The 42,538-nt window shown below is 36.1% G+C and carries 29 protein-coding genes, 9 pseudogenes and 1 other annotated feature; of the genes and pseudogenes, 19 read left to right on the top strand and 19 right to left on the bottom strand.

Annotated features, from left to right (window positions below):
• The 3 genes and pseudogenes from BLV99_RS14905 to BLV99_RS18090 all read left to right on the top strand — a co-directional run.
• On the top strand, positions 1–144 hold a 144-nt coding region (locus BLV99_RS14905), incomplete at its 5' end, for an integrase core domain-containing protein (protein ID WP_139243551.1).
• A 65-nt stretch (positions 145–209) separates the two neighbouring features.
• Positions 210–659 (top strand): annotated as a pseudogene (locus BLV99_RS14900) (DUF559 domain-containing protein); the annotation flags it as partial.
• A gap of 131 nt (positions 660–790) precedes the next feature.
• A pseudogene (locus BLV99_RS18090) lies at positions 791–928 on the top strand (IS982 family transposase); the annotation flags it as partial.
• Positions 929–1,082: 154 nt separating this feature from the next.
• Here the strand turns inward: BLV99_RS18090 and BLV99_RS14895 are convergent.
• Positions 1,083–1,784 (bottom strand): annotated as a pseudogene (locus BLV99_RS14895) (IS1 family transposase).
• A gap of 106 nt (positions 1,785–1,890) precedes the next feature.
• Positions 1,891–2,103: pseudogene (locus BLV99_RS14890) on the bottom strand (transposase); the annotation flags it as partial.
• A 328-nt stretch (positions 2,104–2,431) separates the two neighbouring features.
• Between BLV99_RS14890 and BLV99_RS14880 the strand changes: the two are divergent.
• Positions 2,432–4,288 (top strand): HAD-IA family hydrolase, encoded by a 1,857-nt coding sequence (locus BLV99_RS14880; protein WP_092692130.1) that lies wholly within the window; start codon positions 2,432–2,434, stop codon positions 4,286–4,288.
• A 34-nt stretch (positions 4,289–4,322) separates the two neighbouring features.
• Here BLV99_RS14880 and BLV99_RS14875 read toward each other — a convergent pair whose 3' ends face one another.
• From BLV99_RS14875 to BLV99_RS14850, 6 genes are read right to left on the bottom strand one after another with little or no spacing between them, the layout of a single operon-like run.
• Positions 4,323–5,006: an HAD family hydrolase gene (locus BLV99_RS14875; RefSeq protein ID WP_167356342.1), complete on the bottom strand. Its 684-nt coding sequence runs from the start codon at positions 5,004–5,006 to the stop codon at positions 4,323–4,325.
• Position 5,007: 1 nt separating this feature from the next.
• Positions 5,008–5,568 carry a phosphoglycerate mutase family protein gene (locus BLV99_RS14870; RefSeq protein ID WP_092692125.1) on the bottom strand — a complete coding sequence of 187 codons (561 nt, stop codon included), beginning with the start codon at positions 5,566–5,568 and terminating at the stop codon, positions 5,008–5,010.
• A complete protein-coding gene (locus BLV99_RS14865) occupies positions 5,561–6,133 on the bottom strand; it encodes a D-sedoheptulose-7-phosphate isomerase (protein ID WP_092692122.1) in 573 nt (190 codons plus the stop codon). The genes BLV99_RS14870 and BLV99_RS14865 overlap by 8 nt, the downstream gene beginning before the upstream one ends.
• Positions 6,111–7,355, bottom strand: coding sequence for a DUF6270 domain-containing protein (locus BLV99_RS14860; protein ID WP_092692119.1), 1,245 nt, complete (start codon positions 7,353–7,355; stop codon positions 6,111–6,113). Before BLV99_RS14860 ends, BLV99_RS14865 begins: the two co-directional genes overlap by 23 nt.
• Positions 7,345–8,514: a hypothetical protein gene (locus BLV99_RS14855; protein ID WP_092692116.1), complete on the bottom strand. Its 1,170-nt coding sequence runs from the start codon at positions 8,512–8,514 to the stop codon at positions 7,345–7,347. Before BLV99_RS14855 ends, BLV99_RS14860 begins: the two co-directional genes overlap by 11 nt.
• 2 nt (positions 8,515–8,516) lie before the next feature.
• Positions 8,517–10,181, bottom strand: a complete 1,665-nt coding sequence (locus BLV99_RS14850; protein ID WP_280138282.1) for a carbamoyltransferase family protein — start codon at positions 10,179–10,181, stop codon at positions 8,517–8,519.
• A 306-nt stretch (positions 10,182–10,487) separates the two neighbouring features.
• Between BLV99_RS14850 and BLV99_RS14840 the strand changes: the two are divergent.
• Positions 10,488–11,100, top strand: a pseudogene (locus tag BLV99_RS14840) (HNH endonuclease); the annotation flags it as partial.
• A 40-nt stretch (positions 11,101–11,140) separates the two neighbouring features.
• On the opposite strand, the pseudogene BLV99_RS14835 reads toward BLV99_RS14840, so the two are convergent.
• The 5 genes and pseudogenes from BLV99_RS14835 to BLV99_RS14815 all read right to left on the bottom strand — a co-directional run bounded on the left by BLV99_RS14835 (position 11,141) and on the right by BLV99_RS14815 (position 16,536).
• A pseudogene (locus BLV99_RS14835) lies at positions 11,141–12,358 on the bottom strand (IS3 family transposase).
• Positions 11,967–12,083, bottom strand: a sequence feature (AL1L pseudoknot). It overlaps the preceding pseudogene by 117 nt.
• Before the next feature lie 267 nt (positions 12,359–12,625).
• Positions 12,626–13,373: pseudogene (locus BLV99_RS14830) on the bottom strand (IS5 family transposase).
• Positions 13,374–13,408: 35 nt separating this feature from the next.
• Positions 13,409–13,729, bottom strand: coding sequence for a hypothetical protein (locus BLV99_RS14825; RefSeq protein WP_244516334.1), 321 nt, complete (start codon positions 13,727–13,729; stop codon positions 13,409–13,411).
• Complete coding sequence (locus tag BLV99_RS14820) at positions 13,716–15,905, bottom strand: hypothetical protein (RefSeq protein ID WP_092692109.1); 2,190 nt, start codon at positions 15,903–15,905, stop codon at positions 13,716–13,718. The genes BLV99_RS14825 and BLV99_RS14820 overlap by 14 nt, the downstream gene beginning before the upstream one ends.
• Positions 15,895–16,536, bottom strand: coding sequence for a hypothetical protein (locus BLV99_RS14815; protein WP_075696603.1), 642 nt, complete (start codon positions 16,534–16,536; stop codon positions 15,895–15,897). The genes BLV99_RS14820 and BLV99_RS14815 overlap by 11 nt, the downstream gene beginning before the upstream one ends.
• 390 nt (positions 16,537–16,926) lie before the next feature.
• Here BLV99_RS14815 and BLV99_RS14810 point away from each other — a divergent pair, with 390 nt between their 5' ends.
• The 9 genes and pseudogenes from BLV99_RS14810 (at position 16,927) to BLV99_RS14765 (ending at position 32,479) form a co-directional block, all read left to right on the top strand.
• A complete protein-coding gene (locus BLV99_RS14810; protein ID WP_092692107.1) occupies positions 16,927–19,248 on the top strand; it encodes a type I restriction-modification system subunit M in 2,322 nt (773 codons plus the stop codon).
• Positions 19,248–20,591, top strand: coding sequence for a restriction endonuclease subunit S (locus tag BLV99_RS14805; protein ID WP_092692104.1), 1,344 nt, complete (start codon positions 19,248–19,250; stop codon positions 20,589–20,591). Before BLV99_RS14810 ends, BLV99_RS14805 begins: the two co-directional genes overlap by 1 nt.
• Positions 20,592–20,778: 187 nt before the next feature.
• Positions 20,779–21,696, top strand: a complete 918-nt coding sequence (locus BLV99_RS14795; RefSeq protein ID WP_092692098.1) for an Abi family protein — start codon at positions 20,779–20,781, stop codon at positions 21,694–21,696.
• Between the two features lie 34 nt (positions 21,697–21,730).
• On the top strand, positions 21,731–24,994 hold the full coding sequence (locus tag BLV99_RS14790; RefSeq protein ID WP_092692095.1) for a type I restriction endonuclease subunit R: 3,264 nt from the start codon (positions 21,731–21,733) through the stop codon (positions 24,992–24,994).
• A gap of 27 nt (positions 24,995–25,021) precedes the next feature.
• Complete coding sequence (locus BLV99_RS14785; protein ID WP_092692093.1) at positions 25,022–27,073, top strand: hypothetical protein; 2,052 nt, start codon at positions 25,022–25,024, stop codon at positions 27,071–27,073.
• Between the two features lie 11 nt (positions 27,074–27,084).
• Entirely contained in the window at positions 27,085–27,870 is a 786-nt protein-coding gene (locus BLV99_RS14780; RefSeq protein WP_092692090.1) for a hypothetical protein, read from the top strand.
• Between the two features lie 163 nt (positions 27,871–28,033).
• Positions 28,034–28,291 (top strand): annotated as a pseudogene (locus tag BLV99_RS14775) (IS30 family transposase); the annotation flags it as partial.
• Between the two features lie 714 nt (positions 28,292–29,005).
• A complete protein-coding gene (locus BLV99_RS18560; RefSeq protein ID WP_244516333.1) occupies positions 29,006–31,189 on the top strand; it encodes an McrB family protein in 2,184 nt (727 codons plus the stop codon).
• 12 nt (positions 31,190–31,201) lie between these two features.
• Positions 31,202–32,479 (top strand): McrC family protein, encoded by a 1,278-nt coding sequence (locus tag BLV99_RS14765; RefSeq protein WP_092692088.1) that lies wholly within the window; start codon positions 31,202–31,204, stop codon positions 32,477–32,479.
• A gap of 122 nt (positions 32,480–32,601) precedes the next feature.
• On the opposite strand, the gene BLV99_RS14760 is transcribed toward BLV99_RS14765, so the two are convergent.
• Positions 32,602–33,474 (bottom strand): competence protein CoiA family protein, encoded by an 873-nt coding sequence (locus tag BLV99_RS14760; protein ID WP_087540946.1) that lies wholly within the window; start codon positions 33,472–33,474, stop codon positions 32,602–32,604.
• Positions 33,475–33,576: 102 nt separating this feature from the next.
• On the opposite strand from BLV99_RS14760, the gene BLV99_RS14755 reads away from it, so the two are divergent.
• Positions 33,577–34,560, top strand: coding sequence for a hypothetical protein (locus BLV99_RS14755; protein ID WP_092692085.1), 984 nt, complete (start codon positions 33,577–33,579; stop codon positions 34,558–34,560).
• Positions 34,561–34,712: 152 nt separating this feature from the next.
• On the opposite strand, the gene BLV99_RS14750 is transcribed toward BLV99_RS14755, so the two are convergent.
• The 3 genes from BLV99_RS14750 to BLV99_RS14740 are packed head-to-tail and all read right to left on the bottom strand — an operon-like array spanning position 34,713 to position 37,790.
• The gene (locus BLV99_RS14750; RefSeq protein WP_167356341.1) at positions 34,713–35,636 is read right to left on the bottom strand and encodes a TIR domain-containing protein; all 924 of its coding nucleotides are present in this window, start codon (positions 35,634–35,636) and stop codon (positions 34,713–34,715) included.
• An 11-nt stretch (positions 35,637–35,647) separates the two neighbouring features.
• A complete protein-coding gene (locus BLV99_RS14745; RefSeq protein WP_139243563.1) occupies positions 35,648–36,376 on the bottom strand; it encodes an E2 domain-associated cysteine-rich protein in 729 nt (242 codons plus the stop codon).
• 16 nt (positions 36,377–36,392) lie between these two features.
• Positions 36,393–37,790 carry an adenylate/guanylate cyclase domain-containing protein gene (locus BLV99_RS14740; protein WP_167356340.1) on the bottom strand — a complete coding sequence of 466 codons (1,398 nt, stop codon included), beginning with the start codon at positions 37,788–37,790 and terminating at the stop codon, positions 36,393–36,395.
• 670 nt (positions 37,791–38,460) lie between these two features.
• Between BLV99_RS14740 and BLV99_RS14735 the strand changes: the two are divergent.
• Positions 38,461–39,146: pseudogene (locus BLV99_RS14735) on the top strand (metallophosphoesterase).
• Positions 39,147–39,417: 271 nt separating this feature from the next.
• Entirely contained in the window at positions 39,418–39,735 is a 318-nt protein-coding gene (locus BLV99_RS14730) for a hypothetical protein (protein ID WP_092692078.1), read from the top strand.
• A gap of 82 nt (positions 39,736–39,817) precedes the next feature.
• Here the strand turns inward: BLV99_RS14730 and BLV99_RS14725 are convergent, their stop codons facing one another.
• Positions 39,818–40,969, bottom strand: coding sequence for a catalase family protein (locus BLV99_RS14725; RefSeq protein WP_092692074.1), 1,152 nt, complete (start codon positions 40,967–40,969; stop codon positions 39,818–39,820).
• Positions 40,970–41,185: 216 nt separating this feature from the next.
• Here BLV99_RS14725 and BLV99_RS14720 point away from each other — a divergent pair, with 216 nt between their 5' ends.
• Positions 41,186–41,623 (top strand): Sbal_3080 family lipoprotein, encoded by a 438-nt coding sequence (locus tag BLV99_RS14720; RefSeq protein WP_092692071.1) that lies wholly within the window; start codon positions 41,186–41,188, stop codon positions 41,621–41,623.
• Positions 41,624–41,757: 134 nt separating this feature from the next.
• On the opposite strand, the gene BLV99_RS14715 is transcribed toward BLV99_RS14720, so the two are convergent.
• On the bottom strand, positions 41,758–42,204 hold the full coding sequence (locus tag BLV99_RS14715) for a hypothetical protein (protein WP_244516332.1): 447 nt from the start codon (positions 42,202–42,204) through the stop codon (positions 41,758–41,760).
• A 41-nt stretch (positions 42,205–42,245) separates the two neighbouring features.
• On the opposite strand from BLV99_RS14715, the gene BLV99_RS14710 reads away from it, so the two are divergent.
• Positions 42,246–42,538: transposase (locus BLV99_RS14710; protein WP_171250912.1), on the top strand; the 293-nt coding region annotated here is incomplete at its 3' end.

Here is a 42,538-nt window from a genome sequence, read left to right as displayed (position 1 = left end):
TACAGCAATGTTTTGGATGCGAAGAAGCAATTAAACGCATATTTTGAATTTTATAATTTGAAACGACCTCATTCGAGTCTGGACAAAATGACTCCAGATGAGTTTTACTATGACCAGCTACCACAACAAAATAAGGTAGCTTAACTAGAGCAGAGTATCACTTATAAATAAGCTTTTAGTTGTTCAAACATGTGGGACCACCTCTAGCATCATTTGAAGCAAAATTAGACTTGTGTGAATCGGAGTTTGAAAAATCTGTATTTACGACACTTCATGAAATGGGTTACACAGTTACTCCACAGATTAAGGTTGGAAGCTATCGAATCGATTTAGTCGTTGAGTCAGATGGTGATCAGCGTTTGGCTGTTGAATGTGATGGTGATAGCTATCATGGGCCAGAACAATGGCATGATGACATGACTCGTCAACGTGCTTTAGAACGCGCAGGATGGACATTCTGGAGATGCTTTGCATCGAGTTGGTCCATTGAACGTGAAAATATGATTATGTCATTAAAGGAAAAACTTGATGTAATGGGTATAAAACCTACACATGGAATGAGTAGCTTAATTCAAGATGTAGAACACAAAGTGTGGGTAGATGACGAATCTGAAATGAGTGCGGAAAGTGACATCGACAAAGATTTGTTAATTGTTTAATTGTACTAGCTTGTATTTAAATGGATTCGCTAGCGGACACTTACGTAACTAAAGATTACAGTAGTAATCTTTAATTCCATATTGATTGATCTCTGAGAAAATTATAGTGGGTACCGAAGAATGAATCACACAAATTAAAAAATTTACATCAACTTGAACATTCACGTCATCGTTCGGTGAATAACTTTATGGTGAATATCATGGCTGCTGTAGTGGCATATTGCTTGAACCCCAATAAGCCAACTTTCCAAAATATGCTAAAAGGCTAAGTGGATTTCATCGAACTCAGGTTAGAGAACATAATTAAGCTTATCAAATTTTGGGGGCAGAAAAACCCAGCCAAGTTTTGACTAGGTCATAGTTTTTCGCAGTGTTTAATCAATTAAATCAATATTTGGTGGTGTTTCAAAAAGTATGCTGCCCTTAAATGAAGCCATTATTGATATAAAAGAAGGTTAAATCGAAAGCTTTAAAATGGTTCTCAAGCTTTTTTGAAAAGTTACAACTTCGCCTAAATCCACGCCTAATACGATGTCTTATTCTGCAATTATTACCTTCGATACCCACAGTAAAAAACTTCCCAATTTTTTGCTTACATGTTTTAAAAGCAGTGACAAAACTATCCCAATGATCACTCGCAATCCGAGTGTAGTGCACACCAATTTTTTTAAGCGTAGCTTTAAGTCGTTAGACTGTTGCTAAATCTCGCTTCCCCCAAACATAAGCAACAACTTCCCCTGTTTCACGATGATATGCATAAATAAGCCATTGTTTATTCGCTTTATTTCCTACAAAAGTCCAAAACTCATCAACTTCAAGAGATTCATAATAATTCTGCTTGGGACGAATTTGATAAGCAGAATTACTCAATGTTCGCAAAACCTTACCTATGCTGATACGCTCTGTTTCTGCAATATCTCTTACACCACCACCTCTAACCATCAGATGTAGTATTTTATTTGTTATACCAGAATGACAACCTCGATAACTAAGAGCATGATCACCAATAAATTGACGCTTACAGTTTTTGCATTGGTAGTTTTGCTTCCCATATAGTTTGAAGCCATTTTTCATTATACTGTCACTTAGACAGGTTGGACATTTGATTTCTAGTGTTATTTGCATCTCACTATTTTATCAAAAGCCAACCTGTTTTTTCTCAGCATACTTTTTGAAACACCACCGACATTTTTATTGGTGAGGATATAGACACTTTGATTGGGTTCTAACATTTCGCATTTTTTCTAGCTGGAATCACCGCATGCGCTTGCCGATCTGCAATGACCTGACGGTATTGCTTGGTGTCATAAGCTCCATCGGTATAAACAGAGTCAATCTGCTCATCTTGTGGAATCTGATTAAGTAAATCACCAAGCACCTATGAATCCCTGATATTATTGGTTGTGAGCTGAATAGCGCGTATTTGTAAGGTTTTAGCATCTATACGGCTTTGTTGCATAAATATGTAAGTATCTGATTTAAATAAATTTAATTTTGGATCGAAAAATAATCAAAACTTTTAAAATCATATAGTTATGAAATCTTTGTGCAACAAAGCCATTAAAATATACAGATTTTCTGATTGATGGTGAGTTTTATTATACACAGCAAGAAACTATTCGTAACTGGGTGGGATCAAAAAATTTATTATTTGACTCCAAGATATTCTGAAGAGATTGAGGTTAGAAGATTAACTGTTACAAACGAATGGAGAATTAGCTCGGATGGATATATAATTAGTAACGGGCTCCCTTCTAAAATAGCAAATTGAGATGGATATGCATAGCAATATAGATTTATATTCTAATTCAGAAGACTTTAGGATCGAGCCTAAGGATCTATTAAATAAACTTTGTGAATATGATGTTATTTCTTTCGATATTTTTGACACATTAATTTTTCGTCCATTTACAAGTCCAAGAGTGCTTTTCTCTATTATGGAGAGCAGATTAGGTATCTATAAATTTTCTAAAATCAGGGTCGATTCTGAAGATGAAGTAAGAAAATTTAATCAAGAAAAATATCATCATAATAACGCTACTTTAAGCGAAATTTATAATTTAATTTCAAAAAAAACAAATTTATGTCCAATTAAAACAGCACAGTTAGAATTTGAATTAGAACTTAACTATTGTTATGCAAACCCCTTTTTTCAAAAAATAATTTCAGAATGTATTAAAAAAAAGAAAAAAATCATTATATGCACAGATATGTATTTATCGAAACAGCAAATAAGGGAGATATTAAAAGCTAATGGATATTCCCTTATTAATGAAATATATGTTTCTTCAGAATTAAATAAATCTAAGAAAAAAGGAGACATTTATTACATTATCAAAGAAAAGTATAAAAATCAAAAGATTATTCATGTTGGAGATAATTATATTTCTGATATTGAAAATGCTGAAAATTCAGACATTAGTACTTTTTATTATAAAAACGTAAGTGAAATTGCATCCAAAAATAGATTAAGTAGTATGTCATATATTACTGGAAGAATATATTCAGCAATTATTAACAATCATCTGTATTGTCAAAACAATGAATATAGTGAAACCTATAAATTAGGCTATATATATGGCGGAATATACATCTTAGGATTTGTACAATGGGTGAATAAATTCGCTACTACACATAATGTCGATAAAATTTTATTTTTATCTAGAGATGGAGATGTCTATAGTAAGATGTATGACAAATTGCCAAATCATAAAAATTGGGAATATTTTTATTGGTCTAGATTAGCGGGTACAAAAATTACGGCTTTCGACAATTTCTATGAGTTTTGTCGAAGGATGATTTGGCACAAAGCAAGAGGTGTTTATAATATAAAAATAGAGCATTTATTAAATTTCTTGGGAATTGAATATTTGATTCGTAATTTAGATAGTTATAATTTATCAAAAGATGATATTTTATCAAAAACCACTGCTCAAAAAATTGAAGATTTATTTTATGATAATAAAACACAAATCATCGATTCTTTCAAAGATGATATTAATGCAACAGTAGAATCTGTAAGACAATCAGTTGGTAATGCAAAAAGCATTGCAATTGTTGATGTGGGCTGGGCAGGTACGGGACCATTAATTCTAAAAAATATTATTAATAACTATTTAGAATTAGATTGTGAGGTATATTCTTTACTTGCTGGATATACACAACCTATTGAAAACATGGCAGCGTTATATACAATGGATGATTCAATTCATTCGTATCTATTCTCTGATACATTAAATAAAGATTTACTTGATTTACATCTAAATTATGGCACAGAAAAAAATAATTTGTTATTAGAGTTATTTACCCAATCTTGTACACCATCATTCCTGGGCTACACTAATAATGGCTTGAAATTTGATAGAGCCGAGCTACAAAATTATGAAATAATAAAACAAGTTAATCGAGGGAGTGAGGATTTTATTGATTTTTATATCGATAAATTTAAACATGATACATTTTTATTAAATATATCTCCATATGATGCATATCTACCATTTAACGAGTTAAAAAATTCAAGTAATAGGTTGAAGAATATTTTATCTAAATTAATTATTTCTCGCGGTCAATTCTATGATGCTGACAATTTATCAAATGAAACATGGCTTTCGTTCTTTGATAAGGACTAAGTGACAAATAGTATCAAAAATAAGCTATTGATCATTATTGGGTGATTTTTAAATATTTTAGTAAGTTGGGAATACTGGTAAATTTTAAATCTACTATTTCTTCATTTACTCCCATTAAAATTGGAGTGAATCCAATATTCTTTGCTCCATTATAATCCTTTTCTAAAGAATCTCCAATAAAATATACTTCTTTAGGATTTTTAATTTCTAATCTATTTATCATATAAGTAAAAATTTCTTTTGAAGGCTTTCGAAAACCTATATCAGCACTAGAAAATAGTTCCTCTATGTATTTTCCAATGCCTAAATGGTCTAAATATATTTTTAAGTTAGTTCCAGAAAAGATGCTATTGCTTAATATAAAAATTCTATAATTATTTTCTATCAAATATTGTAAGAGTTCATGTGTACCATCGATTAATTTTTCTCTACGAAAAAGATGAATGAAATTTAACTCAATTGAAGTAAAATCATCGTAAATTTCAATACCTAATGTAGTTTCAAAAAAAGTTAGCTGATTAAAAAATGAGGTTTCTCTATTTGATTTTTTTCTATCTTCAAGATATTTAGCTTTGAATATTTTAGATGATTTTTTTAGTTCTATAAACCTATTTTCAAAATATGTATCTGCCAACCATTTCAAGGCTTTATCATAATCATTTTGATTGTCATCAATATCAATTAGTGTGCCAAATAAATCAAATATAATAACTGCCATGTTATAGCCTAAAAATATATCCATCAAGATAGTCGACCCATTCATGATCAACATTTTTATAATCAGTCAAATTTAATGCATATCCAGTACAAGCAACTGTACCTGATTGGCTGATATAAAGAGTTATGCCATTCTTAAATGAAGTTTTTTCAAAGAAAGAAATCATTCTTTCCTTAATGATTGCTGGTCTGTGCATAGCTTCACAACACTTTCCTCTTTTCCATTCGCTAAAAATATCTCTACAGCGCATAGTATCTGTAAGTTTTGTATATTCAATTTCATTCTTTACTTGTATTCCTGGTTTCCCCAAAGCACTTGACAGGGAAATATTACTACTCTCTCCATTTATCCTATTGTTTATAATAGTTGCGGTTTCTATGCATCGTTGTTCCGGGCTTGAGAATACATTAATTTCTTTATTTAACAAGTATAGTTTTTCAGCAAACTCTAAAGATTGCTTTTTCCCTTCACTCGATAAATCATATCCATTAAGATTTTTCTCGCCATGTCTTATAAAAATACATGTATTACCGCTATTCTGTAACTGATTTAAACTAATCATATTGTTTACGTTTACATTCTCTAATTAATGTAGAAAGAAGATGGCAGCAAAATAGATGCAAGTCCTCAGAAATTTGCATATTATTTACAGGAACATAAAAACAATAATCAGAAATTATTTTCAATTTCCCACCATCGAATCCAACCATAGAAACTACAACATTGCCTTTATTTTTTGCATATTCAGCCGCTTTCACAACGTTAGTTGAGTTTCCGCTACCTGATATTGTTATGAGTACATCTTTTTCATTTAGAATGAATTTTAATTGATGCAGAAATACATCATCATAAGAATAATCATTAGAAATAGCCGTTATTGTTGATAAATTATTAGCTAGACAAATAGCTGGCATGGATTTTAAAGTAATTGAAAAAGCATTATTTAAATCAGTTTGAAAATGCGAAGCTGTAGATGCAGACCCACCATTTCCACAAATATAGATTTTCCCTCCCATGCTAACAGCTGTAATTAAAACATCGTATATATTTATAATCTGATCATAATTAATACTTTTACAACTTTCGATAACATTGCCTATATAACTACTGATTATATCTTTTTTCATCAACCGAGTCCCGACTTAAAAAAGATATTATATCGTTAAATAACTCTTTATAATATCCACTTTGATAGTGAGAAGGTGAAGCACCTCCAATCATTGGGCTAAAAACATCACTTTTCCAATGTGTAGTTCTTTTATCGATATAAATGGAATTTGGTATTTCCTCTAAGAAAATTCTATCAACTTTATCCCAGTTTTTGTTGACGTTTAATATCCACTCCATTTTATCAGTCCATGGACTTATTTGGTTTGTTTGTTCATTAATTTTATATTGACTTTGCCTGCCTCCAATTAAAATAACGTTTTTAACATTATATTTAGTCAATATATTCCTAAAATTAACTATGCTTTTTTGATATAACTCTAAATGCTGTTTTGTTCCTGGATATATAATCTCACAAGAAGAAAATAGCCGCTTAAAGATAGATTCTGCTAGATATTTATTATATGTTAAAAATGAGTGACTGCCGTATTTTATAATCGGACTAGTTGCATCTATATAATTATCTACAACGACTAATTTAAAATTACTATCTATAAACTGTTTGTCTATATTTTTTATAAATTCTATTCCAACGTATAAAGCTGCATCTCCCGTTATTAAATCCTCGACGGTAGAAAAAGTAAAGTCAATAGGATCAGAAAAAAGAGAGATAAATGAATTGTGAAATAGCGTCTTTTTTAGATAAAAAAACTCTTTATATCTAGGATTAAAATATTCATGTGTCTTAAAGACACTTCTACTAAAGCATGAACCAATATTTAACGTATCAACAGGTAATACAGTAATGTTCTCAAGTTCTAACTTATTTTCATGTTGAATTTTAACTTGCTCATTTATCAGTAGTTCATTCTTTGGAATCGATTCTCTATTATTAAAAGCTAAAAGCTCTTTAGTCGGCAAAATATCAATATCATCTAGATATATGTCTTTAAGGTTCGTGGAAACCTTATAGCTAATTCTTTTAGTCATTGTAGATAATGAAAGCTTAAACGATTCACTGGGAAATCCTTTAATAAAAGAGTGTAATGCTTGATTTTCAATTACAATTCTTCGTTTTTCATTGTCAACATCGATATAAAATATATGAGGCTTATATTTATTTTTATTTTCTAGCCATGCTTCTATTTGCATTTCTTCTGAGCTATCAATATCAAAAAAAATAGTAATTGAATGCGTCTCTATACATATATTATTAATGAAAATTTTATTATCACTTTTCATTAATAATTCTCCAACCGTGAAAGATCATAGTGTTCAAACTATTAATTGAAATTAAAATTTTATCCAATAAATTCGTTTCATTATATTTTTCATACAACATGTCATCTAAATTTTTTTTAGAAAATACCGTATGGCATCTGGTACTTAGGGAAATATTATGATTGTTTAATAATAATTCCATTCTATCCCAATAAAAAATCATTTGGATAAATGAATTTCTAAGTCTTTCAATGTACTCACTTCCGAAAAAAAGAATGAGTTCATTACTCTTAAAGGCATCATCCATTGTCATTGAATATTGATTTAACCATGCAACTTTTTTTCTTAGGAAAGAAATCATAATATACATTGAAATTATCGTATTCTTAAAAGCCTTTTTAATATCTGACACTTCAATTGCATCTTCAAATAAATATTCATTATAATCAAAATTATAATTTGAAAAGATATTATTTTGATTTTCTAATTTCGCTAAGTCTCCAATAAAGTCATGTTCCGTGGAGTTTTCTATTATGAGAATAGAATACAAGCAATCAATATTACATTGTAATGTGTACTTTTCTCGATAACCATCGATGAGTGATTGATAGTCTCTTACATTTTTTATGCCCATGATATTTTCAATTAAAGCTTCAGGACCACATTTATATTCAATACAAGCCTGATCAAATTTCAGAATATATAAATTATCCTTCTCCGTTAAATTATCAAATTCACAAGTTATAGGATAATGCTGGAATTTTCCATGAATATGATCTATTGAGTGCTCAAACACATGGCAAATAGAGTAATAAATTAATTCTTCTGCGCATTCAAAAGTATAACTTTTCTTTTCATCGTAACAAAAAGTTAAGTCAATATCACTTTCAATTCTATCAGTAAATTTTGTTAGACTACCAAATTCATAAATTAGACAATTATTTGGTAGAAATTTACGAAATTTTTTAATAATTTCATTAATTACATCTTGTCTAAGTTCTCGATATTTATCTCTAAACTCAGTATATTCATCTGGACGATTATTCCAAACAGCAGAATTAGTAATATTATATATCTCAAAAAGGCTATTTCTCTTTTCATCAAATTTGCTTTTCAAATTAGCAATAAAATCTGTATATTCTTTATAACTAATAAAACTAGAAACATCAAAAACAAACATTTTTAAACCTTCTTAATAACAATATTACCAATTACTAATACATCTATTTGTCTTTCTAAAAAGCAGTCTATGGCATCCTTAGGGGTATTAACTAAAGGCATACCTCGGCTATTAAATGATGTATTACACAATACAGGAACACCAGTCAATTTAAAGAATGCGCTAATTAACCCATAATATTTATGATGTTTTTGAGGTACTACTTGAGGCCGAGCCGTGTAATCCACATGAACGACCGCAGGAATATTTTTACGTTTGTCCTCTTTAACAATAGTAGCGACATTCATAAAATATTTTGAATCTGCATTGCCTTCAAAAAAATTGGAGTATTGCTCTTGTAAAATACTTGGAGCTATTGGTCTCCACATTTCTCGCTCTTTAATTAAATTTAATTTAATTAAACTACGTCTAGTTCTTGGATCTGCAAGTATGCTGCGATATCCTAACGCTCTTGGTCCTGCTTCAAATCCCTCCTGTACCCAACCAATAATTTTCCCTTCTGAGATTTCTTTAGCAACTGAATCGAACATTTCATTCTCTTTGAGTATGGAGTAACGAATCCTGTCTTTATAATTCTCTAATACGAGTATAGTATCATGCTGTGTGTATGAAATTCCTAGTCCAGCTACTCTAAGCGTTTTGCTAACCTCTTCTTTGGCATACAATTGATGATACACCTCTAAAGCAGAACCGATAGCAGTTCCAGAGTCAGAAGGGAAAGGTGGTATAAATATATTTTTAAAAATACCAGATTTTTCAATCTTTCCATTTGCAGAACAATTAAGGGCAACTCCACCAGCAAGAACTAAATTGTCTATATCTGAAAATTCTTTTAGCTCTTTTACAAAATCAATTAAAACGTCCTCTAATGCTTTTTGTACAGATGCAGCAAAGTTTGCATAACTCATTATTTCTTCAACATTTCCGGTTTCGTAAGGAAAACAATTTGCTTCAAAATACTCTTTAAAGTGTTGTTTTCTTAATGAGAGGGAATTGAATATGCTTTCATTTTCTATATTTGGAAGGCTAGCAAAAAGGATTTTATTTCTCGATGGTATTAATGGCATTGGCATTGTGGGTTGACCATATGAAGCTAACCCCATAAACTTCCCTACCTCTCTATGCTTACCATATAACCCCGTAAATTCAGCAGCTCTATTATAGAAAAGACCAAGCGAATTTTGAATGTTGATTTCTTTAAAGAAATTAATTTCTCCATTCTTTGCTACTCCTAAAGAAGTTGAGAACTCCTCCCCCCGATTGTCTACTACAAGAATAGCACACTGCTTAAATCCACTTAGTCTATAGGCACTAGCTGCATGTGCTAGATGATGTTTTATTATATAAACTGGAGGTAATTTATCTCCAAAAATTTCTGATGGTAAAAACCAATCTTTATTTTCAAATTTTTTATACTTATCTCTTTCTTCTTCAGACATTTCATATATATTATTTCTAGACTGCCAGTCCATCCCGACGGATATAGCTGAAATATCGTGAATAGAAACTCCCTCACTATTTAAACATGCCAAAATAGCATCAATGGGTGGTTCTCCTAGTGCTATCTTATTTCTACTGATTCTTTCTTGCTCAATATATCTTATTACTTCTCCATTTTTAATAAGCGCGGCCGCAGAATCATGATTACCAATATTTAACCCTAAAATATAATTATTAATTTTTATTACTCCTGTTCATACTGTATAAAAAAATCACTTAAATATCTGAATCGCCTTATTTATCTTTAAGAATCGACTATAAGCGATAGTAACACCTCCTATTAGAGCAAGCGGGACTATAACTGGTGTTGCAACTACACTGGCAGCACCTGTAGCAATAGCTGTTCCTACCCCTATTCTAGTAGCTACTCTTGCACTTTCTTCAACAATTTCTTCCAATGATCTATTAGTTGTTCGTATATGTACCTTAGTAGAAATAGGTAATGAAGTCTGAGAGGTTGATGGTAAAATCATATCACTCTTATTGCGGGTGATCAAATTCACAATATTATGAGTTTGAATCAGGGGGGAGAGTGTAGAACAATTCATGTCCCATCTATGGACCATTCTTTACAGAATAGCGACACCTGTAAAAAGCACAGGAGTGGCAAGTTTAGGTTTGCATCCTTTCCTATATTTTTATAATGATAAGCGCTTCCAAATTACCTCTTTCCTTGCATGGTTTTCAATTGTGTTTGAAATGCATGAAAGAAGTATGCAGATTGATGATAGAACGATTGGGTTTAAAGAATTTACTCGGATACGCCGTAGTATTGAGTTCTTGATTACTAACTTTCCAGTGGCGACCATTGAAACTGTTGGGAAATTTTGTAGTGTTATTAAAGGCTATGATCGATTGCAGATCGTTTATAAAGCTTTTATTTGCTTAAGCTTAAAAATGGATATTGATTTTGAAGATGAGGAATGTCTAAATATTTTCATCTTGTCAATGTCAAAGGCCTTTAAGTACATAAACTTTAATGAGTTTTATGTTGAAAGATTTTTAGGTGATTATGACGATACCGTGGTAAACCATGTCATTGGATATGTGGAGTCGATTAGTCCAATCACTCGAACCAAGCCCAAGGTGAACCGTACCGGATTTTTCGGAGACTTTTTTATTTAAGTTAGGCCACCTGACCTAACGGGTTAATCTTATCATAGTACATTGCTTCAAACTCAAAAGGCGATACATAACCCAGTGCACTGTGTACACGCTTTTTGTTAAACCAATCTACCCAATTTAATGTTGCAAGTTGTACATCCGCTAAACCTTGCCAATCTGCTTTTAAATATTCAATCACCTCTGTTTTGTATAAGCCATTCACCGTTTCAGCCAAAGCATTATCGTATGAATCACCCGTCGTACCGACTGATGCTCGTAAATTTGCTGCTTCTAAACGATTGGTATAGCGAATAGAAAGATATTGAACACCTCTATCTGAATGATGAATTACATTCTTTGGCATGCCTCGATCGTGCAATGCTTGCTCCAATGCATCGAGCACCATATCTGTATTCATCCGTGTAGATACTTTCCATCCAACAATTGCTCGTGAGAACACATCAATAATAAATGCGGTGTAGACCCAGCCAGAATTGGTTTGAATATAGGTAAAGTCACTGACCCATAATTGGTCAGGATGATCAGCACTAAAATTACGTTTCACTAAATCATCTGCTCGCTTTTGATCATCTTGGCTACGGGTAGTTTGTTTGTTCTTACCACGCCAAACACCTTGTATGCCTAACTTTTGCATCAATCGAGAAACTGTACAACGTGCAATAACATAGCCTTCACGTTTCAATTTTTGCCAAACTTTACGTACACCATATCGACCTAAACTTTCTTTCCAAATACGTTTATTTGCTCTGCATGATGTAAGTCATGCAGAGCACGTTCGCTCGATGTTCTGGATTGTCAGCGAGATCTAAAGTCCGGTAATAGGTTGAAGCTGCAATCGGTAAAATTCTACAAATCGCTTCAACACCATATCGATCTTTATTGTTATGGATAAAATCCACCATTATTTGTGTGGGCGGTCGAGCTCCGCCTGGGCGAAAAAAGCGGCTGCTTTACGTAGAATTTCATTGGCACGCTTTAATTCTTTAATTTCACGTTCCATTTGCTTCATTTTTTCTTGGTCAGATACCTGTTGTACTTTAACTGGATTTTGTTTATCGAGATATTTTTGATGCCAAACACGCAATGTTTCAAGAGTACAACCAATTTTAGGAGTAATAGCTGTGATTGCTGCCCAAGTAGAAGGATAATCTTTTTCAGATTCAATGAGTAATTGAACCGCTCTTTCTCTAATTTCGGAGGTATAGTTTGGTTTTTTCATCGGAATACTACGCTTCGCTACGTCTTGTGAAGCAGTGCTTCTCACTCAGAATATTAAGTCTCCGGCAAACCCGGTACGGTTCATGTTCTAATTTTATAAAATGATTAATCTCCACAATTCCCCCCACTGGATTGCTAACATTCTTCTAGACAAAGTTCGTATTTATACTTCAGTTTTCAAGCTTATATATTTATAATACTTTCTTAAATTAAAAAAATTATTTTTATGATTTTAAATATTTTTTTAATGATAATTTAGGGCGTGTCATCAATTAAGCCAGATGATTGTTGAAGCCAAATAAATCGCTGATAAGAAGTTTTGAGCCAATTTATCATAGCGTGTGGCAATAGCACGATACTGCTTGAGCTTGGCAAAAAAGTTCTCGATCAGATGTCTTGCCTTGTAGAGATGTCGGTCATAATCACGCTGATCAATAGAATTACTTTTCGCTGGCATCACAACCTGACCCTTCGCCTCTAAAATTGGATCAATGACCCGATCCCTGGAGTTGTAGGCTTTATCCATAAGCCAGGTCTGGCTCAACGATAAGTCCAGCAACACATCTGAACCGTTTAAGTCATGGGCCTGCCCATCAGTGAGATAAAATCCTGTCGGGTTGCCTAAAGCATCAGTCCGGGCATGAATTTTGGTGCTTAAGCCACCTTTACTACGTCCAATCGCCTGATTTTTTTTCCCCAGCGCTGTGTTGATGAGCACGTACAATAGTGGAGTCTAACATGGCGTATTCATTATCACTGTCATGTGACAGCACTTCAAAGACTCTCTGCCACACACCTGTTTTAGCCCAACGGCTAAAACGGGTATGTACGACTCTAAAATCACCAAAGCGTTCTGGTAAGTCTCGCCACGGAATACCTGAACGATACCGATACAATACCCCTTCAACAAATAGTCGGTTGTCTTTGGCCGTTACTCCAACAGCACCTATTCGTCCAGGTAACAGATCTTTAATCTGTTCCCACTGATCATCTCTTAATGCATAGCGTTTAGTCATAAAAATATAATGGGGACAAGGTGGTTTTCCTCAAGTTAATTGATGACACGCCCTAGGTGTTGAGTTGGTAAAGGTACGTCTGTTTGAAGATTTCGATTGTATTGAATAATTTGTTTGCGGAAATGCTGATAAAATCTGCTTCTTAGAGAAAAGCTAAATTTATGTTGATCTAGATGCTGAGTTACTTGGTTAAAGAGGGATGGTATTCCTTCTGATTGTTGTGCTTGCTGTAATTGTTCGAACGATAGAAATTCATCGATGATTGCTTGAATTTTTAAGCGCTCTTTTATGCGCTTTTGATCTCTATTCTTTGTACGGCGTTCATGTGCATAGTGTTTTTCTTTAAGCATGTTCATACATTCCATCAATTTTATAAGTGTGTTGCATCTCGTTAAGATGAGCAGCGAGGGTTTTATATTGTTGAAGAGACAGACTTGAGAATTTTTGCCCGATTTCCTGTTGATTCTGCTCATGTCCAAACGCAGCTAAAATTAAATTTTCATCTGCTTTTGAGGTAAGGTAAGCTCGAGTCGTATGTCTAAGCCAATTTGCATGCTCGAGTTGCATGAAGTGGGTAAATTGGCTTACAAGATGAGGGGTGAGGGCTTGCCATTGTCCATGTTTGTAAACACTGAGAAGAGGTTTTTTACTGCTTAAAATTTCTTGAATGTGCGGTTGATGCTCTGGACACAGTTGTTGGAATTCATTTAAGTAGGTAATGAATTGGTGGATTTCCTTCACTACAAAATCACAGAGGGGAATTAAGCGACCATCATTCGTTCTGGTATGTATTTCTTTATCTGAAACCCAAAGCCATTGAAGCTTTAAATCAAAATTTCTTAAAAAACCAGGGAATTCACTTACAGGTCGAGCCGCACTGAAAAATAATAAGATATGCCAAAGCCAGACATTATAGTGATTGAACATTTCAAGTATTTGTCCATGGTGTTGGGCTTGAATGATCTGATGTTGTAAGTAAGCAAATATTGCCGTCACTGTCGCTGGCTTGGGAGCTTTACAGCTACCAAATCTTAGTTGCTCATCATCTGCAAAAATATGAAGTTTTGCGGCCAAGTCGTGTGATAGTTGTTGCACAGTTGCTTGATAATTTTGATGTAATTTATACACAGGGTATGAGCAATATGAAATAGAAACGGATCGATTTGCATCAATGCCTGTGAGTATGTCAGCCAATTGCTGGCTCTTGGTTTGTTGGTAAATACAGTGATGTAGTAAAACACTTATTTTTTTAGTTGATAAAGATGGAATAAACAGTTCTTCACGGCATTTTTTTAATGCCTGATTGACTTGGTCTTGGCTCACTATTGGAGATTGCTTTAGACCCAGTATAAGTTCCTTAATTAAGGGTAAGTCGAAATGGGTAACCTGATTAAGCAATTGGTCTTTGTATTCAAAAGCAGGGTCCTCAAACAGCGTGAATTTGGAACGTAGAAAATATTGATCGTTTTCTAAAATGAGTTGTTGTCGTTTATTTAGGGCACGGCGCTGATTTGTTTGTAGATTAAGCCATTGTTCAATAGGTACCCCAGTGAGAAAGCTCAGTAGGATAAAAAGATATGCTTTGTTTTTAGTTATGTTGTTTAAATAGTGCTCATGACAATGCTTTACAAGTAAACTCAGGCTGTTGAAGTCAGGGTAATGCTTGCTACACGTAAAATCATGCTGCTGTCTAATAATGTGTTGTTGTGTGAGTTGGCTAATTTTATGTTGTAGAAAACTGGATTGAGTGGCTAAAGGTGATACTTGTGCTGTATTAAGTGAGTATTGCTGTTTGGGCTGCTCGTCCTGTAATTGTTCGAAGAAGAGTGCAGGATGTTCTTTCTGAGGTATATCCTGTGGGCAGCATAAAATTGCGCCGTGCTCATCTAGATAATGTGGTTCATCTATGTGTTTGGGTGGTGCTGAATAATTTTTTTTGGGTTTGAGTGCTAATACATAATCATAAAATCGCCGTATATCAAGTAGTAGTAAATACTGAAAGCGATTGAGCTGATGATTAGCTTCTAAAAGGCGTAAATATTTGACGAGGTCAGCTAATGGTGTTTTATCGCTAGGAAGTTGTTGCCATAGCCATAAGTACTCTTGCTGATACTTATTGAGTTGATTTCCTAGTTGTAATGCAGCATAAGCTTCATTTGCTAACCTAAATCGATCAAGTACTTTAATAATCGTGGTTTGATGGTCTTTTTTACCTGCATTTGGAATAGATTTAAGAATGCAGGCAGCATGTAAATTGTGGACTGCCCATTGCTGTATAACTGAATGCTGTGAGTGCTGTTGTACTGAATAAATATAGGCACAAATAGGATGTGCTGAAACAGAAGGTGGAGCAGGTAAAAAAAGTGTCCGTTGATCCTGATGATTCGGCTCTGCTTTGATGTCGAGTGTTAATAATTGCTTTAGTTCAGGGATAAGGGGTATGCCGTCTAAGTATCGCTCAAGCATTTCAGCATAGTCATCATGTATGAATTCTTTCTCTAAAAGACGCTGAATTAATGGCCTAGTTTGCATGTTGAGCCCTCCAAAATAGTTCTGGGTTAGGCTCAAGATGTTTGAGCGCTGCGCACTTTTGCGTAAGTTGCTGGATTTTGTCGGTGTAACTAGAGTGGATTTGTTTTTGTTGATACAAGAGCTGATTACGACTACAGCCGATGAGTTTTGCGAGCAAATCAAGCGATAACTCACAGCGTGGTTTTTCAGAGTGAAGTGCATTTAGGTCATAAATCGCATGCTTAGAAAGTGAAGCATTGAATGTATGTAGTACGCTATTTGGATTAATACATTTAATATCAATTTTAAGCTCAGTGATTAATTTGAATAAGCGTGTACTGAGTTGATATTTGAGCAGAGGTAGGTCGATGTCGGTTTGCACAATATAGCGTGCATTGATGGATAAACTTTGTGTTTTGGAAGTATATAGAAGCAGGAAGTTATCCAAGACGAAGAACTCATTCTCTGAAATTTTTGAGGGATAAAGTAACTTGATATCAGGCTGATAAATTGAAGGCAATTTTGCTGCCTTTAAGATTTGTGCATAGCAATTGTAAATTTTACTTAAAGGTGGGTATGGGGTAAGGGTGACCTGATGTGAGTCAAACTTAGCTTTAGCGTATTTCTTCTGATTTGAGTGTTTAGATGCCATGTTTATGCTCCTTATTTTAGTAATGTAAATAAAGACATGGCTAAAAAATCAATTTCAAAAAAAAGATCAAGAAAATGGTTATAAATGTGGATGGTTTTTGATGAATTTCAGATTTTGAAAATAATATGCTTAGTGCAGAGCTAGATATATTTTTGTGTAAGTTGTTGATTATTAGTTATTGAATGTGGCTGGTTTTACTAAGTTTTGTATTTTCTACATCAATTATGGCTGCATTTAATCCCAGCATACTTTTTGAAACCCCACCCCCATATGTACTTCTAATTAATATTCTTTTGTACAGTCTATCTCTAGCAAAACATGTTGTAAATCAGGCACAATCATCACTATAAATTTCAAGTTTTATAGCCTTAGGGCAAGCGGTATTTTTTAATGACAAATAATAACTTTTCACAAATAGCAGCATTCATTTGGTCGGTTGCCGATCTTTTACGTGGTGACTTCAAACAATCCCAATATGGTCGTGTGATTTTACCCTTTACCTTACTGCGCCGTCTGGAGTGTGTGCTGGCTCCAACCAAGGCTGATGTGCTTGCTGCTAATGAAAAAGTGAGACTCATGCCATTGCCAGAAGAAGCCAAAGAAAAAATGCTGCTGAAGGCAACCAATGGCCTGTCATTTTTTAATACTTCCGAGCTGGATTTAGCCAGTCTGGGGCAAAAAGATATTCGTGCCAACCTGAACAACTACATTCAGAACTTTTCTAAAGATGCCCGAGAAATCTTTGAACACTTCAAATTTGATGAGTTTATTGGTCTACTGGATGATGCTAACTTACTTTATAAAGTTGTGCAGAAGTTTGCAGCAACTGACTTAAGTTACAGCGCCGTATCGAATCATGAAATGGGTTTAGTGTTTGAAGAGCTGATCCGCCGTTTTGCCGAAGGTTCAAATGAGACTGCAGGGGAACACTTTACCCCACGTGATATCGTTCGTTTAACTACAGGTCTGGTATTCAGTAAGGATGATGATGTGCTGAGTGGTGACGGTATTATTCGGACCATTTACGATCCTACGGCGGGTACGGGTGGATTTTTATCCTCAGGTTCAGAATATGTCTATGAGCATAACCCTGAAGCGGTAATGCGGGTTTTTGGTCAGGAACTCAACCCAGAGTCATATGCGATCTGTAAAGCAGACATGCTGATTAAAGGTCAGGACGTGCGTAATATCAAATTGGGTAATACGCTATCCAATGACCAGTTGGCCTATGAGAAGTTTGACTACATGCTATCGAATCCGCCATTTGGGGTGGACTGGAAAAAGATCGAATCGGACATCAAAGACGAGCATGAGCAAAAAGGCTTTGAAGGGCGTTTTGGTGCAGGCTTGCCACGTGTATCGGATGGTTCTTTGCTGTTCCTGATGCATCTGATCAGCAAGATGCGCAATAAAGACGACAGCACGGCGCAAGGCAGTCGTATTGGTATTATCTTGAATGGTTCACCATTGTTTACAGGCAGTGCGGGCAGTGGTGAAAGTGAAATCCGCCGTTATATTTTAGAAGCAGATTTGTTGGAAGCCATTATCGCGCTACCCACCGATATGTTCTATAACACCGGTATTGCGACTTATGTTTGGGTACTCAGCAATAAAAAAGAGACTCAACGTAAGGGCAAAGTACAGCTGATTGATGGTAGTAACCTGTACAGCAAAATGCGTAAGTCACTTGGCTCTAAACGTAATGAAATGAGCGAAGATGATATCGCAATGATTACCCGCAGTTATGGTGACTTTGAAGTGACGGATGCACGTGAACTGGATAAACCTACAGAGGTTAAATCTAATCGTGGTCGTCAATCGGCTAATCCTAAAAATGAAGCTGCTAAAACCTTTTCTAGTAAAATCTTTAACAGTTACGAGTTTGGTTACCGCCGTGTGACCATTGAGCGTCCTTTGCGTTTATCTGCTCAGGTGAGTGATGAAGCCGTGGCATCCTTACGTTTTGCACCGAAGCCATTTAATGCCGTGATGCAACAGCTGTATGAGCAATACGGCGCAACATGGACAGCAGACAGTTATGGTCAATTGACGGAGTATGAAGCCGAGATTCGTGCGCTGATTAAAGCTGAATTTAGCGAGCTGAAAGAAAAAGATATCAAGACCGTGCTTGAGCCAAAACTGTGGTTAGAGCAGCGCAGTTTGATGCGTAAAGCCGAAAGCCTGCAAGCGAAGATGGGTACGGCGCAATGTGATGACTTTAATATCTTTGATGATGTACTCAAGCAAGCGTTAAAAGATGCCAATGTAAAACTTGAAACTAAAGAAAAGAAGCAGTTCCTAGATGCGATCACCTGGAAGAATGCCGATGCTGAGCCAGTGATCAATAAAGTGGTGAAAGGCGCAGAAAATCCGCTGTATGGTCAGTTTAGCTATAAAGGCAAAGTGGTTGAGTTTGTACAGGATGGTGATTTACGTGATGCGGAGAACATTGCCCTTGACCCAAGTCAAAGCACCACGGATTTAATCGAGTCTTACTTTAAGCGTGAAGTTCAACCGCATGTGCCTGATGCGTGGATCAATGCCGATAAGCGTGATGCACAAGATGGTGAAATTGGCATTGTGGGTTATGAGATTCCGTTTAACCGTCATTTTTATGTGTATGAGCCACCACGTGATTTAAGCGAGATTGATGCGGATTTGGATGCGGTAAGCCGTGAAATTATGGCACTGCTTCAAGAGGTGCATTCTTAATGGCAAAGTATCAGAAATATAGTGAGTATAAAGATTCAGGTGTTGAATGGTTAGGTACGATTCCTAATCATTGGTCTCTAAAAAAACATAAATATATCGCAGTATTTTCTAAGGGCAAAAATCCTGAATTACTATTTGATAATTATTCTGATGGTTTGTATCCTTATTTATCAATGGATAGCTTAAGGGGGAAAGTCGAAAGTAAATATGCAGAATATAAAAAAGGTTTAGTTTTAGTTCAAGATAATCAACCTTTAATAATTTGGGATGGTTCTAACTCAGGTGAGTTCGTTTTAGGAAAGAAAGGTCTTCTTTCATCAACAATGGCATCTGCGTCTTTAATATATAAAATTCAAGATAAATATTATTGGTATCTTTGTGTTTGTATAGAACCAGAAATGAGAAAATATGCAACAGGTATGGGTATTCCTCATGTAAATGGTGAAGAGCTTAGAGGAATATTGCTTCCCTTACCTGATTTAAACGAACAAGCACAAATCGCTAATTTCCTCGACCATGAAACCGCAAAAATTGACACTTTAATTGCTAAACAAGAAAAGCTGATTGAACTGCTGAAAGAAAAGCGTCAAGCGGTGATTAGTCATGCCGTGACCAAAGGTTTAAATCCTGATGTAACCATGAAAGATTCAGGTGTGGAATGGTTAGGGCAAGTGCCTGAGCATTGGAAATGTATAAAGATAAAACATATCACCACGACTTTTGAACAAGGTTGGAGTCCTCAATGTGATTCTCGACCTGCTGAATCACATGAATATGGGGTTTTAAAAGTTGGGTGTGTTAATAGTGGCTCATTTAGAAGTTCAGAAAATAAAGCCTTGCCACCTGAGTTAGAGCCACGCTTACAATATCTAATTCAAAAAGATGATTTATTAATTTCTCGTGCTAACACAAAAGAATTGGTAGGGAGTGCTTCTGTTGTTAATGGTGATTATCCAAATTTAATACTTTGCGATAAGTTGTATCGACTAAGGTTCTCAAAAAATGTATTGCCTGAAATGGTTTCTTTGTATTTATCGATTGGGGCTGTAAGAAAACAAATTGAGCTAGGTGCAACAGGTGCTAGTCATTCAATGCAAAACATTGGGCAAGATACAATCAAAGAGCTTTATTATTTGCTACCACCTTATGAGGAAGCTCTAAATATTTTAGAAAGCATCAAGCAATCTAATCAAAAATTTGATGAGCTAACTAAAAAAGCCGAATCAGCCATTCAACTGATGCAAGAACGCCGTACAGCCCTTATTTCCTCTGCAGTGACAGGTAAGATTGATGTACGCAATTGGCAACATCCCAATGAGGCGAAAACGGAGTTAAGCGCGTGAGTATGTTGAGCTGGCTCAAACCAATGCGGACTCAAGCAGATACAAAAAATCATTGCATAATTAATTGCAATGATTCACTATATGCTCAACAACACCCGACAAGGCTAGGCAAGCAATTGCATCCTCAAACTGTCGGGTTACTTGTTTCTGGAGCCCTAAAAAATATAACAATCAGGGCAAGCCATCTATGAAATCTTTTAACAAGCCTGCCAAAACCTTTGCTGAACAAATTGAGCTATTAAAAGCGCGTGGCATGCAATTTGCTAATCAGCAAGATGCACAATTTTACCTAGAGCAAATCAATTATTATCGCTTAGGTGCCTATTGGCTTCCATTTGAACATACCCACTCACCACATTGCTTTAAACCAGAGACCAGTTTTGAACAGGTTTTAGAGTTATATGTTTTTGATCGTGAATTAAGGCTACTCATCCTGGATGCCATAGAACGTCTGGAAGTTGCCGTTCGTACCCGTTTTGCCTATGAATTGGCACATCGGCATGGCTGTCACGCCTATCTGCAAGGTCAGTACTTTAAACCCACCTTTAGATGGCAAAGCTTACTCGAATCACTGAAAACTGAAGTGTCTCGGGCAGATGAAGTCTTTATCGAACACTATAAACGCACCTATGATGATCCCGAATTGCCACCGATTTGGGCCACCTGCGAAGTGATGAGTTTTGGGCAACTGTCCAAATGGTATCAGCTCTTGGCACCGATTCAGACACGTAAAGCCATTTCCAGTCATTTTGATTGCGATGAAAAACAGTTTGAAGGGCTGTTACAGCATTTTGTCTACTTAAGAAATACCTGTGCTCATCATTCAAGACTATGGAACCGAAAATTTACCAAAACCATTGCCAAACCGCGCAGTAAGCCGATGGGGCTTCGGGTGCAATGCAATTTTGAACCTAGTCACTCGGCAGAGCGAAAAATTTATAACAGTCTGGTATTTCTGCTTTATTTCATGGACAAAATCGCCCCACAACATACATGGCGTAAACGTCTGGTTGATCTACTTTTGACACATCACAACATATCAAAAACAGCGATGGGCTTCCCTGAAGATTGGCAAAGCTATCCAGTTTGGCAAATAGAACAGTAATAAAGAAATTTGAGTATTTAAGGGTAGGGGAAACATGAGATCGGATGCAACTTTAGAAACCATCTTCCAGCAAGATATCATTACGCAAATGCAATCGCATGGCTGGATTGTGGGTTCTGGGCAGGGCTACAATTGTGAAAAAGCCCTGTATGAGCAAGACGTACTCGACTTTGTACAAAAGACCCAACAGGTCGAGTGGCAGAAATTTAAAAACATCTTCCCCAATGATACCGAACGCCATTTTTTAGATACCGTGGTGGCTCAGCTTAAAAAAGCCGATATCAATGCCACCGATGTTGAATCCCGTAGTTATGGCACATTGGGCATACTCCGCCATGGCATCAAGACCCGTGGCACACGCTTTTCATTCTGTCAGTTTAAACCTGAACATGGTCTAAATCCCGAACTGAATCAACGCTATCAGCAAAATATCTGCCGTGTCGTGCCTGAACTGGTGTATAGCCCATACACATCCAAAGCCGAATTAGAGGCAACTGGCAAACAAGCCAAAAAATGGCGGATTGACCTGGTCCTGTTTATCAACGGCTTTCCTGTGGCAACTTTGGAACTCAAGTCCGAGTTTAAACAGGCTGTGCAAAATGCCATGACACAGTACCGAAAAACCCGATTGCCCAAAGACCCTGAAACCAATAAGCCTGAACCCTTGCTGATGTTTAAGCGTGGGGCATTGGTGCATTTTGCCGTCAGTCAGTATGAAGTCTATATGGCGACGCATTTGAATGGTGATAGCACCTACTTCCTGCCATTTAATAAAGGCACCAAAGAACAGGGTGCAGGCAATGACATTCCTGAAGATCCTAATCAGTATGCAACAGGCTATTTATGGAATGAAGTACTCACGCCTGAAAGCTTGCTGAATATTGTCGGTAACTTTATCCATCTTCAGATTGAAGAAAAGGAAGACTGGGAAGGTCGTATATACAAAAAAGAGAGCCTGATCTTCCCACGTTATCATCAGTGGAAAGTCGTCACCAAACTGGTTGAGGACTCATTGGCTGAAGGCACAGGACAGAAATACCTGATTCAGCACAGTGCAGGTTCGGGTAAATCTAACTCGATTGCATGGACGGCGCATCAGTTGTCCAGTCTGTATGATGCTCAGAATAAGAAGATGTTCGATTCTGTGATTGTGGTGACAGACCGAACCATCTTGGATGCACAGCTTCAGGATACGATCTATCAGTTTGAACATGCCGATGGCGTCGTGGGTCGGATTAACAATAAAGAAGGTGATGGCTCTAAATCCGAGAAACTGGCAAAAGCCTTGGAAATGGCTCAGCCGATTATTATCGTGACCATTCAGACTTTCCCGTTCGTACTGCGTGCCATTGAAAACAGCACCAGTTTAAAAGAACGTAAATACGCCGTCATTGCCGATGAAGCCCATTCATCGCAAAGCGGTTCCACGGCGCGTCAGCTCAAAGAAACTTTGATGATTGAAGAGCGTGAAGAAGATGAACAGCTTTCTTCTGAAGATGTACTCGATGCGGTGATGGCATCACGTAAGGGCAGTGCAAACCTAAGCTTCTATGCCTTTACCGCAACCCCAAAGGATAAAACCTTACAACTGTTTGGACGCTTGCCCGATCCAAGCATGCCGCCGTCTAAAACCAATATTCCTGTGGCATATCATGTCTATTCGATGCGCCAAGCGATTGAAGAAGGATTTATTTTGGATGTACTGAAGAATTACACCAACTATAAAGTCATCTACAAGCTCAAGCAGAAGATCGAAGAAAAAGACGCTCAGGTCGATGCCAAGAAAGCCAAGACCAGGCTGAATCAGTGGGTACGCTTACACGATCATAATATCTCGCAAAAAGTACATATCATTATTGAACACTTTAAAAAGAATATTATGGGCTTACTCGGTGGACAAGCCAAAGCCATGCTGGTGACCAGCTCACGTAAAGAAGCTGTACGCTATAAACAAGCCTTTGATAAATACATTGCCGAGAATAAATACCAGAATATTCAAGCCATGGTGGCATTCTCTGGTGAAGTTGAATTCAACCAGAATGATTCTGATTGTAGTCATTTACTGGGGCAGAAATTTACTGAAAGTAACATGAACCCAAACCTGAAAGGTCGTGAAATGCGTAAGGCATTCGATAGCGATGACTTTCAGGTAATGATTGTGGCAAACAAGTTCCAGACCGGCTTTGACCAGCCGAAGCTGTGTGCTATGTACGTAGATAAAAAGCTAGGTGGAGTAGAGTGCGTACAGACCTTATCTCGTTTGAATCGTACTTATCCGGGTAAAGCAGAAACTGGCACCTTTGTTCTGGATTTCTTTAATGAACCGCAAGATATACTGGATGCCTTCCAACCTTACTACCAAACAGCAGAACTGGCAGATGTGTCCAATCCTGATCAGGTGTACGATCTGGCCAACAAGTTGAAGTCAGCAGGTATGTTCCTGATGACTGAGGTAGAGCAGTTTACAGAAGCTTTTTATAGCAAGAACAAATCCAATGCGGCACTTGCCAATATCTGTAAGCCTGCGATGCAACGCTGGCAACATCGTTACACGGCAGCCGTGAATGATTATGATGTCACCAAGAACCGTTTAGAACGCTGTAAGCAGACAGGGGACGCCGTACTAATTGCCAATGCGGAAAACGAATTTGCTGAAGCGAAGAAAGCGCGTGATGCTCTGGAAATCTTTAAAAAGGATTTAGGCAGTTTTACCCGTTTCTATGAGTTTATGTCGCAGATCGTGGAATATGACGACAAGGAGTTGGAGAAGCTCAGTCTTTTTGCCCGTAACTTGCGCCCATTACTGCGTGAACAGGTGGCCGAAGAGGATGAGGTTGATCTAAGCAATGTTGCAATGACGCATTACCGTTTGTCCAAGTTACGCCAACAGGATATTCAGCTTAAAGCCGATAGTACCGAGCATAAACTTGAGCCTGGTAATGAACTGGGTACTGCAAAGCCGAAAGACAAGAAAGAAGACTTTTTGTCGCAGATTTTAAGTCGTATGAATGATCTGTTTGTGACGGACAATCTGACAGAGAAAGACATGATCAACTATGCTCTGACCATTGCTGACAAGATGTCTGAGAACACACGAATGATGAAACAGATTCATAACAACACTCGTGAACAGGCCATGCTGGGTGAGTTTGACACGGCGCTTGATGATGCTGTATTAGACAGTAATGCAGCGCATATGGAGCAAATGACACAGTTGATGAGTGATCCTGCGAAGATGAAGCAATTTGCGCATATTATTTATGATGTGTTGGTGAATAGAGAACAGAAGAATTTTTAAAAAATAGTTTAAATGCTAGGGGGTAATATGAATACGGTTCCGCAGATTGAATATGACGACGAAAAAGATATCAATATCTTGAAAGGTCAGTTATTAGAAATAAAAAAGAAACTGCTAGCTTATGATGATGTAGAAGAAATTTTATATGATGCTATAGAAGAGCAAAATTGGTTTACTTTTAAAAATAAGCCATTTGTTGTATTTGATCGTAGAACTGGTTTTTTATTTCCAAATTTTAACCACGTTAAACATGTTGCCTATCGTGAATGGAATGAGCTAAAAAAATCTTATGGGCCTAACGATATTGAAAAAGGGCGATGGGAAATTCTATCTGAGATTTTTTATTATAATGAGAAAACTGATAGAACTAAAGGTTCATATTTTTTTAAACAAGGCGAACATAATTTAAAATTTGACTATCCAAAAAAATTTAGAGGATCTAAGGCTACTGGCATATTTATTTCAAAGCATATAGATAAATTAGGTCAATTAAAAAAGATTAACTATATAACAGGCTTCAGCACAAATGATTCTTTTTCTTGGTATGTCACAGGAAATTATCAGAATTACTTAAACCATAGTGTATTCCCTGTACTGAGGGTATTGAATAATCCAAAATTATTACCAGATCATCCGAGTATGATCGGAAGGGAAAAAAGCAAAATAATTTTGAATTTCTTTATAGATAAAGGATGGATGCCGATTTTTGAGCCCTTCTTGGATCAGTTTCACAATGAATCCAATGATGATTATCAGAACAGATTCAATATAGCTAAGAAACAATGTGATGAGTACAATAGTATTTTTGAAATTTACTATGAAAAAAGACAATTAGAGAAAAAACTTTTGGATCTTGGTCTAACTTATGATGATCTGTCAAATGCGGCGGTATCAAATGTGGGTAAAGTGTCTTATGACTTTCTTGTTGAAATACAAAACTATAATATTGATGAAATCAATAAATCTGTGTGGCAGTACAGTCTTTCTGCACAAAAATGGCTGAATAGTCTTTTAGGTAAAATTGATGAATGGGAAAATGACAATCTAGATCTAGTGAAGACTGCCCTCGAATTAAAGCAGGAGCTAGACAAAAAGTTACCTGTAAGTATCAATGTCACTACGGAAGAAAAGCAGTTACTTGAATCACAATTACAACAGATTAAAAAACGACTTGATCTAGGTTTAACGCTGTTGCGCTCAAATTTAATCAATCTGTTATCTGAATCTCAGCAAATCTCTTCTAATTTAGAGCAGACTAATACATTGTTTGGACTCGCTCAGCTTGAACAACAAGCACGCCCAAGTTTTGAATTACTCGCTGAACATACTGCAACGCTATGTACCAAGACATTAAAAGAAATGGAATGGCTAGACCAATCCCTAGATTTTGTGAGAACAGTAGTCAGTGTTCTACGTAAGTCAGCGGAAGACTATCTCATTCTCGTTGATAAGTATCAACAAGACCTCATACAGATTGGTTTAGACAATAGCATTGAAAGTGAAGAAATAGCCAAGTGGTTTGCTGAGTGGCGCAGTGAGCGTTTATCTTTACTAAAACAGTTTCAGCCTTTGTTGGATGCTGGCTTAAATAAACTTATAGATGAACAAACTGTACTTGATATTCTGCCATGTATTGAGCAGTACCAGAATGAGTTAGATCAATTTTATTTACAAAAGCGTTTAGGTATTCATACTACTTATGCCTTCCAACCGAATGGACACCGTCAAGAGAAGCTTGAAAAAGAGCAAGAACTCACCAAGCTTGTTCACCAGTTTATGCAACAGTTAGAAAAGGTCATCTTTAATACCAAAACAACGGCACAGAAAATTTGGCTTATACGCTTTAGTGAGGTTTGGCAGCAAGGTATGGTGAATGAAATTACAAATTTTCTAGCCAAAGAACAGCTAATAGAACGTGATGATGTTGTTTTAATTATGAGTGAAGAATTACGTAAAGTTCAGCAGCAGAACTTAGCATCATGTTTGCAGGATGCTCAAAGTTATAGTGAAGCTTTAGCTCAGCGAGAAAAAGACGTAAATACATTGATTTTTAAAATGCGTAAAGCATTAATGAAATAAGGAAAAATATAATGGGGTTGTTTAGTTCTATTGGTGGTTTTGTTAGTAAGGCTGCAAGTGCAGTTGGCAGTTTTTTAGGTGGAGCTGCATCAAGTAGTGGAGGTGGAAGTGATCGTGAATATGGTGGCTCATATTCAACGTCGACTTCTACAAGCTCTACAGTGACCAACTATGATCCAGATAAGGTGGAAGTTGCTAAACTAGAAAATGAACGTGTCGATCTAGTCAAAAATGCTCAGCTTGAATTGATGGAAGTCAATGCTCGTCTGGAAGCAGTGATGATTGAAGCTCGATGCAAAGGCTTTCAGGCGATGCAAGGCTCAATGATGCAAATGCTTAAAGAGGTCAATTTACTCGCTGAAGAGCGTTTGGTTCTCTTGGAGAATGGTAGTCAGGAACAAGTTCAGAAAGTTGAAGCAATGTATGCTGATCTGGGAAAAGACATCGAAAATGACGACTTTATGTTTTCAAAAGTTCCACAGATGTTGGATATAGCAAACAAATTCCCAGAGGAATCAGACAGCCGAAAACTTTATATGAGTGGTATTGACCGAGAAATGGCAAAGCATTTTGATTTCAAGACAGAACAGTTGAAGAAACTGAATGAACGTTGTCATATTGTCGTTGCCTCTGTTGTTGAAAGTAAAAAGCAAATGCAGGCCCATATTGATACCGTCATTTCTAAACGTATTGAGCACATTGAACAGGTGATGCAAGTGAATGCACAGCTTCCTTATAGTGCGACGGCGCAGATTGGTGGTGGTGGCAATCAATTGAAAATTGAGCAGAAGTCTTAATTTGTAAGATTTATTGACATCATTTCAATATAATTGGTATCTGCTTTGTTTTTAAAGATCGCAGATTCAAATCACAAGTGCGACACATTTGTAGTTAGTTGAAAAAGTTTGGTGTATTCATTGAATCATTAGACTTTTTCAACTCGCAACTAGAAAGCACACAATGAAGAAATACCCCCTAACTTTCTCAAAATGAAAGATACGAAATTTATGTCACTTTGAAAAGTGAAAGTTTAATCGCTACCCTTATTTGGGAGTTGGGACGTTCACGATCAACTATCTATCGTGAAATAAAAAGAAATACTGGGCAACGTGGGTATAGAGTTCAACAGGCAGCGAAATTTGCAAGTCAAAACGGTATCGCCCTTCATCAAAAATGACAGCGTTTGCCTTTGCTTATATTGATTATTTGGTTGGCTTATGCAAAAGCTTCGAGTAATGCCTTTTAATTTGGATGAACCACGAAATTTCAAAATTACTTAGTGTTTTCTCTGTACGGTAAGTGCGATATTGGGTACTAAACGGTACTTTTTGACTAGTTAAGTTCCAATTTTAGCACTTATCGCATTACATATATGCATAGACAGGAAATTTAGAGGGGATACCCTTTATTCATTGAGTACTTGGAGTCGTTCGATAATTTTTACGGAAAATGGTAGCCAATAGTTCCAGAATTTAAGAGGTACGGCTTTGTTGCACAAAGATTTCATAACTATATGATTTTAAAAGTTTTGATTATTTTTTGATCCAAAATTAAATTTATTTAAATCAGATGCTTACATATTTATGCAACAAAGCCATGGATGAGTCGTAACACCATGACCTTTAAATATGATCGTGTGGGAAATGATTTTTATGTATATGTAGAGAATAATTTTAATGATTAATACCGCTAAAATAGCGGATAATTTAATGCAGATACTTATTTGTCAGTTTGAGTAGATGTGGATGGTGTGAAATTGAAATATAGGGAAGTTGTAAGTGTATTTATGTCGTATATACAAAAAATGAGAGAGCATTCTTGATTAAAAGAAAGTAAAGCTTGGGTAGCCTTGCTAAGACTGGGCGGAATTTAAAACCGAGTGAAATCATTTATTAAAGCGTAAAGAAATAGATTTTGAGTTTGGGGGAAATGATGAATTTTTGGGTTGCTGGTGCTGATTGGGATGGTGAAGATAAAACACCTGAGTTTATTGAAAAAGGCATTTGGCAGAATGGCTATACAGATAAATATCTGGATCGCGTAAATGCTATTCAAGCAGGGGATCGAATTGCAATAAAAGCAATTTATGGCCAAAAATATAATATGCCGTTTAATAATTACGGTTGTCTTGTAAGCTGCATGAAAGTCAAAGCCATTGGTACCGTAAAGAAAAACTTAAATGATGGACGCACCTTAGAAGTCGAATGGGAGCAACAATTTGAACCTGAAAAAATAATTTACTTTTATACTTATCGTCAAACAATCACCCGTATAAAAAGAAAAGATGTCCAAGACTGTATCTTTTCAGGCCATACTCAGGATTTAACTGAACTTGAAAACCTCTATAAAAAACGATCAGAGAGTAGAAAAGAAAAGCTAACGGATGAATTTATTCTAAAGCAGTTTAAAAATGTTCCGAATTTTAATCACATTAAACAAAATACTGAGCATCGAAAGCTTTTTCTAGAGTTGGCAAGATATATCCATGAAACACCTATGGATTGGTGGGTTGCACCTTCAGAGCGGCCTCCGGTTAGATTCGGCACAAACAATAAATTCAATGGGCGAAATAGTACAGTGAGCTATGTGGCTGCTGTTGGTTTCGATCAAGATGGCACATTCTATATTCCAAATGAAAATGAATCAGAGTTTTCAATAGATGAGTTAGGAACAATTCGATTAACGGCCTCCAAATTAGAAGAACTCAAAAGCATGTCCTTGAACAAAATGGAAACTGATCGAGATCCTTTTGTGGGTTATTGGCCGGAAAACTATAACAATATTGATATAATAGAGACTAACATGAATCCATCAGAACAGATAAAACAGCCCCTAAACCGTATTTTATTTGGTGCAGCGGGTACAGGTAAAACTTACCATACGATTAACCATGCCTTATCCATTATTGAAAACAAACCTCTCGAAATTTTAGAACAAGAAGATCGCACGGCGCTAAAATTACGTTTTGATCAGTACAAAGAACAAGGTCAAATTAAGTTTGTCACTTTCCATCAAAGTTTTAGTTATGAAGATTTTGTGGAAGGGATTCGTGCTGAAACGGATGATAATGGGCAGTTAAGCTATGATGTAAAAGCAGGCGTATTTAAAGAGATTTGTGAAGATGCCCAAATAGAAATTGATGCTAAGCAAAATAATGTATCAGCACCGATTGAAGCAAGCATCAATAGTGCGATTGATCAACTCATTACTCAGGCTAAAACAGAGGAAATGATTTTTCATACTAAACGTGGTGCGGAAATTAAAGTATCAAGTAATTCAGCAGGCACGTTATTTGCTCTTACATCTACAGGAAGTAATATCACTTTATCTATTAGGCATATTCGTAACTATTTGAAGACACAAAGTGACATTATTGTTGATCAAAAAAGTTATGAATGGGCTATCGCTAATTCATTACGTTCAGAAGTTGAATATACAAAGTCTATTGAAAAGGTAAAACCTTATGTACTCATCATTGATGAAATTAACCGAGGTAACATTTCCCGTATCTTTGGTGAATTGATTACGCTAATTGAAGATTCAAAACGCCAAGGCGCAGACGATGCATTGTCGGTGACACTTCCATATTCTAAAGATGACTTCTCTGTACCTGATAATGTTTACATTATTGGTACCATGAATTCGTCTGACAGATCTTTAACAGGTTTAGATATTGCCTTGCGCCGTCGCTTTACTTTTATCGAAATGCCACCAAAGCCTGAGTTTCTAACTGGCGTTGAGGTTATGGGTTTGGATATTAGAAAGTTATTAGAAGTCATCAATCAGCGTATTGAGGTGTTATTAGACCGAGATCACTGTATTGGGCATGCCAACTTTATGACTTTGCAGAAAGATCCATCTCTTACTAACTTAGCGCAAATATTTAAGCAAAAAATCATTCCTCAGCTTCAAGAGTATTTCTTTGATGATTGGTCTAAGATCAATATGGTGCTCAATGCAAATGGCATGCTGCGATCGAATGGTATAGATAAATCAGTATTATTCCCAAATGTAGCACATGAATCGGAGAGCTATTTTGAGGAGCAGAAAACATGGGAAGTCGTCGATGATGTATTTAATTCAATAGAGAGCTTTACTAAGATTATTAAGCACTAATTGGGGATCGTGATGCCTGATTTTACCGTCCGAGAATATGCCTTCATTAGCATTGCTTATGAAGGCTGTCCTGATCCAACTTTAGACCATGCTTATATATCTGGGAAAGCATTTGAGCATCTATGTGGGCTCTCAGCATCATTTTCAAAGCACGGTGCGAAAGTATTTGAGTTGGCAGGGCGAAGAAAGCTTAAGCTTGATCAATATGTGGGAGTGATAGAAACCCCATGTGGTACACGGATTGAAATCCTCCCTAAACATGTGGAGCTTAATGGCACTGATGATCAAGATATTATTCAGCAAGAACGTAAACTGCTTCAGAAAATGCTGAGTGTTTCACTACATTTACCATATAGAGAAGCAGGAAGTGCCAATTTAAACCGCTTTAAACAACCTTTGCATGAATGGATTATGACGCAGTTCCTTGCCTCGTTTGAGCGTTTGGTACAACGTGGTTTACGTTTTGATTATAACCGTGTGCAAGAGGAACAAAATTTTTTACGTGGACAATTACAGCATGTGAAATATATGCGTCAGCTACTTACAAAGAAACATATCTTTCCGATTGAGCATGATGTTTATGAGGTGAATCGACCTGAAAATAGATTGATACGTACAGCCTTAGAAGTGGTGTGTAAAAAGAGCAAAGACGCAAGTAATTGGAAATTGGCGCAAGAGCTGAGACTCATGACCAATGAGATCCCTCGATGCCAAAAGATTAAGCAGGATTTTAGACAATGGCAGTCAGGACGTTTACTCGCTTTGTATGCTGAGATTAAACCTTGGACGGAGTTAATCTTAGGTGAATATATGCCTGTATCTACTCAGGGGGAGTGGCGTGGCATGAGTTTACTCTTCCCAATGGAGAAGCTATTTGAGCACTATGTTGCTTATCATCTACGCCGTAACTTACCTGAATATACTGTGAAGACACAGTATGCGACGGAGCATATTTGTCAGCATCAAGAACGTCGTATATTTAAGCTTAAGCCTGATATTTTCATTGAATGTCTGAAAGCAAAACCGATTGTGATGGATACCAAGTGGAAGTTGATTGATCAAAGTGATCGAGCTGGGCGTTATGGTTTGAAAGATAGTGATATTCAGCAAATGTTTGCTTATAGCCACTATTACCTCAAGCATGACAGTGATGTTGTACTTGTCTATCCATATCGGAAGGACAAGTTCACGCAGCCATTGGATGACTTTAAGTTTAGGCTTCCCTCTAGTGCAAAACTACGTGTAGTACCTTTCAATGTAGATGATCCAAAAAACTTCAAAATTATTTAGTCTTTTATCTTGTGAGGTCAGTCCCATATTTGGGACTAAAATCTACTTTTTAGCTAGATCAGTCCCAGTTTAGGTACTTTTCGTTTGGCAGAAATAGGCAATTATTTATGGGTAATGTAGTTTTATTCATTAAGTTCTTTTAGTCTTTGTAAAACCTGTTCCGAAAATGGTAGCCAATAGTTCCAAGATTTATATTTAGGATTATAGGAGCCAATCCCTTCACGTTTCCATTCTTTGAGCATTGCAATGATTTCAGGGTTATATGCGCTATTCACTGAAACCATACCACTCGCAAAATGGCGAACATTAAGATGCATGCCTTTCACTTTAAATTTATAGTCCTGCCAATTCGGACTGGTGTTCTGTAGTTCAGACGTTACGGGTAGAGTGGTTGTGATTTTGTAGGAAGTAGATGTTATTTGTTGCCCAGTGGATTGTTTTTGAGGAAATGGGTAAATCCATCTTCTATTGTCCAGGTTCTCGAGGATTTGCTGTGTGGCTTCTGTACTTGGAATTGCAATATCACTGTTAAGAAGTGGTGATAAATCGATTTCAATACATTTTGATTTAAATGCCTCAATGCGTTTTAGTTTTTCAGCATCAATAAAATGAGTGACTGCGATCTCAATTAAAATAGGTTCGCCATCAAAATAACCAATAAGGTCGGGGCGAATTAAACCGAGAGAAAATTCAGGTAATAATTTTTCGAAGGTCCACCATGCAGCTTCACTATCTGAATCAGGTAGGGCAGGAAGCATAAGTCCCATAGATTCAAGAATAACTTCTTTGGCATATTTATGGAGTACAGATTCAGGGTTAATCGTACAGCTTTCTTTATTGCTTGCGTGTGCAAAATGATGTTCTTTAATTTCCCCTTTACGAGCGATCACAGCTTCACCACATTCAAAGCAAGTGCATTGGCATGCGAGTCCACGTTCAACCTGCTCAATATTAACCAATTTATTATTTTCGTTTAATGCAATATACATCGTCATGATTAAAATCCTTTAGGAAGTTGATTTACTCATTCACTATGCTTGTGATCTAATTGTCCTAACACCGTATAAAGGGGAAATACGGGTAAAATGGGGGTTTAAGTGTCTGAATTAAAATTAAAAGTTTTTGTTGTGTTAGATGATATTTTAAAGAAGGACTTAGCAGATAACAGAGCATACGATTGCTTAAAAGTAATCTGTAGCGCATCGATTGATGCTTTAAATACTCAAAATGAAGAGCTAATAACGTATACCAGGTATCAACTAAAACTCATTCTTGATGGTCAGCAATCTGTTGCATCGATGGATTCAAAAGATCTAGGGAAGTGGATGAGTGACAAAAAATTAAGTGCATTCCTTGATCGTGTCATCACAAAACATACTAAAAAATTCAAAGAGATTGGTTATATTCCTGTTGTAAAAACCAACGATACAATTGGAGGAAAAGGAAATGAGCGCCGTTATTGGTTGGATATTACAGAATACGCTCAGACCCAAAATGAAGAAGATCAAAAGCTTGATGAGAATGAAATTTCTTATGAGCGGGTTGATCCTTCTGAAATTAAATTGTCTTGGTTTTACCGATTTATATTTAAAAAAGGAGAGATTAGAAATAAAAGCTTTAGAGGTTTGATGATGCTGATCGTTCTTTTAGGCGGTTTTATTTCGTGGGCTTTATATGTTTGTGCATTTTCATTGGTTTTAGTACGTGAAGGACAAAACTTCACGACACTTGATTTGTTGTTTATAGCCTGTTTAATTGGATTTTCTTACCTATCATTCAAATATTGGTTCACTCCGTTATGGAATTTACCAGAGCATCGAGTCATTAAGGCACCTATGACGTTTATTTCACTTAATGAGGATCATGCTGATATTGAGATGTATCGTGATAGAGAGCGTAATCAATTAACACGTATAACTCGGTTTAAAGGGATATGTCCGATTTGTTCAGCAGAGGTTGTACTTAGAATTGGTCAACCTGATCATAATTTGCCATTAGTTGGACGTTGTGTAGAAAGTCCTTTTGCGCATGTGTATAGCTTTGATCGGGTGTTAATGAGTGGAAAGCTGTTAAGTCGGTAATCATATTGAAATTAAGGGGGGATCATTTAAGACAATGAGCTATTCTCCTATTTTGACAATCAATACAAATCAAACGAATCATATATATGTGGTTGGTGATTTTAAAAAGCCACGAATGCTTATCGTTAGTGAGGTTACACGTCTAATTCAAATCAACATTCTAGTTTGTTTCTGATACCTAGTTCTTTAATTGAGTTTTCCAAATCATATACTACTTTGGCAACATCAATTCGATTGTTAGATTCACGTTTATACAATAGTGGAGTTAGACCTAGCAGATCAGATGCTAATTTCTGTTCTACACCATTTTCAACAGCAATATATGTTCTTTTGCGTGTGAGTAATCCCATAAATAAGCCAAGCTCAAATATGACATTATCTCTAGGGCCTCTCTGTTCGTTATCTCTAGAGATAATAATGTCATCAGCTTGCAAAATGGCTAGGCCGAAGTCAGCTTGCTTGACAGCTTGCTCTAAGGTTTCAAGTGTATAGTCGCCACCTTTAAAAACATCAGTTTCACTCCATATTGTCACCTCTACATTATTATTATGGAAAAGAGCAACTTTAATCTGCTTTGCAATATGATTGGATTCAACTGTACTGATAATAAACAATCGAGGTTTCTCATTTTGCATTTCAATCAGTTCATTTCTTTGGTTGAGACGTTCTGCCAAATCTTTAGCCAGAATTTGATGTATCTTAGGATGAGTATCAGCTAACTCTAGAAATGCTTCTGCGGTTAATTTGACTGCAACGGTATCATCAATCGCTGTAACGGTTGCTGATCTAGGTAGAGTGGGATTAAGTGCGGACATTTCACCAATACTAATGTTAGCCTCTCTTGTATAAGGAAATTTATTTCCTTTTACGGCTAAACTAACCTTACCCATGATAAGAAAAAATACATCTCGATCAGGGCTGTGTTGTTCAATAATAGTTTCACCTTTATTGAACTGTATTAATTCACCTCTTTCAGCAATAAAATCAGCTACCTCTTGATTATATTGAACTAACTTTTGTGATAATAATGTCTCAGCAAGCACCTTTTTATCTTTAAATCTTTCTTTCATTTGCATCTTAGACCTCTTCATTTTTTAAAATTACATTTTTTCATTGTGTTACAGCAAGTACGTGCGCCGAAACTCTGCCAAAACTTTTGTTCAGCCTTAAGTAATAAATAATGATTAATGGCAACCATAAAAACCACTTTAGAACACTGAGCAGAACACTTACCTATGCTTAGATGCTTCTTTAAACCTTGCGGATCGCAGATACAAGCATAGCGTTTATTTAACACCTGATTTTGATCGCCAACCAAAATCAATTCATCATTCGCATATACGTGATAGAGTTTTAAATCACGCTTTACAGAATTTACTTCAACAACACGTAACTGATTTAAGGTCAAACCTAAGCAATTTTTTTGAAATTGACCGTAATATTGTTCAACTATTTTTTGGTACTTCGCACCATCACCATGCGCCCATTCTTTAATTTCGCCCCCACAGGGCCACACTCCTTTGTCTTCACATTTTTGCTGTGCATCCAAATATAATTTAAGATTCATCACCCATTGGCTGATTGTCAACTGGCTTATATCTTCACCTAATCCGAGACAAAACCATCCACCATCATTAATATGCCTATTCGGGCATAGATCAGGATAGCGATTATTGGTGGCCTTAACCAAAAGTGAATCACCACTTTGATGAACCTCTAACTCAACTTTTTCAGCACTACCATTATCTTTGTAGAATTTAAGCTCAAAGATAATAATCTTTGCGTTGACTTGATGAAAAGCAATGTTTCTTTTCATCAAGTAGCTTATCAGATCATTTAAATAGGGCATGTGCTTTTAAGCCACCATGAATATTTGGAGCTGAGTCATAAATGCTATTATTGGCAGATTCATTTTTAGATTCCTCAGCCTGATCAGCATCAGTGACCTTTTCATAGGTTAAATCAGCAGCAATCTGATTCTTAAAAAGCTCTTTATAATTATCGCTTAAATGACTGTAAGCAGTTTGACCAATTTTGGTTGCATTACCCAAGCATACCTTTTGTGCATCTTCTGATGCAATGGTAGAAACTCCAATCGCATAGCGTGAAGTATGTCCAATTTTACCCACCCGTGTTAAAGATACGTCCCCAATTTCATAACCTATAGCCAAACCTACATTAGCGAGTCCTGATATATCAGGAAACTCGTCTTGTAATCTATCTAAAGCCATTAAAAAGCTGCTTCTGATTGCTGCTACTGCTTCTGTGGCAACGTCAACTGACTTAGAGTGATTGGTAGATTGACTTGTACCTTCACAGATCAATCCATGCAGACAATCGCCAATAAAACGAACACGTTTGCCTTTGAAATCTTGGTATAAAGTATCATCCATTTCCGATCTTAGAACATGTAAAGTTCTAACGATATTTTTTTGCCCTTCTTCGGATGCAATATTGTCGGAAACAAACTTGGTAAATCCATCAATATCAGCATAAATCGACACAATTTCCTGACGTTTAGCAGATTTGTAATACAAAGTATTAAAATCTAAATCTTTTAAAGGTGGCGTAGTTCTGCTAAAGCTAAAATCCTGTAACTTTTTATCGTTATCTTTAAGATCATTTAAGACATCATTACAAGTTAAGGTTAATCCTGCGGCTTGCTTAGATGTTTCAATTTCACTTGCCTTCAATTTCACTTTTTTGGTGTCTTGACCATCTTCTAGATTAAGATCAATGATATTTCGTGCATTTGGAGTTAGATAAATACCAACTGCTGTTCCGCATGAGTGTTTCGCAGCATGATTAGCAGGGTCGCCTAAGAATAAAGGTTCACGGTTACTTCTACGACCATTATTCACAGCTAGAGCAAAGCCTGAATCAATCCCGATACGAATATCAGCAGCTTCAATCGCTGCATCACCATCAACTTCACGTTTTTGTTGGACTGACTCCATGATTAGATCGGCAATCGCAATCGCTTTATGTAAACGATCTTTTTCCTTATCTACATTTGCATCATAGGGCTTAGCAATAACCGCATGTAGGCGTTGATTATGAAAATCAACAAAAATGCAGTCAGTTTTATCTAAAATAAATTTAATTGCCCGTACATGCGAATCAAAAAAGCGAATCGCACGTTTATGTGTTGTTTCTGACTCAGTACCATTTTGTGTTGTTAAAATTCCCTCAAGATTAAGGATATCAACATAAAGGTGAACAGCATTCATAGAGTATGCTTCATTTACCCTAATATTAGATAAACTTTTATCACGGGTATATTTTTTAATAGTTACATCACTGACTTGATCAATAAGATTCTCAATATGAGCGTCTGATCTAGATTTAATCCAATTGTAATACATCAATCTTCCACCTTGAATTTTATATACATTTGTTATGAAGCAAAAATGAGCTATTTCAAGGTCAATCCAAATATTTTTTTAATTTTATAACTTAGATCTAAAAACTAATTTTTAGATGGGACATTGTGAACCCAAATTATTATGGTGACAGACTGCACCATCTTATATGCACAGCTTAAAATACCATTTACCAGTTTGAACATATCGATGGTATTGGTCGGATGCATTAACAATTCAGCATTTGGGTGATTTCAGGTTTAGGGATACATGTAGTGCCAAACTAGGTGTCGTACATTTTAATGTAGATTATCCAAAAAACTTCAAAATCATTTAGTTTTTATCTTGTGAGGTTAGTACCATATCAACTTTTGAAGTTGCGATGAAAAATTCGTCAGCGAGAATCAGGTAAGAGAGAAATCAAGAAATACTAATGTTAAAACTTTAGATTGGTAATGTAGTCCTATCATGATAGTGCTAGGTTATGTTGAAAGGATCCAATCTACCTTTAGTGGAATCAGTAATGTTGAATAAGAAAATGAGCCATCCTTTTGTTTATACAATAAATACTAATCAAATGGGTCATATATATGTAGTTGGTGACTTACACGGCTCTTATAGCTTGCTCATGCAAGAACTGAAAAATCTCAATTTTGACTTTCACAATGATTTGCTGATCTGTACAGGTGATCTCATTGATCGGGGGACAGAGAATCTCGAGTGTATTTCTTTATTGGAGCAACCTTGGTTTGTCACAGTGCGGGGAAACCACGAAGAAATGTGTATCCAAGGGCAACATGACCCTAAAATGAAAGATATGCATCAAAGAAATGGAGGAACATGGTTTTATAGGCAATTTCAAAAGACACGACAGCGAATTATTGATCGGCTAGCACAGTTACCATTGGTCATTGAAGTTGAGCTGGAAAATAAAAAGGTTGGTATTGTGCATGCTGATATAGATATCCATGATTGGAGTCTATTCAAGCAAGATATTTGTAAAGGTGACTATAAAATTTCGGGTGTCTCTTCTGCCTATGCAAACGCATTGTGGGGTAGGGGGCGAATACGGAATCACTCAGACTTTTATGATGTTGTCGAAAACATTGATGAATTTATCTAGGGCATGCCATTGTAAAAGAGCATACTAAAATCGATAATTGCCATTATATTGATGTTGGTTCCTCTTTTACTAAGAAGCTCTGTATTGTCAAACTCCAATGAAATGGGCAATGTAGTAGGGGTGTTTGGTGGTGGAAAAAGTTTAATTGATTAAAAAATGAGCACTTGAATTGTGTATCCTGCCTTGTATCCTACATTTTTAAGAGAAAAATTAGTGCAATAAAAACAATAGGGTAGGTGATAGTTCTTATCTGTCTGGGCCCACCATATAAAACAACCACTTAGGTGTACTAATCCTAAGTGGTTTTTTAATGTATAAATTAATATAAATATTTGTATTTTCTCTCTTTTAATGGCTTTGTAGATGTTTTAGATGAATAAACTTAAATTATTTTTAGTACTTGTCCCTTCAACTGTTGCTCTTACTGGCTGTTTACAAATGTTATCACCTACAGTTGGTGATTTTGGGTCTGGTGTGTATCAAATCAATACTCAAAGTAATGCATTTGGTTCTAGTAAAGCAATGAGAACAAAGCTTCTTAAAAAAGCAGATGAACTATGCAAGGGTAAAGGTTTTGATGAATTAGATGGCAACAACAATATCATTAATAATATGAATGTTTACAATGCTGGGATGGTGATCCCCGTAAGTACAAAAGCTTCATATATGAAAATTAAATGTAAAGATTAAATTCGATTGTATATTCAACTTTTTTTGAACTGCATTCAATAAGTGGAACATTGATGTGTGCTGAAATAGTAAGAGACTTCCACTATTGAGGTTCTTTCCTTGGAGTAGAATTCATTTCATGTCTGATCAGACTAATGTTTTCGTAAATCACCTTACGCAACCTGTTTATCGCACCGAGAGGTCTATGTTCAGGAAGAGAATGCCAAGGAGTAAATGAAAGATTTTCACAAAATTGATTTTGCTCAGGTGTCTCAAAAATCTGCTGAGGTATATGAATAGTTGCAACTTGATAAAATGGAGCTTGGGTTTCTTGCCATTCGGTCATAGAGTCTTCAATGAGCATTTTATTTGATGTTCTCGGTTGTATCAGAAATTCCATACATGCATCATTTTTATGTAGCGTATTTTGTAGAGCTTCTCTTAAGAAATTTGGACTTGGTTTATTCGGTATTTGATCTAAATGCGGGGAGCAAGGTCTTGCAGAATATTTTACAGCTTGACGATCAGCACCTAGTCCTAATTGATAAGGAACCATTGACCAATATCGTGCTTGTAGTGGATTAGAGATTTTTGAGTTACTTGCTCTCAATGCATTTATTGTTCCTTGAAAACCTAATGCAAAAGGAACATGTAATTTTTTAAGTGTACTTTTACTATTCATATCTTCGATAAAAGCTAAATAGCGATGAGGTTCATCCACAAAAAATACAGGGTGGTTGATCATAATAAAATCTTGGGTCATTGCTTGATCATCATTTTCCAAAATCTTTTTACCCGATACACCTAAAATTTTGATCGCCATACCACGCGCATCTTTTTTGTCATCAGCTTGGGTTGCATCTCCTGAAGCATTAGAGAAACGAATCCATGCGGAATAGGTTTTATCAGGAACAAAAATTCCTTTGGCTAAGTTTTTAGGCAATGATTTTGATACATGAAATTCGGCACGAACGCAGCCGTGCGCTTTAGGGTGAGCATCTCGTAGAACATTGCCTGATGTATATTGTGTACGAATCGCTTGTCCAATATGATCAGCTATTTGTTTCGCTAGAATTTCTTCATTGGGTTGTAGTTTTTCACCTAATTCATGATCAATTTTGGGATAGGGCAATTGATGTGCCTGAGTCACTATTTTAGTTTGTTGAAGATTATTAGAGCAGCCATTTATACTGATAAAAATTGGGGAAAGTACGAACAACAGACTATAGCGTAGCGATTGCGTAAGATATGACATGTGTTAACTCCTTGCTGCAAATACAACGCTCAGATCAATGATGCACTTTATCGATCTGCTCATGTTCATCGTTCGACTATCCTTCAGCTATTAGTACATCAAAATCAGAGTGATAATACAAGTTGTACTTAGATGTTTGTTTTTTAAGTCGCTTTTATTCACAAAGTGAAATATTCTTATTTACAGAGATGAGCTGCTTTCTTGGTTAAAATAAAAATGAAAAATATCGTATTACAGGGATTTGCTATTATTGCGATTACAGGTTGTACATCAATTCAGATTAATAATACTTCTGAATTTCATCCCGAGTCTATTCGGCAAGTATGTATCGTGAATAATCCGAAAGTAATCATCAAAGATTTTAATGGAATTGTTGAGCGTAGTTTTTCTCGTTATGGGATTGAAGCTAAAACATATCAAGAAAATGATAATTTAAGTTTATGTCAAACGACGCTACATTATACAGCTCTACGCTCATGGGACTTTGCTCCTTATATGGTTTCAGCTCAATTCAATTTACTACAAAATGGACGTCAAGTTTCAGAAGCTTCTTTTCGATTAAAGGGCAATGGTGGTTTCGCATTGAATAAATGGCGAAGTACGGAGACAAAAATTAATGAATTGATTGATCAATTACTTAACAAAAAATCTTGAAAATAATGCAATTATTCAAGCTCATTGGTTGTGAAATCGGTATAAAAATGATCCATATATGATGAATAACCGATAAAAGCTTACCTTAGATCTTAGGTTGCTAAAACTGACCTATTGATAGCAAATTCTATTGATTAAGTTGTCTTTGTAATCGTCTGATGTGCTTGCCAAAAAGGATTCTCTGACCATCTTTGCTCCTGTTTATAGAGCAAATAGCGACGATTTTCATATGTCTTTATAATCTGATTAATCTCTGTTAAATAGTCAGCGTGATGATGTGTATATTCCGTTGATGACAATATAGTCTCGGCTGCTTTCATCCCTGTGTAAATTGCATTAAATAAGCCTTGTCCAGCAATAGGGTCAAATGCAAGTAATGCATCACCACAAGCAACCCAACTTTGACCCATAGGTTGTTCTAACCAACTACTACGAACATCATGTGAGAAAACATCTTTACCAAACTCAAAATTACCCAATAAGTTGTATAACCCTACATTATTACGAATGATTTGCTGCCATTGTTTCGCATCATGATGAAACTGAGTGGCTGTTTTAGGGGTAGTGAGGCTTTGTTGCACAAATCTATCTGTAAAGGGTTTTTCAGCGATATAATTTTCAAATGAAGAAGCCTACACACAAAATCTACCGCACAACCAATTGGCCTGCATATAACCGAGCACTCATGAGTCGCGGAAATATTGCCATTTGGTTTGATCCTGCTACGCAATGGTATGCGCCATCAAAAGGCAAACAAGGGCGAAATCAAACCTACTCCGACGCAGCCATCCAATGCTGCTTAATGATTAAATCCTTATTTCGTCTGTCTTTACGTATGGTCACTGGCTTTGTGCAAAGTCTGATTAAACTTTGCGGATTAAATTGGATAGCTCCAGATTACACCACGCTTTGTAG

This window comes from Acinetobacter kyonggiensis (genome assembly GCF_900107285.1).
Classification (GTDB): domain Bacteria; phylum Pseudomonadota; class Gammaproteobacteria; order Pseudomonadales; family Moraxellaceae; genus Acinetobacter; species Acinetobacter kyonggiensis.
This window is presented reverse-complemented; position numbering and strand designations above follow the sequence as displayed.

Bases quoted from the DNA above. Each gene is read 5' to 3' on its own strand.
- BLV99_RS14740 (WP_167356340.1), bottom strand. From the start codon at position 37,790: ATGAATGCTGTTCACCTTTATGTTGATATCCTTAATCTTGAGGGAATT.
- BLV99_RS14780 (WP_092692090.1), top strand. From the start codon at position 27,085: ATGGGGTTGTTTAGTTCTATTGGTGGTTTTGTTAGTAAGGCTGCAAGT.
- BLV99_RS18560 (WP_244516333.1), top strand. From the start codon at position 29,006: ATGAATTTTTGGGTTGCTGGTGCTGATTGGGATGGTGAAGATAAAACA.
- BLV99_RS14875 (WP_167356342.1), bottom strand. From the start codon at position 5,006: ATGGCAGTTATTATATTTGATTTATTTGGCACACTAATTGATATTGAT.
- BLV99_RS14820 (WP_092692109.1), bottom strand. From the start codon at position 15,905: ATGCAAACTAGGCCATTAATTCAGCGTCTTTTAGAGAAAGAATTCATA.
- BLV99_RS14865 (WP_092692122.1), bottom strand. From the start codon at position 6,133: ATGAAAAAAGATATAATCAGTAGTTATATAGGCAATGTTATCGAAAGT.
- BLV99_RS14880 (WP_092692130.1), top strand. From the start codon at position 2,432: ATGGATATGCATAGCAATATAGATTTATATTCTAATTCAGAAGACTTT.
- BLV99_RS14815 (WP_075696603.1), bottom strand. From the start codon at position 16,536: ATGGCATCTAAACACTCAAATCAGAAGAAATACGCTAAAGCTAAGTTT.
- BLV99_RS14720 (WP_092692071.1), top strand. From the start codon at position 41,186: ATGAAAAATATCGTATTACAGGGATTTGCTATTATTGCGATTACAGGT.
- BLV99_RS14805 (WP_092692104.1), top strand. From the start codon at position 19,248: ATGGCAAAGTATCAGAAATATAGTGAGTATAAAGATTCAGGTGTTGAA.
- BLV99_RS14860 (WP_092692119.1), bottom strand. From the start codon at position 7,355: ATGAAAAGTGATAATAAAATTTTCATTAATAATATATGTATAGAGACG.
- BLV99_RS14785 (WP_092692093.1), top strand. From the start codon at position 25,022: ATGAATACGGTTCCGCAGATTGAATATGACGACGAAAAAGATATCAAT.
- BLV99_RS14855 (WP_092692116.1), bottom strand. From the start codon at position 8,514: ATGTTTGTTTTTGATGTTTCTAGTTTTATTAGTTATAAAGAATATACA.
- BLV99_RS14730 (WP_092692078.1), top strand. From the start codon at position 39,418: ATGAATAAACTTAAATTATTTTTAGTACTTGTCCCTTCAACTGTTGCT.
- BLV99_RS14745 (WP_139243563.1), bottom strand. From the start codon at position 36,376: ATGAAAAGAAACATTGCTTTTCATCAAGTCAACGCAAAGATTATTATC.
- BLV99_RS14825 (WP_244516334.1), bottom strand. From the start codon at position 13,729: ATGAACATGCTTAAAGAAAAACACTATGCACATGAACGCCGTACAAAG.
- BLV99_RS14760 (WP_087540946.1), bottom strand. From the start codon at position 33,474: ATGACGATGTATATTGCATTAAACGAAAATAATAAATTGGTTAATATT.
- BLV99_RS14870 (WP_092692125.1), bottom strand. From the start codon at position 5,568: ATGATTAGTTTAAATCAGTTACAGAATAGCGGTAATACATGTATTTTT.
- BLV99_RS14765 (WP_092692088.1), top strand. From the start codon at position 31,202: ATGCCTGATTTTACCGTCCGAGAATATGCCTTCATTAGCATTGCTTAT.
- BLV99_RS14795 (WP_092692098.1), top strand. From the start codon at position 20,779: ATGAAATCTTTTAACAAGCCTGCCAAAACCTTTGCTGAACAAATTGAG.
- BLV99_RS14725 (WP_092692074.1), bottom strand. From the start codon at position 40,969: ATGTCATATCTTACGCAATCGCTACGCTATAGTCTGTTGTTCGTACTT.
- BLV99_RS14750 (WP_167356341.1), bottom strand. From the start codon at position 35,636: ATGCAAATGAAAGAAAGATTTAAAGATAAAAAGGTGCTTGCTGAGACA.
- BLV99_RS14790 (WP_092692095.1), top strand. From the start codon at position 21,731: ATGAGATCGGATGCAACTTTAGAAACCATCTTCCAGCAAGATATCATT.
- BLV99_RS14810 (WP_092692107.1), top strand. From the start codon at position 16,927: ATGACAAATAATAACTTTTCACAAATAGCAGCATTCATTTGGTCGGTT.